This is a genomic window from Myxacorys sp. (assembly GCF_059501405.1).
Genome location: NZ_JCACCM010000041.1, coordinates 1 through 54,891 on the forward strand (window position 1 = coordinate 1; position 54,891 = coordinate 54,891).

The 54,891-nt window shown below is 48.9% G+C and carries 52 protein-coding genes and 1 pseudogene; 34 read left to right on the top strand and 19 right to left on the bottom strand.

From position 1 onward, the window contains the following. Positions 1 to 158 precede the first annotated feature (158 nt). Positions 159 to 1,610 (bottom strand): DUF2079 domain-containing protein, encoded by a 1,452-nt coding sequence (locus tag AC5I6P_RS03575; protein ID WP_495692385.1) that lies wholly within the window; start codon positions 1,608 to 1,610, stop codon positions 159 to 161. A gap of 247 nt (positions 1,611 to 1,857) precedes the next feature. Between AC5I6P_RS03575 and plsX the strand changes: the two genes are divergently transcribed. The 4 genes from plsX (at position 1,858) to AC5I6P_RS03595 (ending at position 5,608) form a co-directional block, all read left to right on the top strand. After that, positions 1,858 to 2,880 carry a phosphate acyltransferase PlsX gene (gene plsX, locus AC5I6P_RS03580; RefSeq protein ID WP_495692386.1) on the top strand — a complete coding sequence of 341 codons (1,023 nt, stop codon included), beginning with the start codon at positions 1,858 to 1,860 and terminating at the stop codon, positions 2,878 to 2,880. A 66-nt stretch (positions 2,881 to 2,946) separates the two neighbouring features. Next, complete coding sequence (locus AC5I6P_RS03585; protein ID WP_495692387.1) at positions 2,947 to 3,951, top strand: beta-ketoacyl-ACP synthase III; 1,005 nt, start codon at positions 2,947 to 2,949, stop codon at positions 3,949 to 3,951. Between the two features lie 55 nt (positions 3,952 to 4,006). Then, positions 4,007 to 4,888: an ACP S-malonyltransferase gene (gene fabD, locus AC5I6P_RS03590; RefSeq protein ID WP_495692388.1), complete on the top strand. Its 882-nt coding sequence runs from the start codon at positions 4,007 to 4,009 to the stop codon at positions 4,886 to 4,888. Between the two features lie 39 nt (positions 4,889 to 4,927). Beyond that, the gene (locus AC5I6P_RS03595) at positions 4,928 to 5,608 is read left to right on the top strand and encodes a lysophospholipid acyltransferase family protein (RefSeq protein WP_495692389.1); all 681 of its coding nucleotides are present in this window, start codon (positions 4,928 to 4,930) and stop codon (positions 5,606 to 5,608) included. Between the two features lie 20 nt (positions 5,609 to 5,628). Here the strand turns inward: AC5I6P_RS03595 and AC5I6P_RS03600 are convergent, their stop codons facing one another. The 6 genes from AC5I6P_RS03600 to AC5I6P_RS03625 all read right to left on the bottom strand — a co-directional run bounded on the left by AC5I6P_RS03600 (position 5,629) and on the right by AC5I6P_RS03625 (position 12,325). Continuing rightward, entirely contained in the window at positions 5,629 to 6,045 is a 417-nt protein-coding gene (locus AC5I6P_RS03600) for an ATP-binding protein (RefSeq protein WP_495692390.1), read from the bottom strand. A gap of 3 nt (positions 6,046 to 6,048) precedes the next feature. Next, positions 6,049 to 7,698: a SpoIIE family protein phosphatase gene (locus AC5I6P_RS03605; RefSeq protein ID WP_495692391.1), complete on the bottom strand. Its 1,650-nt coding sequence runs from the start codon at positions 7,696 to 7,698 to the stop codon at positions 6,049 to 6,051. A 95-nt stretch (positions 7,699 to 7,793) separates the two neighbouring features. Further along, a complete protein-coding gene (locus tag AC5I6P_RS03610; RefSeq protein ID WP_495692392.1) occupies positions 7,794 to 8,663 on the bottom strand; it encodes a DUF8738 domain-containing protein in 870 nt (289 codons plus the stop codon). Between the two features lie 142 nt (positions 8,664 to 8,805). Continuing rightward, positions 8,806 to 10,302: a site-2 protease family protein gene (locus tag AC5I6P_RS03615; protein WP_495692393.1), complete on the bottom strand. Its 1,497-nt coding sequence runs from the start codon at positions 10,300 to 10,302 to the stop codon at positions 8,806 to 8,808. A gap of 215 nt (positions 10,303 to 10,517) precedes the next feature. Beyond that, positions 10,518 to 11,885, bottom strand: coding sequence for a tetratricopeptide repeat protein (locus AC5I6P_RS03620; protein WP_495692394.1), 1,368 nt, complete (start codon positions 11,883 to 11,885; stop codon positions 10,518 to 10,520). Between the two features lie 191 nt (positions 11,886 to 12,076). Then, entirely contained in the window at positions 12,077 to 12,325 is a 249-nt protein-coding gene (locus AC5I6P_RS03625; protein WP_495692395.1) for a Ycf34 family protein, read from the bottom strand. A 176-nt stretch (positions 12,326 to 12,501) separates the two neighbouring features. On the opposite strand from AC5I6P_RS03625, the gene AC5I6P_RS03630 reads away from it, so the two are divergent. From AC5I6P_RS03630 to AC5I6P_RS03640, 3 genes are all read left to right on the top strand, one after another. Continuing rightward, positions 12,502 to 13,911, top strand: a complete 1,410-nt coding sequence (locus tag AC5I6P_RS03630; protein WP_495692396.1) for a tRNA nucleotidyltransferase/poly(A) polymerase-related protein — start codon at positions 12,502 to 12,504, stop codon at positions 13,909 to 13,911. A gap of 456 nt (positions 13,912 to 14,367) precedes the next feature. Next, the gene (gene mrdA, locus AC5I6P_RS03635) at positions 14,368 to 16,143 is read left to right on the top strand and encodes a penicillin-binding protein 2 (RefSeq protein ID WP_495692397.1); all 1,776 of its coding nucleotides are present in this window, start codon (positions 14,368 to 14,370) and stop codon (positions 16,141 to 16,143) included. A gap of 158 nt (positions 16,144 to 16,301) precedes the next feature. After that, positions 16,302 to 17,270 carry a glycosyltransferase family 2 protein gene (locus AC5I6P_RS03640; RefSeq protein WP_495692398.1) on the top strand — a complete coding sequence of 323 codons (969 nt, stop codon included), beginning with the start codon at positions 16,302 to 16,304 and terminating at the stop codon, positions 17,268 to 17,270. Positions 17,271 to 17,321: 51 nt separating this feature from the next. Here the strand turns inward: AC5I6P_RS03640 and AC5I6P_RS03645 are convergent, their stop codons facing one another. Continuing rightward, complete coding sequence (locus tag AC5I6P_RS03645) at positions 17,322 to 18,539, bottom strand: NAD(P)/FAD-dependent oxidoreductase (RefSeq protein ID WP_495692399.1); 1,218 nt, start codon at positions 18,537 to 18,539, stop codon at positions 17,322 to 17,324. A gap of 566 nt (positions 18,540 to 19,105) precedes the next feature. On the opposite strand from AC5I6P_RS03645, the gene AC5I6P_RS03650 reads away from it, so the two are divergent. The 4 genes from AC5I6P_RS03650 to AC5I6P_RS03665 all read left to right on the top strand — a co-directional run bounded on the left by AC5I6P_RS03650 (position 19,106) and on the right by AC5I6P_RS03665 (position 25,476). Further along, on the top strand, positions 19,106 to 20,200 hold the full coding sequence (locus AC5I6P_RS03650; RefSeq protein ID WP_495692400.1) for a hybrid sensor histidine kinase/response regulator: 1,095 nt from the start codon (positions 19,106 to 19,108) through the stop codon (positions 20,198 to 20,200). 88 nt (positions 20,201 to 20,288) lie between these two features. After that, positions 20,289 to 22,328: a sensor histidine kinase gene (locus AC5I6P_RS03655; protein WP_495692401.1), complete on the top strand. Its 2,040-nt coding sequence runs from the start codon at positions 20,289 to 20,291 to the stop codon at positions 22,326 to 22,328. 888 nt (positions 22,329 to 23,216) lie between these two features. Beyond that, positions 23,217 to 23,693, top strand: a complete 477-nt coding sequence (locus AC5I6P_RS03660) for an MgtC/SapB family protein (RefSeq protein ID WP_495692402.1) — start codon at positions 23,217 to 23,219, stop codon at positions 23,691 to 23,693. A gap of 76 nt (positions 23,694 to 23,769) precedes the next feature. Further along, positions 23,770 to 25,476 carry an ArnT family glycosyltransferase gene (locus tag AC5I6P_RS03665; RefSeq protein WP_495692403.1) on the top strand — a complete coding sequence of 569 codons (1,707 nt, stop codon included), beginning with the start codon at positions 23,770 to 23,772 and terminating at the stop codon, positions 25,474 to 25,476. Positions 25,477 to 25,482: 6 nt separating this feature from the next. On the opposite strand, the gene lspA is transcribed toward AC5I6P_RS03665, so the two are convergent. Further along, complete coding sequence (gene lspA / locus AC5I6P_RS03670; RefSeq protein ID WP_495692404.1) at positions 25,483 to 25,938, bottom strand: signal peptidase II; 456 nt, start codon at positions 25,936 to 25,938, stop codon at positions 25,483 to 25,485. Positions 25,939 to 25,942: 4 nt separating this feature from the next. Then, positions 25,943 to 26,590, bottom strand: coding sequence for a biotin transporter BioY (locus AC5I6P_RS03675; protein ID WP_495692405.1), 648 nt, complete (start codon positions 26,588 to 26,590; stop codon positions 25,943 to 25,945). 267 nt (positions 26,591 to 26,857) lie between these two features. Between AC5I6P_RS03675 and bioB the strand changes: the two genes are divergently transcribed. Continuing rightward, positions 26,858 to 27,805: a biotin synthase BioB gene (bioB, locus tag AC5I6P_RS03680; protein WP_495692406.1), complete on the top strand. Its 948-nt coding sequence runs from the start codon at positions 26,858 to 26,860 to the stop codon at positions 27,803 to 27,805. A gap of 123 nt (positions 27,806 to 27,928) precedes the next feature. Here bioB and AC5I6P_RS03685 read toward each other — a convergent pair whose 3' ends face one another. Both AC5I6P_RS03685 and AC5I6P_RS03690 read right to left on the bottom strand, forming a co-directional pair. Beyond that, entirely contained in the window at positions 27,929 to 29,191 is a 1,263-nt protein-coding gene (locus AC5I6P_RS03685) for a serpin family protein (protein ID WP_495692407.1), read from the bottom strand. A 204-nt stretch (positions 29,192 to 29,395) separates the two neighbouring features. After that, entirely contained in the window at positions 29,396 to 31,072 is a 1,677-nt protein-coding gene (locus AC5I6P_RS03690) for a S8 family serine peptidase (protein ID WP_495692408.1), read from the bottom strand. A gap of 179 nt (positions 31,073 to 31,251) precedes the next feature. Between AC5I6P_RS03690 and rpe the strand changes: the two genes are divergently transcribed. From rpe to AC5I6P_RS03740, 10 genes are all read left to right on the top strand, one after another. Beyond that, positions 31,252 to 31,956, top strand: coding sequence for a ribulose-phosphate 3-epimerase (gene rpe, locus AC5I6P_RS03695; RefSeq protein ID WP_495692409.1), 705 nt, complete (start codon positions 31,252 to 31,254; stop codon positions 31,954 to 31,956). Positions 31,957 to 32,079: 123 nt separating this feature from the next. Further along, positions 32,080 to 32,637, top strand: a complete 558-nt coding sequence (locus AC5I6P_RS03700) for a transposase (RefSeq protein WP_495692410.1) — start codon at positions 32,080 to 32,082, stop codon at positions 32,635 to 32,637. Next, positions 32,634 to 32,933, top strand: coding sequence for a hypothetical protein (locus AC5I6P_RS03705; RefSeq protein ID WP_495692411.1), 300 nt, complete (start codon positions 32,634 to 32,636; stop codon positions 32,931 to 32,933). Before AC5I6P_RS03700 ends, AC5I6P_RS03705 begins: the two co-directional genes overlap by 4 nt. Continuing rightward, positions 32,924 to 33,139: a transposase gene (locus AC5I6P_RS03710; RefSeq protein ID WP_495692436.1), complete on the top strand. Its 216-nt coding sequence runs from the start codon at positions 32,924 to 32,926 to the stop codon at positions 33,137 to 33,139. Before AC5I6P_RS03705 ends, AC5I6P_RS03710 begins: the two co-directional genes overlap by 10 nt. Before the next feature lie 15 nt (positions 33,140 to 33,154). After that, complete coding sequence (locus AC5I6P_RS03715) at positions 33,155 to 33,388, top strand: hypothetical protein (protein ID WP_495692412.1); 234 nt, start codon at positions 33,155 to 33,157, stop codon at positions 33,386 to 33,388. Positions 33,389 to 34,248: 860 nt separating this feature from the next. Beyond that, positions 34,249 to 34,560, top strand: coding sequence for a hypothetical protein (locus AC5I6P_RS03720; protein ID WP_495692413.1), 312 nt, complete (start codon positions 34,249 to 34,251; stop codon positions 34,558 to 34,560). Then, positions 34,557 to 34,967 (top strand): type II toxin-antitoxin system VapC family toxin, encoded by a 411-nt coding sequence (locus AC5I6P_RS03725; protein ID WP_495692414.1) that lies wholly within the window; start codon positions 34,557 to 34,559, stop codon positions 34,965 to 34,967. The genes AC5I6P_RS03720 and AC5I6P_RS03725 overlap by 4 nt, the downstream gene beginning before the upstream one ends. A gap of 459 nt (positions 34,968 to 35,426) precedes the next feature. After that, a complete protein-coding gene (locus AC5I6P_RS03730) occupies positions 35,427 to 35,711 on the top strand; it encodes a hypothetical protein (protein WP_495692415.1) in 285 nt (94 codons plus the stop codon). A gap of 184 nt (positions 35,712 to 35,895) precedes the next feature. After that, positions 35,896 to 36,786 carry a CNNM domain-containing protein gene (locus AC5I6P_RS03735; RefSeq protein ID WP_495692416.1) on the top strand — a complete coding sequence of 297 codons (891 nt, stop codon included), beginning with the start codon at positions 35,896 to 35,898 and terminating at the stop codon, positions 36,784 to 36,786. 49 nt (positions 36,787 to 36,835) lie between these two features. After that, on the top strand, positions 36,836 to 37,513 hold the full coding sequence (locus AC5I6P_RS03740) for a Uma2 family endonuclease (protein WP_495692417.1): 678 nt from the start codon (positions 36,836 to 36,838) through the stop codon (positions 37,511 to 37,513). Here the strand turns inward: AC5I6P_RS03740 and AC5I6P_RS03745 are convergent. Next, positions 37,510 to 37,899, bottom strand: coding sequence for a tautomerase family protein (locus tag AC5I6P_RS03745; protein ID WP_495692418.1), 390 nt, complete (start codon positions 37,897 to 37,899; stop codon positions 37,510 to 37,512). The two genes, AC5I6P_RS03740 and AC5I6P_RS03745, sit on opposite strands and share 4 nt — an antisense overlap. A 239-nt stretch (positions 37,900 to 38,138) precedes the next feature. On the opposite strand from AC5I6P_RS03745, the gene AC5I6P_RS03750 reads away from it, so the two are divergent. Then, positions 38,139 to 38,630, top strand: coding sequence for a GNAT family N-acetyltransferase (locus AC5I6P_RS03750; protein WP_495692419.1), 492 nt, complete (start codon positions 38,139 to 38,141; stop codon positions 38,628 to 38,630). Between the two features lie 115 nt (positions 38,631 to 38,745). On the opposite strand, the gene AC5I6P_RS03755 is transcribed toward AC5I6P_RS03750, so the two are convergent. From AC5I6P_RS03755 to hetZ, 3 genes are all read right to left on the bottom strand, one after another. Further along, the gene (locus AC5I6P_RS03755; RefSeq protein ID WP_495692420.1) at positions 38,746 to 41,004 is read right to left on the bottom strand and encodes a transglutaminase TgpA family protein; all 2,259 of its coding nucleotides are present in this window, start codon (positions 41,002 to 41,004) and stop codon (positions 38,746 to 38,748) included. A 106-nt stretch (positions 41,005 to 41,110) separates the two neighbouring features. Next, the gene (locus tag AC5I6P_RS03760; RefSeq protein WP_495692421.1) at positions 41,111 to 42,103 is read right to left on the bottom strand and encodes a PatU; all 993 of its coding nucleotides are present in this window, start codon (positions 42,101 to 42,103) and stop codon (positions 41,111 to 41,113) included. 13 nt (positions 42,104 to 42,116) lie between these two features. After that, on the bottom strand, positions 42,117 to 43,259 hold the full coding sequence (hetZ, locus tag AC5I6P_RS03765) for a heterocyst differentiation protein HetZ (protein ID WP_495692422.1): 1,143 nt from the start codon (positions 43,257 to 43,259) through the stop codon (positions 42,117 to 42,119). 96 nt (positions 43,260 to 43,355) lie between these two features. Here hetZ and AC5I6P_RS03770 point away from each other — a divergent pair, with 96 nt between their 5' ends. From AC5I6P_RS03770 to rpsN, 8 genes and pseudogenes are all read left to right on the top strand, one after another. Further along, positions 43,356 to 43,880 (top strand): hypothetical protein, encoded by a 525-nt coding sequence (locus AC5I6P_RS03770; RefSeq protein WP_495692423.1) that lies wholly within the window; start codon positions 43,356 to 43,358, stop codon positions 43,878 to 43,880. Between the two features lie 587 nt (positions 43,881 to 44,467). Then, positions 44,468 to 44,755: pseudogene (locus AC5I6P_RS03775) on the top strand (DUF1830 domain-containing protein). A 177-nt stretch (positions 44,756 to 44,932) separates the two neighbouring features. After that, positions 44,933 to 46,000: a 3-deoxy-7-phosphoheptulonate synthase gene (locus AC5I6P_RS03780; protein ID WP_495692424.1), complete on the top strand. Its 1,068-nt coding sequence runs from the start codon at positions 44,933 to 44,935 to the stop codon at positions 45,998 to 46,000. 234 nt (positions 46,001 to 46,234) lie between these two features. Further along, positions 46,235 to 46,846 (top strand): glutathione binding-like protein, encoded by a 612-nt coding sequence (locus tag AC5I6P_RS03785; protein ID WP_495692425.1) that lies wholly within the window; start codon positions 46,235 to 46,237, stop codon positions 46,844 to 46,846. A gap of 46 nt (positions 46,847 to 46,892) precedes the next feature. Beyond that, the gene (gene serS, locus AC5I6P_RS03790; protein WP_495692426.1) at positions 46,893 to 48,215 is read left to right on the top strand and encodes a serine--tRNA ligase; all 1,323 of its coding nucleotides are present in this window, start codon (positions 46,893 to 46,895) and stop codon (positions 48,213 to 48,215) included. A gap of 90 nt (positions 48,216 to 48,305) precedes the next feature. Further along, a complete protein-coding gene (gene rseP, locus AC5I6P_RS03795) occupies positions 48,306 to 49,424 on the top strand; it encodes an RIP metalloprotease RseP (protein ID WP_495692427.1) in 1,119 nt (372 codons plus the stop codon). After that, positions 49,421 to 50,110, top strand: a complete 690-nt coding sequence (gene nth / locus AC5I6P_RS03800) for an endonuclease III (protein WP_495692428.1) — start codon at positions 49,421 to 49,423, stop codon at positions 50,108 to 50,110. Before rseP ends, nth begins: the two co-directional genes overlap by 4 nt. A 63-nt stretch (positions 50,111 to 50,173) precedes the next feature. After that, positions 50,174 to 50,476, top strand: a complete 303-nt coding sequence (rpsN, locus tag AC5I6P_RS03805) for a 30S ribosomal protein S14 (RefSeq protein ID WP_495692429.1) — start codon at positions 50,174 to 50,176, stop codon at positions 50,474 to 50,476. A 66-nt stretch (positions 50,477 to 50,542) separates the two neighbouring features. On the opposite strand, the gene AC5I6P_RS03810 is transcribed toward rpsN, so the two are convergent. Next, positions 50,543 to 50,872, bottom strand: a complete 330-nt coding sequence (locus tag AC5I6P_RS03810) for a DUF8822 family protein (protein ID WP_495692430.1) — start codon at positions 50,870 to 50,872, stop codon at positions 50,543 to 50,545. Here AC5I6P_RS03810 and aat point away from each other — a divergent pair. Next, positions 50,854 to 51,537 carry a leucyl/phenylalanyl-tRNA--protein transferase gene (gene aat / locus AC5I6P_RS03815; protein ID WP_495692431.1) on the top strand — a complete coding sequence of 228 codons (684 nt, stop codon included), beginning with the start codon at positions 50,854 to 50,856 and terminating at the stop codon, positions 51,535 to 51,537. The genes AC5I6P_RS03810 and aat overlap by 19 nt on opposite strands. An 11-nt stretch (positions 51,538 to 51,548) precedes the next feature. Here aat and AC5I6P_RS03820 read toward each other — a convergent pair whose 3' ends face one another. Together AC5I6P_RS03820 and AC5I6P_RS03825 are read right to left on the bottom strand one after the other, a co-directional pair. Next, a complete protein-coding gene (locus AC5I6P_RS03820) occupies positions 51,549 to 52,391 on the bottom strand; it encodes a DUF3598 family protein (protein WP_495692432.1) in 843 nt (280 codons plus the stop codon). 6 nt (positions 52,392 to 52,397) lie between these two features. After that, positions 52,398 to 53,300, bottom strand: a complete 903-nt coding sequence (locus AC5I6P_RS03825; protein ID WP_495692433.1) for a cell division protein FtsX — start codon at positions 53,298 to 53,300, stop codon at positions 52,398 to 52,400. A gap of 165 nt (positions 53,301 to 53,465) precedes the next feature. Here AC5I6P_RS03825 and def point away from each other — a divergent pair, with 165 nt between their 5' ends. Then, positions 53,466 to 54,029, top strand: a complete 564-nt coding sequence (gene def / locus AC5I6P_RS03830; protein WP_495692434.1) for a peptide deformylase — start codon at positions 53,466 to 53,468, stop codon at positions 54,027 to 54,029. Positions 54,030 to 54,031: 2 nt separating this feature from the next. After that, positions 54,032 to 54,235 carry a hypothetical protein gene (locus AC5I6P_RS03835; RefSeq protein ID WP_495692435.1) on the top strand — a complete coding sequence of 68 codons (204 nt, stop codon included), beginning with the start codon at positions 54,032 to 54,034 and terminating at the stop codon, positions 54,233 to 54,235. The last annotated feature ends 656 nt before the right edge of the window (positions 54,236 to 54,891 follow it).

The window sequence follows — 54,891 nt, forward strand, 5'->3', positions numbered from 1 at the left end:
CATTATCTCATCTCGTCACTGTTCTCTATTCTCCCTTATTTACCGACAAGTCTAAGGATTTCAGTAATATTACGCAAGTGTAACCACAGGGTGATAAGGCAATTAAGCTAGGAGACTCAACGCTTCAAAAATATATAAAGCCAATTTTCTATCTACTTTTACGAACCGTTGATACTTACGGATTGGTTGATGAATAAGTAGACGCGATCGCGCTGATACTCTAGTCGAAACATTGGATCGGTCTGAGCTTGCTGAAGTACCGTCTGTGCCAATTCTGGACTACTTGCCCAGCCAGGATCTTGAAGGTTCAAAAGAACATAGTGAAAGCGATCTAAGCGAGTTGGAGGCGCAATCAGCTTTGTGTAGTCCAGCACCGGACGATGGGTTAAATGGGGGGCAATGTAGCTGGTGGTCAGAATGGGTTGCCTTGATACTGCTGTTGCTTCGGAAGCGCGAACAAGGTTAATCGCCTCTCGCGTCGCCTGCCAACTGTCTAGGCGTGTCAGATATTTCTCCCCAAAGAACCCGTACTTTGCCAATGCCAAAAATGCAATGAACGACCAAAGCACAATCCATCGGGGTTTTTTGAGCCACGCTTGATCGGCTGCCAAGCTTCCAATGGTCGCCAGCAACAGAAATGGCAATGCGGGCAGCGAATATTGATGAAGTAAATCTCTTTGAAGCGATAAATCAGACAAACTATTAATCACAAGCGTTGGCACGGCTGGAATAAGGGGCAACAACTGTCGAACCGAGAGTCCCCACGCGATCGGAATGAATAGAAAGACAAGATAAACTAGGATTTCTAAAGAGAAAATTTTACCCAAAATTAGGTTTGGCTTAAGAAAGAGATTGGCGACAATCTCAAACAGTGAATTGCCTAAGTAGGAATAGCGGGCGACAGACTCGACGCCATCGGGACGAAAGTGAGGAATTACAACTTGAGTCACAATCAAGAACCAGGCCGTACCGAGACACAGCGCGATCGCACCACACATTGTTTTTCGTTCAAAGGTAATTAACCACAGCCCCATCGCCGCAACGGTGATTGACAGCGCATCTCGGCATCCCAAAATCATCACAACGCAGAGCGTAAACCAGCCTACTCGATTGCCTCTAGCTGCCCAAACTGCCCACAGCAGAAGCGGTAGCGCGATCACTTCAGGGTGAAAATCAAACAAATTGAGATTAAAAACCAGTGGGTAGAGTAGGTAGACTAGCGCGATCGCAGTTGCCTGCGATACCTCTAATCCGGCTTGTCGTGCCAAATGCCAACTCGGTAACGCTCCTCCTGCTAATGAAAGCGCCTGAATTGCAAATAACCAGTAGACGCTGGGATATAGCTTATAGAACCCCGCAATCCCGTAGATGATCCAATCCGCGTGTCCTCCCATGACGTGGTATCCCCAAAAAGACACAATGGGGGGCAAACCTTGGCTAATGAGGTAAATTGCCTGGTCAAAATAGCCCAAATCCAACGCTGTAGATTGAAATAGCTGATGGCGGACGCTGCTACAGACAAAGAGGATGAGAGCCGCGATCGTCATCATCACGCCGACTTGCCAGGGGAGATCAAGGAGTAAAAGGCGCTTTTTCCAGTGGGCATGCATGATCAGGAAAGGGATTGTGGTGTAGACAAGCCGTGAGAAACGGATAAAGGGCTAAATGCAGTTTAGGAGAATTTAGCCCTATTTGTTGAAGCTTGCGATGTCGTTCTTACGTCCTAACTTCTACAGTCCCTTCCTTATTTGTCCTCTGGTGAGCGACAATAAAGTAACTTTCCCTTCTACCCGATTGAAGGAGCTATGAATGGAAGGCGGTCTGATAGAATTTGTAAGGTTTTTACAAACTTAGCTAATGGGATCAACGCGGGTACGAATTGCAATTGATGCCATGGGAGGCGACAACGCTCCTGCTGAAATCGTGGCTGGAGCGCTCCGGGCACAAGAAGAATTGGAGGCAGAGGTTTTACTAGTTGGCGAACCCCAACAAGTAGAAGCCGCTCTCAAGCAACACGCGCAAACTTCTCTGATCGAAATTGTTCCTGCTGAAGGAACGATCGAAATGGAAGAAGAGCCACTCACTGCCTTGCGTCGCAAGCCTAAAGCATCCATTAACGTGGCAATGGATCTGGTGAAAAAGGGTCGAGCCGATGCGGTGGTGTCGGCGGGGCATTCAGGGGCGGCAATGGCAGCCGCGTTGCTGCGTCTCGGTCGTCTGCCCGGAATCGATCGTCCCGCGATCGGGGCGGTGTTGCCGACGCTGATTGCCGGAAAGCCAGTTCTAATTTTAGATGTCGGGGCAAATGTCGATTGTCGCCCCAAGTTTCTAGAGCAATTCGCGCTTATGGGAACCATCTATTCTCAGTATGTCCTGGGCAATCCCGATCCAAAAGTCGGTTTGCTCAACATTGGTGAAGAACCAAACAAAGGGAACGAATTAGCGATTCAGACCCACCAACTGCTGCAAGAAAATTCGGCTATTCCCTTTATTGGCAACGCGGAAGGACGAGATGTACTGTCAGGGCACTTTGATGTGATTGTCTGCGACGGCTTTGCTGGAAACGTTTTGCTCAAATTTGCAGAAGCCGTTGGAGAAGTGGCGCTACAAATTCTTCGCGAAGAGCTTCCAAGAGGCTTGCACGGTAAAGCAGGCGTATCGCTCTTGCGTCCCAACCTCAAGCGGATTAAACAACGGATGGATCACGCTGAGCATGGCGGTGGGCTCTTGCTTGGTGTAGCGGGAGTTTGCATTATTAGCCATGGCAGTTCTCAAGCACCGACGATTTTTAACGCTGCTCGATTGGCGAAAGATGCGATCGACAATCATGTGTTAGATCGCATTCGGTCTAGCTATGAAAAACCCGCCGTGAGTAGCTGACCACTAATTTCCCTCAGAGGCGCACGGCGTCTGAACTATTGCCCTGCAAAGATGGAGTAAAGAACCTTGGAACACTCAGGGTTAGGACTAGCAATTACAGGCTGCGGATCGGCAACTCCCGCTGTGTCTGTTGACAATACTCAACTCAGTCAAATCGTGGAAACATCGGATGACTGGATTGCTTCGCGGACTGGCATTCGTCACCGACGGTTAGCACCTCCCGATAGCTCTCTAGCCGAGCTTGCGGCAGAGGCGGCAAAGGGTGCGATCTCAATGGCGGGCATCACCGCAATGGATGTCGACCTGATTCTCCTCGCAACGTCCACTCCGGACGATTTGTTTGGCACTGCCTGTCGAGTCCAGGCAGAAATCGGAGCGTCTAGAGCCGTAGCGTTTGACCTCACTGCTGCCTGCTCTGGCTTTGTCTTTGGCATGGTGACTGCCGCACAGTACATTCGCACTGGTGTTTACCAAAATGTGTTGCTGATTGGGGCAGACATTCTCTCCCGCTGGGTTGATTGGACGGATCGGCGCACGTGCGTCCTATTTGGCGATGGTGCGGGTGCAGTTGTCATGCAAGCAAACGAGGCCGATCGATTGCTCGCGTTTGAGCTTCGCAGCGATGGCATGCTCAATAAGTGTCTCAATTTGTCGTATAACAGCCAACCAAAACCCTTATTGGAAGATGTAGCGATCGCACAGGGTACATTCAATCCGATCACGATGAACGGGCAAGATGTCTATCGCTTTGCCGTAAAGCGAGTTCCCGAGGTGATCGAAAAGGCTCTATTTCGGGCAAATCTAACCGTTGAACAGGTGGATTGGCTCTTGCTGCACCAAGCCAACCAGCGAATTTTAGATGCCGTTGCCACCCGACTGCATATTCCTTCCCATAAAGTCATTAGCAATCTGGCACAACACGGCAATACATCAGCGGCGTCAATTCCCCTAGCGTTAGATGAAGCCGTGCGCCACGGACAGGTCAAACCTGGAGATATGATCGCGGCGTCTGGTTTCGGCGCAGGCTTAACCTGGGGGGCTGCCCTATTTCAATGGGGTCGATTCGATTAGTTCTTCGACAGACGCACTTCCACAGTTCTCTATCCATCACACTGTAGAACCACTAATGACGAAAACGGCATGGGTATTCCCTGGGCAAGGATCTCAGACGGTTGGTATGGGCATCGATTTACTTGATCTGCCAGCAGGAAAGGCACGATTTGAGCAGGCTGAGCAAATTTTAGGCTGGTCTGTTGTTGAAACCTGTCAGAACGAAGACGACAAGGTTTCGCAAACGCGGTACACGCAGCCTTGTATGTACGTCGTTGAAACGGTTCTAGCAGACCTGCTAAATGCCCAAGGACATCGCCCTGATTATGTAGCAGGTCACAGTTTAGGAGAATACGCCGCTCTCTACACCGCAGGCGTCTTTGATTTTGAATCTGGACTGCGCCTAATTCAACGCCGAGCCGAATTGATGGACACTGCTTCGGAGGGCATGATGGCAGCATTGTTAGGCTGCGATCGCGCTCAACTCGACGCTGTTCTTGCCCAAACGCCCGACGCCGTTCTTGCCAACGACAATAATTCTGGGCAGGTCGTCATTTCTGGAACGCCCGACGCGGTTGAATTGGTTTTAGGTCAAGTCAAGGCGAAACGCGCGATCCGTCTCAATGTGAGTGGAGCCTTTCACTCTCCGCTGATGGCAGATGCCGCCGCTCGGTTCAACACTGTTCTCGATCAGGTTGAATTTCAAACGGCTCAAGTTCCAGTATTGTCTAATGTTGACCCAACTCCCAGCACCGACGCAGTGGCGCTCAAGGACCGGCTTAGTCGTCAGATGACGGGTTCTGTTCGGTGGCGCGAGATCTCACTAAAGTTTCCTCAGCAAGGCGTCAGTCGTGTGATTGAGGTCGGACCTGGTAAAGTTTTAACAGGCATCATCAAGCGTAGCTGCCCTGAGTTAGGCTTAGAAAATATTAGTAGTGTCGCAGACTTACCTGCTTAGGGGGGACGCTAGGAGTCACACTCCCCCTACCCGATACCTATGACCCCCAATTCTATAGAACCGTCCCCCCAGTCTTCAAATCTTGAACCTCAGCGAGAACCGTTCATCAGTCTCGCTCTTTATCATCTGTTTAAATGGTCTGTTGTCGCTCCCGTCCTCCACGGCTATTTCCGGGGGCGCATTTATGGTGCCGATCATGTACCTCGCTACGGACGATTACTCGTTGTCAGCAATCATGCTAGCGATTTTGACCCTCCATTACTATCGTGTGCGGTAGGGCGTCCTGTAGCCTACATGGCAAAAGAAGAGTTATTTCAGATTCCAGTTCTGAAGCAAGCCATTCAGGCGTATGGAGCGTATCCAGTGAAGCGAGGGAGCGCTGACCGTGCCGCGATGAAAGCCGCGATCGCATCAATCAAATCGGGTTGGGCAACGGGCGTATTTCTCGATGGCACTCGCACCCTTGACGGTCGCATTACTGATCCAAAACTCGGGGCGGCATGGATTGCTGCCAAAACAAACTCCCCACTCTTACCCGTCGGCTTGTGGGGAACTGATCAAGTCTTTAAGAAAGGCTCTACCATTCCGCGTCCTGTGCCTGTGACCATTCGGATTGGAGAGATCATTTTGCCGCCCCAATCGAGCGATCGCGCTGAACTGGAAGCCGTCACTAGTCGCTGTGCCGAAACCATTAATGCCTTACTCGATTTAGGACGCTAATGCTGGCACATCAGATTGCTCTAATCTGAAAAACTAGCTTCAAGCTTCAAACAATTTCGACCGTTGACTTGGAGACGATATTCTACGCGATCCATCAGTCGATTGAGAATTAGCCATCCATAGCCATGTTCCTGCATCTCTTGCGGAGAAGGAGGGAGATAGGTAGATAGGTCGTAGCCCGCGCCATGATCCCAAATTTCTAAGGCAAACTCTCGGTTTCTCAATTCCAACCGCAGAATCACGGGAAGCGTCGGCTGATCGCGGTGAGCATGACGCACAACATTTGAGTATGCCTCGACTAACGCAAGGCGCAATCGAGTCGATTGACGTGACCAATCGACTTGATCGCCAATTTCAGCTTCTAGCGTACCAAGGAGCCAAGTCTCAGCTACGTTAAGGAATTTTATATCACTCGGGATCTGAAGCTCAGTTCTCATAAGTTACAGAACCTCCAGAGAAAGAATCGTCTGGTCATCTTCCTGAATAGCAGTTTGGGCTTGAATGCGACTGAGAAGTTGCTTCAAATCTAAGCATTCCCTTGTTTGCCGTAATAATTGCCATAGTCCAGTTTCTCTCAGCATCAAACCCGTTCCACATCCTTCCAAAGGAGACTCACCATAAACAGTTGCTTCTGTAATGCCATCGCTTGTCAGTAACAACACTTCGCCAGGTTGAAGCGCCAAATCACCTGCGATCGCGTTCCAAGTTGGTAAAATGCCGAGCGGTACTCCACGAACTTTCAGGTAATTCGGCTCAACAGGTTCGGTTCGGTTCGACCAGACTAGCGGATAAATATGTCCAGCATTGGCGTATACCAGTTGCTTTGTATCTGGGCTATAGCGGGCAAGAACTAAGGTGATAAAGCAATTTGCACTAACTAGATCATTCGCTAGAATGCTGTTGAGATTTCGCATCACCTCATCCGGTTCTGGCGGTGCTTCTTGAGCTAATTCTCGGCGTAAGACCGAAATGGCGCTTGCCATAAACAAGGCGGCTGGAACCCCTTTTCCAGACACATCCCCAACCGCTAACCAAACATCGCCATGGGGATGCTGGTAGACCTCAAAAAAATCGCCGCCCACTTCGCTTGCCGGATGACAGCACGCTTGAACTTTAAACTCCTCTACATCGGGCAATATCTGACGCAGAAGATTGCTTTGAATCTGGCGGGCGACTCCTAACTCTACGCGGATCTGCTCGGCTTGCTGTTGGGTACGCTGATAGAGTTGTGCTTGCGAAATAGCGAGCGCGGCTTGTTCTGCTACTTCTTCAATGAGATGAATATCCTCTTTCGACCACAAAGGAGTATCAACTCCTCGATGCAACGAGAGAATTGCTAGTAACCCTTGTTGATACGTGAGCGGAACAGCAAGATGAGGCGCTTGCTCACCTTGGCTGGGTGGCTCCATTTCCGTCTGGTGTTGCTTGAGAACCGATTGAATCAGAGCAGACTTCCGATCTGCATCACAATCTCCGTCCCGGCAACCAGTGGAGCAAAAAATGGCTGATTGAGAGAGTAGCATATCTCCTTCTACCGGGTGGAGCATGCTACAGGTCGCTTCAAACGCCTGCCCCAAGGTCTCCACGAGTGTTTGCAGCATACTCTGATAGTTTAGAGAACTGCGAATGGCAGAAGTGATAGCATTAAAGAGTGATTCCCGTCGCAGGGCGCGCTTTAAATCTTCGGTGCGTTGTTTGATAACACGGTAAGTTTCGGTTGCCTGCTCGATCACGACTTGAAGTTGCTGAGGCTTCCAAGGCTTGGTGATGTATTTGAAAACTTTACCTGCATTGATCGCATCCACCAAATCCTCGACATCGGTGTATCCCGTGAGAACAATCCGAATTGTGTCTGGGAAGAGATCGACGGTTCTGCCGAGAAACTCAGTGCCGAGCATTTCGGGCATCCGTTGATCAGAAATAATAATTGCCATCTCGCCATGATCATCCAGCAGTTTGAGAGCCTCGATCGCGCTCGTTGCTCTAACCACGTCATAGTCTCGCCGGAACGTGCGATAGAGCAAGTCAAGGTTATCTGGCTCATCATCTACAATCATGAGTTTAAGCTTGGGCTTTGATTCCCGTCTCATGCCATTCCTCACTCCTTAGAGCTTATAAACTCTAGGTTAAGTTTTCCCTTTCTAGGGGTTGAACGAACGGCTGGGGCAGAGGCACAAGCTGCAAACTAGTTTGATTGAGCCAGGTTTTGCCAGCTTTGGATGACAGTTTGGAGAGGACTGGGGAGTTGATTTTGAACTGAGTCAGAATATTGAACGGTTGCCGCTGGACTGGTGAGCGTGACGGTAAAGAAATCAGCAGAACCTGGCTTTGCAGGATAGCTGAGCCGATCAAATTGCTCCAAATGAGCTTGCTCTAGCATCTTCTGAAAGGGCTGTAATTGCTGAGGAGAGAGGCGGTAGACCTTGGTTGGAGCGTAGGTTCCGTTGGCTCTCATTCTGGAGTGAAGGAGCCGTCCGTCAGCTAATAAAACAGTTTGAGCCGTTTGCCCAGCGAAACCGCCGCTTGTGATGACGCGAAAAACGGTTCCTCGCTCCAGTGGTTTCGGAAGTTCGTCGTCTTCCAAGCGAGTCGGACTAAGTTGGCTCGTGCTGGTCTTGGGTTCAAGCTTGATCACGGAACCTTGACGATCGCTGCGATACGTCCATGCTTGGTTCTTGCCTTCAACGCGCACCCGCCAACCGTCAACTAGCGCTTGGGTGCAGAGTACTCCGGGTTCTGCTAAGCCCAGACAGCCATCGCTCCAAGTGCGTGGCTCAACCTGAATGATTCTTAACGATGAACGGGAAACGTCGGATTTTCGAGTAATGTCTCGTAGGATCGCGTTGGTCACTGGGATTGGAGCCATTGGAGAGCGAGAGGCGTTGACCGGACGAGCAGTAGCGTCTTCAGATGAATTACTCAGTTTCTTGACTTCGGAAGATTGCTTGAGGGGATTCGCGGAAGCGGGTTGGAGCAATGGCATTCCGGTCATGAGGGACAGCGCTCCAACAAGCGCGATCGCGGCGAGAAGCTTGGCAGAAGAACTAGGACGCATGGGAAAATTCTGAAAGAGTAGGTACTAGCTATGACGACACCAGCGCAACGCAAGGTTCCGGGACAGGTGTTCATTTAGTAGGCAAGAAATTTGACAAAGTAGACAAGTTAGCCCGATTACACAATCAAACCAACTACCTAAACTAACCACCAATTCCTAGTCGTCCTGCAAGGCTGGGCGTTAGCGGCAGCAGAATTGTAATCATTAGAAATAACGCCAGTAACCCAAAAGCGGCTCGTGCGTCGTCGGGTTCTGTCAGTTCGTTAAAGCTTGGACGCTCAAGGCTACGTTGCAACACCACAATGACGATTGCCCAATACAATGCTAATGGGTTTACGAGGGAAGCAATTCCGAGGACCAAAATAGTAGCAACCGTGGTTCTATTAGCGGTTTTGCGTCCGTAAATCGCTTGAACAATTCTGCCGCCGTCTAACTGTCCAGCAGGCATGACATTGATGGCGGTAATCACTAACCCAATCCAACCGAGAACAACTAAGGGATGAATGGCGACAATGGGTTGTTGAACAGCCGTTCCTAAAAGAACCCGTGCCAATGTTCCGATCAGGATCGACCCTTCAAAAAATTGGGTTGGCACTTTGAATAGGCTATCAGCATTAGAAAGAGACAGTCCAGTAATCAGCATTCCTAGCGATAGAATTCCTCCGGCAGCAGGACCCGCGATCGCGATATCAAACAGGGCGCTGCGGCTCGGCAGAAATGATTCAAATCGCGTAATTGCTCCGAATGAGCCAATTTGCCAAGTCGGAATGAAATAGGGCAGACTCAATCGAACCCGATAGCGGCGCGCCATCAGCCAGTGACCCAGTTCATGAACTCCCAAAATTGCCAGCAGCCCTAAGCTAATAGGTAATACTTCCCAATAGCGATCGGGCGAACTGTAGAAGTCAAATCCTAATAGAATCCCCCCTGTTTCTAAACTTGTAGCGATCGTCGCGACAAACAAAACGAGTGCCAGCAGCTTCTGTGTTAGAGTAGACGGCTTCGGATCATTCTTACTCGGTAAAACAACCACCACCGGCTTTCCTTGGGGATTTTCAACCAGAAAGAGATGGTAGCGATCGCCGACTCGTTCTTCTAAACTCTTCGATAGCCTAGTGAAGGTTGGCTCAACCTCGCCCCGCAAATTGCCTTGAAAGATAGCTCCTTCTTGGTAGGACGTTGTTTCAGTTACAAAAAATGTATCAATCCCAAAGATTTCTTTGATGGTTTGCAAATCTTCTGCCGGAATCGGTACAACTTCGGGAGGTTGAAGCGCTTCTGCGGCTTTTTCTACAGCTTGCCGTTCGCTCAGTGTCGCTTGAGAAGGGGAATCCCCGTTAGGTTCTAGGTCTGGATTGGCAAGAGTTGCCGCTCGTTTCGATAAAACATCTTGCCCAGCAGCTCTTAGCTGGCGTCCAAGCAAAATATAGGCGGCTGTAGATGCAATAAATAACAGCAGCATCCCAGCAAGATTTAAATAGATTCCAACAGCAAATAATCCAAAAAAGAGCAGCCAAGGAGCCATCAAGACCACAGACTGGAGCCACGCTAAAATGCCTATCTTTCCATAGGGTCGAGCGCGGTTAAACCCCCAGCCCAAGACGGCTATAGCGACTAATACGGTTAGGGCAGTAATCATAGCTATTAAACCCCTGTAAGACAGTGCTGACCTTGATCAAATCAGTCTCAGTGCAGCGTTTACAGTTCTCTATCAGTGAAACATCTTCAGTTCTACTGTATACCGAACGCGGGGTCTTCTAAAGAGAGAAAGCGAGACGTCACAAAAATCGTGTAGAGATAGTTCTATAGAACTATCTCTACACGATTTTAGCAGCATGTTGTCAAACCAACAAATTATTGCTTCATGCTGTTTAGATTGCTGAGCGAGTTGCGGTAGCCTTCGGCATTACTATCTTGGCGGTAAAGCTCTGCCGCCTTCTGGAGATCCAGGAACGCTGCTTGGCGATCGCCAGAGCGGGCAAGTAACATGCCGCGATTGTAATAAGCTTCAGCGCTATTGACATTGAGCCGGAGCGTCTGATTGAAATCCTCGATCGCGCCCTGCAAGTCGCCGAGTTGCATCCGGGCTTTGCCCCGCGCCTCGTAGGCATTGGGATCGTTGGTGTTGTAATTTACTGCTTGGGTGTAATCGGCAAACGCGCCTTGTTTATCGCCTAGCTGCGATCGCACTGAGGCACGTGCAGCATAAGCAGTGGTCAGGGTAGGTTGCGCTAAAAGGGCTTGATCGTAATCTGCGATCGCGCCTGGTTTGTCGCCCATAATGCCCCGCAGATCGCCTCGACTTTTCAGAACATCGGCATAGTCTGACTTCAAGCGAAGCGCTTGATTATAATCGTCCATTGCGCCGGACTCATCACCCAACGCCGCTCGAATCAGACCCCGTTGATGAAACGTCTCAGGCTGATCAGGACTCAGTTGAATGACTTGCGTGTAATCGGCTTGAGCCGCTTCTAAATTGCCCATTTTAGAATTTGTAGCCGCGCGGCTGAAGTAAGCGGCAATGTAGTTGGGCTTGAGGCGAATCGCTTGGCTGATATCCTCGATCGCGACAGCGTCTTCGCCCATATCGTGACGCAAGGTTCCTCGGATCAGAAAGGCTTCCGCATAATTGGACTGAAGCTTAATTGCTTGATTCAGGTCATCTAGCGCGCCCGTGCGATCGCCCTGATTAAATTTGACATACCCCCGGTTTAAGAGGGCTGGAGCATAAGTCGGCTGGACTTGTAGGGCTTTCTCAAAGTCTGCGATCGCACCGCTCGTATCCTGAGACTGCGATTTGATGTAGCCCCGATTCACATATGCCGCTGCTAAAGTCGGATCAAGCTCAATTGCCTTGCTCAGATCGTTAATCGCAGCTTCCATGCTGCCTGAGTTATAGCGAATGCCACCGCGATGAGCGTAAACGATCGCATCGGCTGGGTTCATGGTGGCAGCGTGATTGAGGTCTTGCATTGCCCCTTCGCGATCGCCAAGCCGCGACCGTACCATACCCCGTCCGACAAACGCGCCACTCAAGCTCGGATTGCGTTGGATCGCTTGATTATAGTCCTCTAGCGCCTCGCGATAGCGGGCGCTGCGGGCCTTGCTTTCTCCCTGATTGTAAAAATTTTGAGCTTCTTGAATAACCTTTGAAAGTTCGATGGTCTTGGCTGGTGGCTGAGTCGTTTCAGCCCAAGCTGCGCCGCCAACAGCAGCAATCATATTAATTGTAGTAAGAGCGGTCAGCGCAAAGCGTGAAGCAATTGCAACCTGAGATCGAGTGTGACGAATGAAGCGCATGGCTCTCCAACGCTATGGAATTTTTAAACTTCCCTCTCAGGATTCCCATAACTAGCCATCGAGTTGCATTTTAGATATCTCGCTGACGCTACACTGCTATGTTTAAGTTGCGATTAAGTTGGCACTAGCTCACCCGGACGGAGTTTCACCCACTTTCCTGATTCCTCTCTGAAACTGAGACAGCCAACCACATCCCATTCCATTTCGATGTAGTCACCGCGATCGCGGATGTTAACATTGATTGTTGGCTCAGTTGCCTCAAAATCGGGCGTTTCGGTCAGGTGGACTTGCTGGTGCTGCGTTTCTACTGCGTTGTAGGTCGTGCAGCGATCGACGTAATGGCAATTGATGCAAATACACATGGTTCTAGTCTCTCTGTTCAAATAGAATCGAGATCCTCTCTATTTCTGCTACTCTAGCTCAGGCACAACCATTAAATCACTCACTATTGGTTGATTTATGTTGCGGAAACAGCAGAGGTTGAACTCCAAATTTTGTTGCTTCATTAAGTTTAAATTACCTACGGATTGATCGACCCTTGACTGTTCTGAACGAGTATCAACTAAACGTGTTATCCGACTCCTCGGTGCTGTCTCCCCGGAAATGGCCCTTCAGCATCAAGTGGCTACCGAAGGCCGCTTGTTTGGTAGGAGGGACAGTCCGAGACGCCCTGCTCGGTCGAGAATCGGAGTATTTAGATCTCGATTTTGTGTTACCCAGCGATGCGGTCGAAACGGCAACCGCGATCGCCCGCCACTATAGAGCCGGATTTGTGCTGCTTGATGCAGAACGTCAGATTGCACGGGTCGTGTTTGAGCAAGGAACGGCTGATTTTGCGCTACAGGTGGGAGCCTCTCTAGAAGCAGATTTGCGGCGACGCGATTTTACCGTCAACGCGATCGCGTACAATCCGCACACCGCAGAATTGCTTGACCCACTTGGGGGTTACGAAGATTTGCAGCGCAAACGCCTCCGCATGATTTGTGCGGAGAATTTGCAGGAAGATCCCTTGAGGCTGCTGCGTGCCTACCGTCAAGCGTCTCAACTCGGATTTACGTTAGATCAAGATACTCAGCACGCCATTCGTCAGCTTGCCCCACAGTTACGCCACATTGCGGCAGAGCGAGTCCAATCAGAACTAAATTATCTGCTCAGCACGGTAAAAGGAACGCCTTGGCTGCGGAGCGCTTGGGAGGATGGCTTACTGAATGATTGGTTCCCCGACGCGACCGATGAAGGATTGCGCCGAATTGCGGCGATCGATCAAACGACCGTCGTAATTCAAGAAACTTGGGCAGATTTTTGGGCAGAACTGGTGCGCGGAGTCCGTGGCGCGACAGCCGGAAAATCTCGAATGGAGCCAAAAGCGTCAGGGTCAGCCCGAACCTGGATTACGATCGCTAAGCTTGCTAGCCTACTCTCTAGCGATCCCCAAACTGCAGAAGGGCAGCTATGGCGGCTGAAATACAGTCGGGCAGAAATCCAAGCCGCAAGTACGGTGATCAAATCATTGCCTGCGTTTCAGACTGCTAATCCTTGCTCCAAGTGGACGCTGGCAGAGCAGTATTTCTTCTTCCAAAGTGCTGGCATTACGTTTCCAGCGGTGATGCTGCTGGCGATTGGCGCTGCCAAGCTCCAAAGGGATGCGTACGACGTCTCAAGTAGTATGGCAGCGGGACTGTTTTTCGATGGGCTAAGCGCCGGCAATTCTGAAGGAGGCGCTCTCCTAATTGAGCGGTTCTTAAACAGCAATGATCCAGTCGCCCATCCGAAGGCTTTGGTGACAGGGCAAGACCTAATGAAAACCCTGCATATTCCTGCTGGACCTATTATTGGACGACTGCTCGCCGCACTGCAACTGGCACATGCTGAGCAAAAAATTACGAGTCGTGATGATGCGTTGGCTTTGGCTAAAACCTTGTTAGCGGCGGATTCCTCGAATTTTTAGCGTCTAGCCTCAGATTCTTGGTTTTTTGATGCGGTACTGAATCGGTAAATACTGAACCAGGCGTTTTGAAGAACCGTGTTTTCTCGCTTGTGCTATGGAATAGCAAGACTTTTGCCAGAAACTTCCGGAGTGAAAAACCTAGATAGAGAAGGTAACAAGATGCCCCTTTCAAATCTTGGCTTCTGCCGTCAAGAAGCAACATCCTGCTGTTGCTCAAAATCATTCGTCTCTATTGCTAGGAATAATAGAAATAGGGAGTCCTCGATTTTCTTCATTAAAGAAACCAATTTGACAGGAACTTAGTTGGTTTCCACAATCAAGAGGAGTAATTTAACGTGCTCGTCATGATCCCCTTACTCACCGATTAAAAATCTGCTCAAAGAGTTTTAATGTCTTTAAACTCTACCCTTAGGTAGGTTGCGATCATAAAATTTAATTAAAGGACGTTGAGGTCGTATGGCGACAGGCTTTTCATCTGCATCTACTAAAAATTGGGTTAATCGGACGCGATCGCACCGCACGTCTCGTGCCATTGTGTTGTTGATGATTGCGACGGGGTTAATTAGCATCTGTTTGTTTCGCGTTGCTTACCTACAGCTTGTGCAAGGCGAGTACAATCGGCAGCTTGCTGACAATAACCGAATTCGTCCGCTGCCGATTGTTGCCGATCGCGGCAATATTCTCGATCGCAACGGCAAAACATTAGCAACGAGTCAACTCTCGCGATCGGTGTATCTCTATCCACGCGAGCAAACGAAAGAGCAATGGCAGGAAAGCGCTAAACAATTGAGTCAGCTTCTAGGGATGCCTGCCGAAGAAATTCTCAAGAAAATAGAAGAGCGAGGATATCGATCGGCAATGCCTGTGCGGATCTTCCGCAAACTCGACGAGAAACGCTTTATTGCCCTTTCTGAAAGCGGAACGATCCCCGGACTCGAGATGCAGCCTGAATCGAACCGATTCTACCCCCATGGCAGTTTGGCGTCGCATGTGATCGGCTATATCGGTGAGGCAACCCAAGACGATCTCAAAGGACACCCCGAATTTCCGGTCGGAATGCTGCTGGGTCGAATGGGAATCGAGCGGATCGCAGATGATGTGTTGCGCGGAACCTGGGGCAATCGCTTGATTGAGGTGGACTCTGTTGGTAAAGAGTTGAACATGTTGGGCGTACAGCAACCTGCTTCAGGTTCACCCTTACAACTCACCTTAGATTTGAAAATGCAACAAGCGGCGGAGAAAGCGTTGAACAATCAGCGCGGTGCGGTTGTGGCAATGGACATCAAGACCGGAGCTGTATTAGTGCTAGCGAGTGGGCCAACGTTTGATCCCAACATGTTTACGCGCAAGATTACTCAAACCGAATGGGACGCACTTCAAAACGAAAACACGCCCTTGTTAAACCGTGCGCTGCAAGGCTATCCGCCGGGAAGCACATTCAAAATTGTGACGGCGGCGGCAGGAATGGAGTCGGGTAAGTTTTCGCCCACGTCCACCTTACCTACCTATGGCGCAATCAATATTGGTGGCACGCTGTTTCACGAACATGGGGGCGGAGGCCATGGTGTAATTGGCTTTCGAGATGCATTTGCCGTTAGCAGCAACACGTTCTTCTATCAAGTGGGCATGGCGGCTGGTCCGGAAGAAATTGCGAAATGGGGACAGAACCTCGGCATTGGAACATCATCAAACATGGGACTTGAGGGGGGCAATCATGGCGTGATTCCCACCCCAGAGCAAAAACAAAAGCTCTACAACGAGCCGTGGTATGGGGGCGACACGGTGAGTATGGCGATCGGGCAAGGTGTTGTCCAGGTGACGCCGCTCGAGATGGCGGTGATGGTGTCTGCGATCGCCAATGGTGGTAAGCGAGTGAAACCTCACCTGATGGTCAACCAAAACTTTCAGCCTGAGATGCAGCCCGAAGCGACTGGAATGAATCCAGGCACAGTTAACGCGATTCGAGAAGGACTCATTGCGGTGGTGAAAGAAGGAACCGCGCGTCAGCTTAGCGATGGCTCTATTCCCCCAACGGCTGGTAAAACCGGAACTGCTGAAGTGCTTGGACAACGCGACAATGCGGTGTATGTAGGGTATGGTCCGGTAAAGAACCCACAGATTGCAGTGGCGGTTGTGGTGGAAAATGGCGGATTTGGGGCAGAATCGGCAGTGCCGATCGCGCATGAGATCTACAAGGCTTATTTTGGCCCTCAGAAGAAACCTAATTCTTAGTTCATAGTCAGTCATTACTAGGACAGAGATTTTTGGGTATTTCCAAAAATCTCTTTTTTGTTATAAGAGGAACAAATATAATTGGGATGGAGGGAAAATTATGTACTTGCCATATTTGTTCAGTTAAGAATTTAGAATTTGCGGGCGGGAGTAAGTTTGTGAATCATGATCTTCTGAGCTTTTCTATTATCTTAGAAACAGAAAACTTGGTGAATGCTGATTTGAAAGGGCTCTCGCGATCGCTCTCTTCATTGGCCGCTCAAGAGCCTGGCCCCACTTGTGCAAACGAAGTTATTCTAATTGATAGTGGCAATGCGCCAGCAGATTTACTAGAGGAGTTGTGTCACCTTTATCCCTGGATTGAAATTCACGAAGCGCCTATAGGCACTGGATATTATCAGTCCAAAATGCTGGGTGCAAAGCTGGCAACTGGAGAAATCATTGTCTTCTATGATTCTGATTGTACTTATGAACATTATTGGTTAGAAGTAATATTGCAGCCATTTTACCAATCAGAAAATATCCAAATTGTTGCAGGTGAAACGGCAACGGTCAGTGCAGGAATTTATGGAACTGCAATGGCAATGACTTACATTTTTCCTCAATTTTCTGGTCAAAAAGAGTTAGCTCCAGCTAAGCAATATTTTCTAAACAACGTTGCATTTCGCCGAGAGTTTTTGTTGCGCTATCCTATCCCTACTCAGTTGCCGCTCTACCGAGGCAATTGTGTGATTCATGCTCATTATCTCCGAGAACAAGGCTTCACGATTTGGAAACAGCCACAGGCAAGAACGCTACATGCACCGCCCAATGGTTTAGCTCATTTCTTCTGGCGATTTTTATTAATCGGTCATGATTATTATTGGCAAAAGCGACTGCTGAGACGGGGAAAAAAGCGAGACCAACTAGACGATCCAACGATGAATGGAATTGGTGGCAAGATACAGGTGTTTTGCGATCGCCTTCACAAAATGGTTGCAAACGATCCTCGCCATATCTTCTTTTTTCCTTTGGCCATTCCCGTTATGTTCGTATCAGCATCGCTAATCCACCTTGGCTATCTCATTTCTCTACGAAAGCCAAATTATCTACTAGAGCAATACAGCAAGATTCTAGATAATCACTAATGCCCCCTGTCTTTATAGATGATGTCTCATAGAGGCTGTCTGAATTGGTAATCACCCATTCAACGCCGGAAAGAAGTTCTCCCCCACCGATCGCTTTAGCCGCCGCATTGCCCGACCTGCCATATCGGTAAACAGCAACTCCCCACACAAAAGCTGTGTGGCATAGCGTGTTGCCTTCTCATATTTGACGCCATATTTATAGCAAGCGCCCGTCCACTGATAAAACACGCGAGATAGATTGAGCGCTGCATCAAAGTTCGCCGCAAACTCAGCATGAATCCGATTGGTGTACTCGTGAGCCGCATCGTCTGCGATCGCACTAGCGGCGATCGCGCCACTTTTCACGGCATGCAGAATCCCATCACCAAACAATGGATTAATCAATCCTGCCGCATCGCCAATTAATAAGATCCGTCCTTCATGCAGTAATTCTTTGCCGCTCCAGGTTGGTAAGGGATGTCCCCGAAAGCGGAGATTGTTCGGATCGTATTTTACATTCAGCGCATCCATATACTCAAAAATCGTTTTCTGCAATTCCGTCCGAATCGTGCTGTCGCCCCGCGCATCTTTCTTATCTGGACGAAACAATCCCGCGCCGATATTGAGGTGATCCGCTTTCGGAAAGATCCAGGCATAGCCCCGCTTCACCGCACCGTATTCCAAATGGGCAATATCAGGACGCAATTCTCCATGTCCATCGCCCCACTGGTGAGGCTGTTCAACCTCTAGCGCGATCGCGATCGCAGGATTCTTTCTTAACTTCGTCGCCTTGACGGTCACGCCATTAGCACCATCAGCTCCAATTACATACTTTGCTTTTGCAACAAACTGGGTTCCGGTTTTGACCCCTTCCGCCCGGACAATCACGCCGTCGGACTGGGGATCTAGCGATCGCAGCGCAACCCCATCGCGTAAATCTGCCCCCAGTTGGGCCGCTCGTTGCGCTAACACATTGTCAAAGATCGGACGCTGCACCATCCACAGAGAGAGCGTTTCATCAGAACCGGGAGGATTAATCGGAGCGAGGTAAGGATCATCAAATTTCCAGGTATGACGCATAAACATCACATCCGATTCGACAAACGCTTCTGGCGCTAAATCATACAAATGGTTTTGCATCACCATTGGCATTCCGCCGCCGCACGTTTTATGACGCGGCAAAAACTGTTTTTCCAGTAGCGCAACCTTTAGTCCTGCTCTTGCGGCTTCCGCCGCTGCCGTTGCCCCCGCAGGCCCGGCTCCACACACGACAACATCGTAATTCTGCATAGATTCAAGTCTTGCTACATCGCAATCTTTAGCTTAAAGGGAAAGGGGAAAGGGGGGAAGAGGAAAGATCAGTTCGTTTTCAACCCTTCATTAAGCCTCACAGTTAAATTCTGTATTCATCACCTTAACTTTCTACCACAGGGTTGATGACTTCAGATCTACAGCTACTTTTCAATTTGTATAATCAAGGCATCAGGGTAAGTTAGCAGAACCGACGACCAAGCTACACACTGTCACATATGTTCTACCTTTCAGTAGCGATCAATTGATAATGATTTTGGCTACGCGGCGTATAGACAGCATTAGATTTAGTCAGGTGTAGCACTAGATATTTAATACGAGAAATAATCAAACAAATAGCGTTTTATAGCGAAATTTTTATTGAGGCAACTTTAGTAAAAATACATATTATCTACCACCCTATTTAGCTGGAACTGCGCATTCTGTTGAGTTCTAACCATAGAGCGTTAGGCATCATACGGCTTAACCAGGCCATTGATATACGCTAAATTTCTACTGCACTCTTAACAAAAAGCGCTATGAGCTTGAGAGAATGAGGCGATCTGATGAAGATTTTAGTGATTGAAGATGAGAAAGATGTTCGGCTGAATATTATAGAAATTTTGGCGTCTGGTGGCTTCGACTCAATCTATGCAGAAACGGGTTTAACCGGCATTGAGTTAGCAAAGGAAACGGCTCCAGATTTAATTATTTGCGATATTAAAATGCCCAATTTTGATGGCTATAGTGTCTTGCAAGAACTGCGGCAAGAGCAGTCCACCAGTATGATTCCGTTTATCTTCTTGACGGCAAAAGCAGACAAAGCCGAAATTCGTCAAGGCATGAATTTGGGAGCTGATGACTATCTCACAAAACCGTTTCGCCGAACAGAATTATTAGAGACGATCGCCGCTCGTCTCAAACGCCATAGTGCTCAGCTAGATATTCAAAAAAAGGTTAAAGAACTTCGAGACATTAATAACCAAAAGGACGATTTTGTCACTACCATTACTCACGATCTGAGAGCGCCGCTTACAACCATTAAAGTTGCTCTGCAATTGATGGAGGCTATGCCCAACAATCGCAAGCAATATACAGAGATCGCGCTAGCGGCTTGCACTCAAGGAGAGGAACTCATTCAGAATTTGCTCGATTTATATCAGTTAGAGTCGGGTGAGACGTTAGCAGCATCTGAACCGTTGAACATTAGAGAACAGCTGCGCAAGCTCGGCGAGTCTTTTCAGGTGAGATCGCGCGAATGTCACCAAGTTTTGAAGCTCGATATTCCCGATGACTTGCCCATCATTGTGGCAGATAGCGTTAGTTTACAAAGAATCTTTGTCGAACTCCTTAATAATGCTTGCAAATACACTCCAAGCCGGGGAGAAATTGTGTTTAGAATCGAAGCGAATTCAGAAGAACCCGTCCCTATGCTAAACATTACGATCGCGAATCAGGCTGAGATTCGGACTAAAGATCTGCCCCACATTTTTGATAAATTTTATCGAGTTCCGGGCAGCGATCGCTGGCAAAAAGGTGGCACAGGACTGGGTCTGGCATTAGTTAAAAAACTAATCGAGCAGTTGCAAGGAACGATCCAAGTCAGCAGTCAAGACGGTTGGACGACATTCAAAATCAAACTTCCCTACGAAACTCTTTAAGCAAGCTTTAAAGTGTAGACCGAAAAAAATCTACTTCTAACTTTTATAAGCAAGAATCTAGGCATAAGCGCAGTAGTGACAATGAGCTATGCAGGAAGACGAACAGCAGAAGTTACAGCAACAGTTACAGCAACGCAATGCCGAACTAGAAAATCTGGTTCAAACCCTCAAAGCTCAATTACAAGCAACGTCGCTGCCCCTAGTTACGGATTCTAGCGGCACCGCCAATGAACAAGATCAGGCACAGAAAGCCCTGCAGCGCCTCAACTTTCATGTCAACAATTCACCTTTTGCAGTGATCGAATGGGATCAAGAGTTGCGGGTCACACGATGGTCGCGAGAAGCCGAAAGCCTTTTGGGCTGGAGTGCTCATGAAGTATTGGGCAAACGGTTTGGAAGCTGGAAATTTGTGGTTCGGGAAGACTTTAAGAGCGTTGACCCGACGCTCGCAGCCCTGCTCAGCGGACAAGTGACGCGCAACGTCTGCTATAACCGCAACTACACGAAAACTGGGGAAATCATCCACTGCGAATGGTACAACTCGGTTTTATTTGACGAGTCTGGCGAACGGGCGTCAATCATGTCCCTAGTGTTGAATGTGGGCGATCGCGAGCAAGCCGCAGAAGAACTGCGCGAAAGCGAAGAGCGCTTCCGACAACTCGCAGAAAATATCCAGCAAATCTTCTGGATGTATGACTTTGAAGAACAGAAGCTAATCTACATCAGTCCGGTATGCCAACAGGTAATCGGCTACGAGAATGAACGCTGTTACGACAAGTCCCTAGAGTTTTGGCTAGGACACGTACGCCAGGACGACTTACCTCAAGTCATGAAAGCCAGTCGGCAAGCAGTCCGGGGCAAACCTGCCGAAGTGACTCTTCGCTTCACCAAACCGGACGGGGCAGAACGATGGCTCTTAGCGCGGGCGTTTCCGGTGCGAAATGCAGCAGGGCGTGTCTATCGAATCGCCGGAATTGCAGAAGATATTAGCGATCGCAAAGAGCAAGAACGCCGCCTCCGGTTGCTCGAATCGGTCGTGGTCAACGCCAACGATGCGGTTGTGATTACCGAAGCAGAACCCGTAGAACCACCCGGACCCAAAATCATCTACATTAATGACGCCTTTACCCGCATGATGGGTTATCGATCTGAAGAAGTAATCGGCAGAACGCCGCGCATTCTGCAAGGACCGAAAACCGATTGGGGGGAATTGAAGCACATTCGGACGGCGCTGAAGCATTGGGAACCAGCGCTGGCAGAATTAGTGAACTATCACAAAGACGGCTCAGAAGTCTGGATCGAACTCAGTATTTTTCCCGTCACTGACCAAACCGGGCACTATACCTATTGGGTCGGACTGCAACGAGACATTACCCAGCGCAAGCAAGCAGAGGTGGAAAGGCAAAAAGCCCTCGATCAAGAACGGGAACTGAGCGAACTAAAATCCCGGTTTGTTTCGACCGCCTCTCACGAATTCCGAACGCCGTTGAGTACCATTCTCTCGTCAGCCGATTTACTGGAGTTTTATTTAGGAAATTGCACAGTCGAGAAGCAGCGTGAACATATTGAGCGCATTCAAGGGGCAGCGCTGAATATGAACAATTTGCTTAGTGATGTGCTGGTGATTGAACGAGCGGAAGCCAAGTTTGAACCGACAGAGCTAGATTTACACTTGTTTTGTCAGGAACTAGTGGACGAGATGCGGATCAATGATCAAGATCAGCATCGCTTCGAGTTGTATGTCCAGGCAACGGGGGGAGAAACTCAAGCGCGGATGGACAATAAGCTGCTGAGGCAGATTCTGACCAATCTGCTCTCCAATGCGCTGAAATATTCCCCCGCTGGAACCACCGTTTATCTGAGGCTTGAATGCGATCGCACCGCTGCAAAGTTTGAAGTCAAAGACGAAGGTATTGGCATTCCGCCCGAAGATCAAGGCCGCCTGTTTGAGCCATTCCATCGCGGAACCAATGTTGGCGCAGTATCGGGCAATGGATTAGGGTTAGCGATCGTCAAGCAGTCGGTGGATGCTCATGGGGGGCAGATTGCGATCGCGAGTTATGAAAAAGGGACAACCATCTGTGTGACGTTGCCCCTTCAGCCTAAAGACTACAGCAATGTTGAATAAAAAGTAGATTTCTGGCAGAAATCCGTTGATCGTCGAGCGAATAATAAATGGTGGAATGAAATCTGTGACTACCGTCTTTGTATTGTCCTTAAAACTTGTGTTGCGTTGAAATTTATATTTTCTTTGAAGGTTGTTGTCTTTGATCCGTTGTCAGGGAGATGTTCAAACCATCTGCTTAAAATCTCAAGCTCTAGACATTACTGGGTTGGCAGCGCGCTCCTTCAAGATAGAAGGTTTAGGCAAATTATCTCCTTGATAAACACTCGTAGAAAGGCTCCTAGAGAGAGATACCAAATCTGGCATCTCTTGCCAACAGTGAGTGCAGAACCAATATACTCTTCCTTGGCGAGCATGGCGTAGGAGTTTGCTTGAGCAACAGGGACATTCAGACACGGTATTAAATCCCAATTTCTTGAAAGTGTTTCTAAATCAGAGAGACGTGTTAAGAAGGTGTTTCATGCCTCTTTCATGACTCTATTTCTAACATTAAGGCTTGCAGGGATCATCCGCCATAAGGCACTTACCCGTTTCTTGGGTAGGTTTCCCCACTGAACGTATTAACTTTTGCACTGATTTTTTTAGCCGTATAAATACATTTCTTCAATCTCATTCTTTAACCTAAATTGATAGAAATGTAACGAGGATAAGTTAGAACAGTTTTCGTCGCTTTGAGGAATTGAAAGTCGTTGATTTTGTCCCTTCGACTTCGCAGATTCAGCTCGCAAATGTAACGAACTGTAGCAAATAGTCTGAAGGCAACGGCTCAGTAGACCAGCTACCGATCACTCATTTCTTGGTGTAGAAAGTCTAAAAGTGGATGATGTGCCATTCTCGGATTAGAAACGTTTATAATTCTCTTTCTGATTGTTTGTATCATCTTCGAGATTCATGCTCACGTCTTCAAATCCCTCTCATAACTTGATTGATTTATTGTTGCGATTAATGTTAGCGATCGCCGCTGGAGGAAGCATTGGGTGGAATCGTGAGAAACGCCACAAGGCTGCTGGTTTGCGAACCCACATTTTAGTGAGTTTAGGAGCAGCGCTGTTTGTATTGATTCCATTGCAATTGAACCTAGATTCGATGGGTGAGAGCGTTAGCCGTGCCATCCAAGGGATTGCGGCAGGCGTTGGATTTTTAGGGGCTGGAGAAATTTTGCATACCAAGCGTCCTGATACAAATGAGCAAAGAGCTAAAGGGCTCACCTCCGCCGCCGCGATTTGGGTAACGGCGGCCTTGGGTGCAGTGGGGGGTTGCGGATTGTGGGAGCTTGCGATCGCAGGCACTTTTTTCACGTTGTTAACCCTGGAAGGATTGAAAAAAGTTGAGCAGCGCTCCAGTCGCTACGACAATCCAGAAGATTGACCGAAAAGAGGCAAAATATATTGAGTAGGAAAATACCGAGAAACTGCTCTAGGTGTTGTCAAACGAGTAAGAACGAATGAATCGGGAAATTTCTACGGATGGCGCTTATGTCAGAAGAACGCCTCCTGATCAGGATTGGATTGATCCAGTTTGGACAGTTGGGCTACTGCTGGGTGCAGTAATTTTGCTAACCGTAAACTTGGGGAGCTTGCCTCTGCGAGATTGGGACGAGGGAATTGTCGCTCAGGTCGCGCGGGAGATGGTGCGCTCGCCGTTTGATTCACTCACCTGGCTCTACCCCAAAGAAATAGGCGGAAACCCCTATTTCAACAAACCGCCTCTGATTCACTGGTTAGTTGCCCTAGCGTACCGGGCGGGTGGGATTAGCGAATGGACATCGCGATTGCCGGGAGCGCTGCTGACGGCTCTATCGGTCCCTGTGGTGTATGGGATTGGTCGAGAAGTCTTCTTTCAACGCTCGGCTGCCGTATTTGCGGCTTTGGTCTACCTGACAACGCTACCCGTGATTCGGAATGGACGCTTGGCGATGCTCGATGGGGCGGTGCTGTGCTTTTTAGTCGTTATGGTTTGGTGTGTGCTGCGATCGCGGCGCGATTTGCGTTGGGGACTCGGCGTTGGTATTAGTTTCGGGTTGATTTGCCTCACTAAAGGAATTCTAGGGTTTTTGCTCGGCGCGATCGCTCTTGGGTTTCTGGCGTGGGATACTCCGCGCCTGCTGGCATCCGGGTATCTGTGGGGCGGTTTTCTGCTGGGTTGCGTTCCGGTGGCCTCGTGGTACGGCGCACAGATTCAACACTACGGACAAACCTTTATTGACGCGCATCTGCTGAATCAGTCGCTGAAGCGCATTTCAGACAAGGTAAGCAACAATCAGGGTCCAACTTGGTTTTATGGGTTAGAGATTCTCAAGAATGGCGTGCCCTGGGTCTTGTTTTTGCCATCTGGATTTCGTTACGCCTGGGAGAACCGGAACTTAGGCTGGGCAAAGCTGGTGTTAATTTGGAGCGGCCTTTATTTTGGTGTGATCTCGGTGATGCAAACGAAATTGCCGTGGTATGTGTTGCCAATCTATCCGGCACTCGCTTTAGTTGTTGGAGCGCAACTCAATCGCATGTGGATACCGCTGACAGCCGCACTCCGGCAATACCGTCGCATTGCTCATGCCGGAGTTTGGGCAACTTGGTTTGGGGTGCTAGCGATCGCGGCTTGGGGTCTCTGTGCGTTCTACACCTTCTCTTCTCCATTCCAATCGGATGTCCAGTTGATCTTTGCAACGCTGGCGCTCACCCTCACGGTCACCACGATCCTCATTCTGCGGCACGATACTCAATTCATCGCTTGTCTCATCTGGGGGATGTACTTGACGCTACTCACCTTTGTGATGTCAAATAACTGGGTTTGGGAGTTAGAAGAAGCCTATCCGGTTAAGCCTGTGGCGGCGATAGTGAACCAATTTACCCCCCGGAAGCAGATCATCTACACGTCCTATCCTTACAATCGCCCCTCGCTCAATTTCTATAGCGATCGTCGGGTATTCCCAATTTCGGAGACAGAGATCAAAGAGCGTTGGCGGGAAGACGTTCAGCCCTACTTTTTGCTGGAGTCTACTTGGCTAGAAAAGTTACCGCCCAGAGAACGGCAAGTATTGGCAGCCCAAGGAAAGTGGATATTGGTAGTCCGAAGAACTAGCCGCTTCTTTGCACCCAAGATCATTGCCCTCCATCCACAAAAGTCTGATTTTGAAAAGTTTGATCTTGATTAGAAGGCGCTATTTCTGCTCAGTTTTTAGGAACGTTGCAATGATCAAACAAACAATGCCAACGTTAATGAAAACATCCGCTAAATTAAACACCGGAAAATTAATCAGTCGAACATCAATGAAATCGACCACATGACCTAACACAAAGCGATCGATGCCATTTCCCAGTGCGCCGCTCAGAATAAACCCGTATCCGAACTGTTCCCACCGGGGAAACCGAGGACCAAACCACGCCATTGCCATCAAGCCGAGGCTCACCGCCAGCGAAAGCCAGCGCAACCAAATGCTGCCCGAAAATAGACTAAACGCTGCGCCTTTGTTGACGACATACGTGAAGTGAAAAACGTCTGGAATTAGGGGAATCGACTGGAGTAAAACTAGCGTTTTTACCACCCAAAGTTTGGTGATTCGATCGAGAATTAACCCCGCGATCGCTGCGAGCCAAAAAAAGCGATTTTTGAGCATGAACCTAGTAAAACATGACACGTCTGAGGCAATAGGCCAGCACTGCGATCGCGCAAATCACCGCTAATTGTCCTGGTAGCAGATTAACAGAATACGTCATCAGTGCCTTTGTAAAGGGCATAGAAGCAGCATCAATCCACTTCAAGAGATAACTCAATATTAGATAAGCGATGCCGACAATGTGAATCACAATCACACCGCACAGTCCGCTAAATGCTAGCGACTCCAAGCGAGGCGGTGCTTTAAACGCAATGTATCCACAGACCCAAGCTGCCGGAACAAACCCAAGCAAGTAGCCAAAACTCGGTTCTGTCAGATACTGCATTCCCCCGCCTTGAGAGAACACCTGAAATCCGGCCAAGCCAAGCGAGAGATAGGCAATCTGTGACATTACCGCCGCATTCCGACCGCCCAAGCATCCGACCAGCATCACCGCACCAATTTGATAACTCACACCCAAAAAATGCAGAGGCACCTGCCCGTTTGCCCACGTCCAAGGCACTCCTGTTGTAGATGCTTTTAATAACGTCCCACCGATCGTTAGCAGCAGCCCAATCAACGCCCATAGCAACTCCGTCAGCGTAATCCTAAAACGCTGTGATTTAGCAGGAGCGCGGCGGCGACGACGAGAAGGAGACGGTTTCATAGCCATGGCATTGTACACCACGAGTTGGAAAGCAGGGCGATTTGTGTAGAGAGGGAAGAGAGATGAATCAGCAGGGAGGGATGAGGGATGAAAATTTAAGCACGTGAACCCAAAAAACTTGTATTGGACTCTCCGATTCCTCGAAAAAATCGGAGAGCTTTGCCCAAGGGAGACGCAAATCATTCTGTCTCTCTACCTGTCTTCTCTACCTATGGTGTTGCTTTAAGGAGCTTAATCATTGATGATCAAAAGCTGTAGTTGTTTATCGCGCTCATGGTTGCCAACTTCACGACTCTCGACCGAATTACCCACATTTATGAACAACCATTGCCCGATCTGCTGTTTGAAGCCCAACGGATTCATCGGGAGCATCATGATCCGCGTGCAGTCCAGATGTGTACCTTAAGCAGTATCAAAACGGGTGCATGTCCTGAAGATTGTGGGTATTGTGCTCAGAGTGCCCACCACAGCACCGGGCTGCAACCCGAGCCGTTGATGAACATAGCTGACGTGCTGGAAGATGCAAAAGCCGCGAAAGCCGCAGGCTCAACCCGGTTTTGTATGGGGGCAGCTTGGCGAGAAATTCGGGATGGGGCGCAGTTCGATCGCGTTTTAGACATGGTGCGACAAGTGGCAGCGATGGAGATGGAAGTTTGCTGCACGTTGGGAATGCTAAAACCTCATCAAGCCCAACAACTCAAAGAAGCTGGATTAACGGCTTACAATCACAACTTAGATACGTCACCGAGCTATTACGACAAAATTATTTCCACTCGCACCTATAAAGACCGACTTGATACGATTCGGGCCGTGAGTGATGCTGGAATCTCAGTTTGCTGTGGTGGCATTTTAGGATTAGGAGAATCGGTGCGCGATCGCTTAGAACTGTTAGAAACTCTCTGCCATCTTGATCCGCCACCTGAGTCGATTCCGATCAATTGCCTGATTCCAATTGAAGGAACTCCGCTAGAGAATGCAGTGCCGATCGATCCATTTGACATGGTGCGGATGGTTGCTACCACGCGCATTTTATTTCCGGCGGCAATGGTGCGACTCTCGGCAGGTCGAACAGAGATGAGCGATGAACTGCAAGCGATGTGTTTTTTAGCTGGAGCAAATTCAATTTTTACAGGCGCAAAGTTGTTGACAGCAGCAAATCCAGAGCGATCGCACGACGAACAACTGCTCGATCGCCTAGGCATGATTCCCAAACCGCTTTAAGCCAAAGGTAGTGAATGATTTCTGAATCTCAATCTATAATCTGACGCGATCGCGCTAGTAGTCTGTCACGTCTGGATCGATGTGTTTGGAAGAAGCACTACCGTTTTATCAATGTTTTATCAGTTAGGAATTAGGATTAACAATTGATCCCATAAACAGAATTTCGCCTGTTTTGTTATCCCGAATTGCGCAGAAAAACGGTCGGTTAACAACCATTTCAAACGGAGGGGTTTCAACCTGAACCGAAGTAACCGTTATTCCTACCGAGGTCACTGCTGCTGCTTCAGTTCCTTCTTCATTCACTTCTACAAATGTTTTATGTTTTACTTCATCAATGTTAGTTGTAGCATTGCTAAGGTTAGAGAAATTAGCCTTTGATCGGTCAAACGCAACTCCCATTCCTAATGCAGATAGCGCCTCTTTTAACTCAGTGTCGTAAGATAGCTTGAATCGTGGAATTTGAATTGATCCTTGGCGTTGACTAAACTGCTCCATCCAAGTTTGCCAATTCTTCTCGGTCAACGTTTTATAGAATGTTGACAAGTTCGATTTTTCATTAGGCAAAAAGACATAAAGGCTCATTTGTTCGCTGCCGTAGGGTAAGCTAACCGCCTGAAACTGCTCGTTTTCGTAGTAGCGGTATTTGCCTTTTTGCTGCATCAACGGATGCTGCTTCTGCGTTCCATCTGCTAAGTAGAATGGACGGGTTTTGGTTTGCTTCTTATCAAACTCGTCTGTCCACTTGCCTTTGAAATAAACGGCGTTGAGCAAAAACATGACTTGATCGGATCGGATCTGCTCAACAATCTGGCTAATTCTGCCGCGAGTACTTTCTTTAACCCAATTATTAATTTCGCCAGGGGCAGCCGCAGAATTAAAGTCTAACGTTTTAACGTTTGCATTGTAAAAAGTTTGATTGCGATCGATAAATCCAGAATTAAACGAAACTCCCTCTCGTGCCCACAGCGAATTCGCGATCGCAATTTGCACACTCGGATCGGCATTCTCTAAACCAGTTTTCAAATCTGCATTTGCCTGGTTCAATTCGCTTAAACTCAACCCTTGGATTTGCAGCGCTTTTGCCATTGCCTTCTGCGTTTCGCCGCTTGCGCCGTTATAGGTCATCGACAGCGCGATCGCAACACTCGACGGCGACACAAACACATTGTCCTGACCGTCTTGCTTCAAAATTTCTGAAAATAACTTGAATCCAAATTGCGTATTTGCCTTGACTAGTTTGGGGTTCACCTGCTGCGATTTCCTCTCCTGCTTTACGGTTGGAGGAGATGGCGTTGATTTTGCCGCATCCGAGCAGCCTAAAGAACTCAATGCGACGATCGCTGCAATTAAAACAACCCCAACTCTTGGCAACATTCGCAATTCCATATCGTTCAACCTAGTTCTGCACGCTCTAAACTATTAAGCCCAAGAAAAAGTCGTAATCCGTAAAGATTGTGGTTTTCGCTACAAGCCGGATTACGGATTACGAATGTTACTGACCTTTTCGTGTGCGGGCACCCTGTTAACTCACACTTTAACGTTGCCCTAGTTAAACCAAAGCAGTGGTTACAGTTTTTGAGACACTGGATTTTAAAACACTGGAACTGTCCACCATGCCAATCCATAAGACTGGGTGGGCTGATTCACCTGTTGGCGAAAGACGACGCGAATTTTGTAACGCCCAGTTTGAGGAACTTGCTGAAAGATGTGTTCTACATTGTCGATCGCGCTGACCGACGACCAGATGCTTCGTCTAGCGTCCGTATCTTCGGCTTTCATAAGATAAAGATCGAGATTATTGAGACCGCGATCGCGGAAATTCTCTCCCACGTCATACTCGCCATTTCGATTTTTATCGTTCAGTTCAACCCAGCGATCCCACGTCAATGTGGCTGACACGTAGCTTCCCTGCCGAAGCGGTTTTTCTAGCACATAGTCTTGATAATTTTGAGAGGACGCGCGTCCTGAAGGCGTTCCTAAGCCCACTTTGCCATAGTCCCACGCGATCGCCGGTACAGGCTGAGTTGGGTTCCATTTTCCTGCACTAAACTGCTGATAGGCCCGAAAGGCGTTCAGTTGCCCGGCTCCCATTTGAATATTCAGCGGGATTTTCGGATTCTTATACGCATCAGAATCCGTCCAGATCCGATTGTTTTTCTCCAAAATGGTTCGCGTCATTCCCAACATCAAGCCGTTGCCACTATCTTTAAGCTTGTCAGCAGAATTCATCAGAACAGCTTTCATGACTTCATGGCGACGCGCATCAGTTGTCCAGGGAGCCTTGCAGCCAGCGCCCCGTTTGCAGCTTTGGCGGACGTTGCGATCGCCAAATTCTTGCAGAAGCGCCACCGTTCCAGTAACATGCGGAGCCGCAAAGCTCGACCCAACTTGATTCAGTTCATCTCCTTTCAAACTAGCGACCGCAATTTTAGTTCCGGGAGCCGCCAGCGAGATCGAGCGGCGTCCTCCCAAACTTGTTTCAACTCCATCATTACGTTTAAGAATGCTAGGAGCAACATCACCGATATTGGAGAAATCAATTTTTGCAAACAGCTTTTCCAATCGGCGTGTAAATGAAATGGTCATGCCATTGTAATTGTCCGTTGGAATCGGAATTCCGCCCTTCCCTTGATTCCCCGCGACAACGTAAAGCACATCATGAACTCTCGCAGACCAATCCACACATTGCGTTAAAAGCGCATTTCCATCTAGTTTGGGATTGGGCCGTGGATCTTGTTGTAGAGCTTCTCCAAAGCTAAAGTTAATCGCCCGCACATCTCCTCCGTTCTGCATCGCCACATGCTCGGCGGAGCGACATTCTTCTGCTTGCCCGCCCCGTTGGGGAGTCGCTGCCGCCGAGGAATATAGTTTCGCGCTCGGAGCCACACCGCGCACCGCTTTACTATCTCCGATCATCACACTCGCTACTTGGGCTGCATGAGTATCGAGATTGGCATTCCCTTTTGCAGGTTGGTCGCGGTAGAAGGCTCGCGCCAACGCCACAACCCGATTCCGACTTGCTGCCTTATCGACGCCAAACTGCCCCGGACGCCCGATTTCAACTTGCCCGATCGCGATCTTTTGCCCAGTCAGTCGGTAGGGCGGAGACTGCAACTTCAACGCATCAATGCCGTCTTGCCCGATCGATGAGTCTTGCACCAGCACGCTGTAAGCAGGAACTCCGCCCAACACAACGACTCCTACAATCCCAATTCCTAGCTGCCCAACTCCTAGCCGCCCAACTCCTAGCCAAAATCCTCTCACCATCTTCGTTTCCCCGTCATACCACTCTCTATTTTCACTCGATCCCCTCAACCCGATTTCCCAAACTTCAAATTAGGTATTTCTTCCTAAAGATTTCTCAAGTTCTGGCTAAGTTATGAGAGAAAAGATTCACAATTTGTTAAACTAATTACAACTTTTGGAACCCAAGGGGACTAGCCATCATGACTCAATCGTCCAAGAAGCCGATTGTCGTTGCGCCATCGATTCTATCTGCTGATTTCAGTCGTTTAGGAGAAGAGATCCGGGCTGTCGATGCCGCCGGAGCAGATTGGATTCACGTTGATGTAATGGATGGTCGCTTTGTCCCCAACATTACGATCGGTCCCTTGATTGTGGAAGCGATTCGTCCGGTTACCCAAAAGCCGCTAGACGTTCACCTAATGATCGTTGAGCCAGAGAAATATGTTGGCGATTTTGCGAAAGCAGGCGCAGATCATATCTATGTTCACGCTGAGCATAATGCCTCACCTCACCTGCACCGGACACTTGGACAAATTAAAGAGTACGGAAAAAAAGCGGGCGTTGTTCTCAATCCGGGTAGCCCGTTGGAATTGATCGACTACGTGCTTGAACTGTGCGACCTCGTGCTGATTATGAGCGTCAACCCAGGATTTGGAGGTCAAAGCTTTATTCCTGGTGTCCTGCCCAAGATCCGTAAGTTAAGACAGATGTGTGATGAGCGCGGTCTTGATCCGTGGATCGAAGTCGATGGTGGTTTGAAAGGGAATAACACTTGGCAAGTAATTGAAGCGGGAGCGAATGCGATCGTAGCGGGTTCCGCTGTATTCAATGCCCCGGATTATGCCACTGCGATCGAAGAAATCCGCAACAGCAAGCGTCCCGCACAAGAGTTAGCGGCGGTCTAATTACGACAACTTAATTTTAGAGACAGGTTGCTTCATAGGCAGCCTGTCTTTTTAGTTTTATTTCTCGACGTTAATCCATTTGTGACAACTTAAGAGAAGCAAGCTTTTGTCAAGGGGGCGGGAGTGGTAGATTGGCGACATGGGAAAACGCGCCTACCGCAATCGAGACCACATCCGCCGCCGAAATTCAGCAGCGAGGCCGTGGAAGCGTATTTGCATGAGTTGTTGGGTCCAGCCGTTTACAGCCAACTGAATGCCTATCGACAGCTGGGACTACGAGAGCGAATTCTGAGTTTGCCGCTGATGGTCGCGGCGGTATTGATGTTGCTGTGGCGACAAGTGCCCTCGGTGCATGAATTGACTCGGGTGTTAAACCGGAAGAACTTGCTATGGGCAACAGCAACCCAGGTGTCTCAGCAAGCGTTAGACAAACGCTTGTTAACGTTTCCAGCCATCTTGTTTGAGCAGGTGTTGATGCAATTGCTGTCGTTACTCAAGGAACGGTGGCAGGTTCGTCAACAGCGTCCCTTGCCTGCCAGTATTGCTTGGAGCCACAACCACTTCGGGCAGATTGAGGTGGTCGATGGTTCTACCCTTGAAACGCTGTTTCGCAAGTTGGAGAGCCTGCAAGATGAGCCAGCTCGGTTAGCAGGCAAGCTTTACCCGTGGTGGACTGAGTGACGCAGTTGCCCGTCAAGATCTGGCTAGAGGAGAAGCCCTTTCTCAACGACACGGTGGTCTGGAGCCATCTGTTGGCTCTGAGTCCACCGAGGACCCTCCTGATTTTAGACCGGGACTTTTACGACTTTGGGCAATTTGCGGCACTCGTCGAGCAGGGGGCGGCTTGGCTGACTCGACTGAAGCACAACGCCCGTTACCGAGTGCTCGAACCCCTCACCAGCACCCCTAACCTCAAAGACCAAATATCTGTTTGGGACATGGCAGAGGTAATAGTCCGACCTACACGGTGCGCTTAGTCGAGATCCCGCATGGCCACACGTGGTATCGCTACATTACCTCTGTGCTCTCGCCGCACCCGCTGCCGCCCTATGTTGTTGCCGATCTCTATGGACGACGTTGGCAGATTGAAACCGCCTTTGGGTTGGTCAAACGGCTGTTGGGATTGTCTTACCTCTGGACCGGCTCGTTCAATGGCGTCAAACTCCAAGTGTGGGCCACCTGACTGTTCTATGCCGTCTTGCTGGATTTAGCCGATGCCCTCGCGGATGAATTGTCATTGCCCACAGAACAGATTTCAGTCGAGATGCTGTTTCGGGGCTTGTATCACTTCACGGTGGCTGCCAATTGCGGCAACGCCACTGACCCCATCCGCTATTTCACAGCACCCGAAAACACAGACTTGAGAATTGTCAAAACCGTGCCGGAAGCCAAGCAGAATCAGCGTTTAGACCTCTCACCTCATCCCACTTGACGGTCGCTCCTCAACTCTAAGTTGTCACAAATGGTTCAGAGGGTGAAACGTCGCCTTCCGAACCCGAAGCTCCAAGAGCAGAACCCGAAACATCGCCTTCCGAACCAATTGACATTGCTTATTCTTGGGAACTGTGAAGCGATTAGCGCCAAGCGCAACTCCAAAAGAATCGCGGAGAATGAAGAGGACAGATGAATTCCTAAATCCGTTGAGCTGCTTGCGATTGGTTCCCGTCAAGCTCCGAAGGGCTTCGCGAAGCGAACCCCGTTGGATCACGTGACGTTGCAGCGATCGCAAATAGCTTGTAACTGAGCCGCCATCGTTACCTCTAGGCTAAACTTTCTAGCAGTAGAATCTATTTCAGTAAGAGATAAGCAGCAATAGAGAGGTGTTGATGTCATCATGAGTGCCAAAGAACAGTTGCTTAAAGAGATTGAGCAAGCCCCCGACCTACTGATTGAAGAAATTCTTGACTTTTGCCTATTCGTATAAAGAGCGTCAACAAGCCAAAGAAATGGCTAAGGCTGTCTCCCTTGACCAAGCGCGGAGCCACGAGGGCACAGTTCGCCCCACAAAGGATCACTTGGATGAACCAACAATTTGAAGCACTGGAGCTTGACATCAACAACTAATTAAGGAGAGCAACAACTAATTAAGGAGAGCAAACCGCATGAATGAAATTATTTTTTTAATGGGAGATGACCCCGAAGGTGGGTATGTTGCTCAAGCAATCGGACAATCTATCCTTACGCAATGTAATTGTCATGCTCAGTGCAAAGCACAACTGCAACACAACCAGAAACCGATCTCCACACTTGCCCCTTGCTAGAATCTGAGCAGAATCCATCATTCTAATAACCATGCAAGCCATCGAAGCCATCGGAACGATCGACGCCCACGGACACCTATCATTGGATCAACCGCTACAAGTGAGTCATTCGGGTAAAGTGCGGGTCATTGTGTTGCTATCAGATAACGAGGGCACAACTTCTAATGGCAACGGAGTAGATCAAACCGAGAGTTCGCAGCAACTACCCAGTCTCCCACCCTTTCTACAGTTTGTTGAAGAAATCAGCGCCCAAGTTCCCAAAGAAGAATGGGAAAAATTACCCAGTGACCTTTCTAAAAACGTAGATCATTACCTGTATGGCTCACCAAAGGACGAGGAATGAAAACCGTCTTTGCCGATGCGGGGTATTGGATTGCAATTCTTAACCCTGCGGATAACCTTCGTGCCAAAGCTGTCAGTCTTTCCAATGCTCTAGAACCTTTTCAAATCGTGACTAGTGAAATGATCTTCACCGAAGTCTTGAATTCGTTTTCCAGACGAGAGAGTGCGTTTAGACAAGCGGCGGCTCAATTCGTCAAGCGATCGTTCAACAATCCCAGAATCGAGATTGTTGCTCAAACCAGCGACTTATTTCATCAATCGCTCAATCTTTACGAACAAAGAGCCGACAAAGACTGGAGCCATACCGATTGTGCTTCGTTCTGCATCATGCAGCAGAAAAATATCCTCGAAGCCCTGAGTCATGATCGCCACTTTGAGCAAGCTGGCTTCGTTGCTCTACTCCGTTAGCAGAAGCATCGCCCTCCAATCCTCACCTTTCGCCCTCTGATCTCGGAACTCCGACCTCCGAACCTGGAACTTCGGCTTCCGATCGCAAAACTCCGCCCCTTGAACCCGGAACTCCGCCTTCCGAACTCGGAGTTTTGCCCTCCGAACCTGGAACTTCGGCTTCCGAACCTCAAACTCCGAGATCAAAGCTTAAAACCTCGCCTTCCGAACCTGGAACTCCGCCTTCCGAACCCCAAACTCCGAGTTCAGATGCTCACTCCTGTAAACCTGTATCAAGACAGACTTGCGAAAAACGCGGTTCTCCAGTAGCCTTGTTCTTCAGTAACAACAAATATCCGGGATTAAAGCGTCACCTGAGACTGTTTGCACCAGCCCCAGGCGACTAACCCTCAAGACTGCGTACAACAGTCCGGAGGGCTAGAGGGCAGTTTATCACTCCACTAGCCACCCTGACTTGCTATGGCAAAAAAGCGAGGGGGTGGCTTTGGTTTTGGGTATCGCTTCAACCCATCTCTTCTGTGGAGTGACACAACTGCTATGACCTACAACACATCTCCGATTCAAATCAACCCCGATCCGCGTCTGCTGACGATCGTAGGGATCGGCATCCCCGAAACGGTGCAAAGCTACATCCGTGACCAACACCTGCGCGGCTATGCCAAAGTCTACGAGTGGAGCAAAGCACAACCTGCGCCCGACGGTTCCGCTAAAGTCCTGGTTGCCCTCAATCGAACGGTGGTCTAAGCCGTGTAACGGGATCTCCAAGTTCTCGAAGAAGTCAGAGATCCCGTTACGCAGTTTTGTAGTGTCCACAGACTGAGCGCTGTCACAGAATCGCGCCCTGCAAACGTGTGCCAAGCGGTACAAGTCGCTCAACCTATCCGTTTACTACACTAAAAAAGTATCTTCGTTAACCATTTGGAGTCGAGTGTTGACCCCTCTACAAACCATCGAGCTTGAAGCCGCAGAAGCACTGCTGCGATTATCTCTGTTATTGGTCTTGGTCGTAGTGATTGCCTTCTTCGTTGCCGCAGAACTCGCGATCGTGTCCGCTTCCAAAGGCGAACTCTACCGTCTCGCCAAAAATCCAGACACCCAAGCCGCCGCTCAACAGGTGCAGCACGCTCAGAGCAATCTCAAGCGCTATCTCTCGGTCACTCAGACGGGAACCACAGCAGGAAGTCTGCTCCTCGGTTGGCTCGGTGAGGGTGCAACCGTGCATTGGATTGAACCGTGGATCGCTCGACTGCCGCTGCCGCATCTACCCGCCGTGATCACGACTCACGCGATCGCAACCGCGATCGCATTTCTACTCGTCACCTATGTAGAAATCGTGTTGGGCGAACTCGTTCCCAAAGTGCTGGCGTCTCAAGCCCCAGAACGAACCGCATTACTGCTGATTCGCCCCCTCCAACTCTGTGCGTATCTCTTCTTTCCGGCACTCGTCGTTTTAGATGCAACGGTAAACGTCTTAACCGGATGGATCAATCGAAGAACAACTCCAGCGTTGCCCCAGCCCAACGCGCCCATCGTTGGAGTTGATAGCCATTCTGTAACCGTGGAAGGCGCTGTAGACTTGCAAACCCTAAACGAGCAAATCGGCATAAATCTGCCCGCAAGCGACGCTTACAAAACCGTAGCGGGCTTTATGATCCATCAGTTAGGACGGGTTCCGGCGGAGTACGATCGCGTGCAGTGGGGCGAACTCGAACTCGAAGCGGTGCGCGTCGTCGAAAATCGGTTAGAAGCCATTCTCTTACGTCAAATCACTCGTCCGTTGGGAGAAGTGGGCGAACGTGAAGCCATTTCTAACGTCTAAGTGATCAGTCCTGTACGCTAGAAGATATTGCAACTTGAGAGGAAATGCAGTGGCACTCACCGCCCAGCAACTTGCCGATCTCATGCCAGATGCAACCCAACTCGAAAGCGATGAGCCAGAAATGGAAAGCTCGTTACATTCTGCTCAGTTGTCCTTGCTGGTGTCTTGCCTAGAGTGGTGGTGGCGCACGCGACAGGACTTTTTTATTGGTGACAACCTAACCATTTATTTCAGCCGACAACAACTAAAAAACCGAGATTTTCGCGGCCCCGATTTCTTTCTCGTGAAGCAAACCCAGCGCCAACCGCGAAAATCTTGGGTCGTTTGGGAAGAGGATGGAAAGTATCCAGATCTCATTATTGAGTTACTGTCAGATTCGACCGCAGATATTGATCGTGGTTTGAAGAATCTATATCAAGACCGCTTCCGAACGCACGAATATTTCTGGTTCTCTCCAGATACCTTGGAATTTGCTAGATTCCGTTTAGTCAGCCAACGCTATCAGCCAATTACTCCAACAACGCAGGGCTTACTGTGGAGTGAAGCGCTGGATTTGTTTTTGGGGATTGATTCAGGCAAGTTGAGATATTTTCAATCGAATGGTCAACTTGTTCCTACACCTGAAGAGGACGCCTTAGCCGCGCAACAACGAGCGGATGAAGCGCAACAACGGGCAGAACGGTTGGCAGAACAACTGCGATCGCTCGGTATCGATCCGGACGCCTAAACTTCAATCTTGCCATTCAACTCCAATTCATCCCCAACCTTGCCCCGAACGCCCCAGTTGTGCTTTGAAGTTTCAGCGATCGTAATTTCAACGTCATTTGCAGCGATTCCAGCCTGCTCTGACAATCGAGAGAACAGCAGCCGAATCAAGTGCTTCTTCGCGTCTACAGTGCGCCCCTCAAACATGCTGATTTCGATAATGATGTATTTTTCAGAGCGATCGGATGGATAGATAAAATTTTCTGGTTCGAGCGGGATAAATCGATGAAACCGTTTCTCTAACGGAAACGCTAACGCATCTATACCGCAAGCATGAATCGTGTCAGAAATGACTTGACGCGACCGAGCTAGAAAGGAAGCATTCCCGTAAATCTTAATTTGTGGCATGGAGTCTCAATCCAAATCGTTCAAAATACTATCAAGTAGTAAGACTATCAAATAGTAAGCGGTTACAGGTATTGACAGTAGTCCGAGACGGTCTGTGAGAGTTTAAGGCAAAGCTTTTGTCGATCGCGGAGAGAAGCAATTTCATTTAGACTGTTGAGGCGCAGGTTTCAAAGTCAGTTTTTGAACAATTGAGTTTTGAACAGTTGAGTTTTGAACAGTTGAGTTTTGAACAATTGAGTATGGATTACGCAGTTCGAGCTTTGACCGTTGAAGATGAGCCTATCCTATGGACAATGCTGATGTACGCTGCACAGGAACCCTCACTCGAATCGGTTCAGAAGCAACCTTACCTTTCTTGTTACGTTGGCGGTTGGGGCAGAGTAGGCGATGTAGGTTTCGGTGCATTCATTAACGAAGTACCAGTTGGGGCGGTATGGCTGCGTTTATGGTCGGATAGCGACAGAGGATTTGGCTATACTGATCCGGCAATTCCAGAATTGGCAATGGCTGTGTTGCCTGAATATCGTGGGGAAGGTGTTGGAACTAAACTACTGACGCAGATTTTAGAAACAGCCCAAGATAGATTTCCTGCGGTATGTCTTAATGTTCGAGCAAACAACCCAGTTGTGGGGCTGTATCAACGAGCAGGGTTTATTAAAGTAGAGGGTAGCGACGTTGTGAATCGTACGGGTGGTATTTCGTTCAATATGATCTGTAAGTTCACTCGTTAAGTGCCTAACAAGCGAACAAGTTGATGAAGCAGACGACTGAAAGCCGCTCGTGATGAAGCCGAAACGTTTTGCCACCGCTTATTCTAGGCAAAACTGATTGTTTTAAACCTCTAGATTATTTTGCCTGACCTGATTTCCGCATTTCTCGCCATCTCTGCTCAAGGTTTTGCAGATTTGGATTTTGTCCTCCATATCGCCAACCTACATAAGCATTAGAAATCTCCTGGATTGTTTGAGCGCGTTCTTTAGAATGCAATTGGTGAGACTGCTGAGCGTACTCTAGAGGTGTCTGCGCCGGATGCTTGCGGAATCCTTGTGTAGCTTGCCAATTGAGCATGTCCTGATACAGGCTCTCCATCGGAGGCAATTTCTTTAGCCAACGACGATAGCGCCATTTTCGCCAACCTTGCCAAATTAGCCAGCCGAAGAATCCGAAACACGTTGCCAAAAGTAAGCCCATCAAGAGTCCTGTCCAACCTCTTGAGAAGAGACTGATGAGCCACGCGATTGGCTGCAGCACGATCGACTGAATCGCACCCGCAATTCCCGCCATAATCCATGCCAACACTGCTGCAATCGGGGACGGCAACCAGCCTGCAACCCATTTCCAAAAGTGCTGCAACACCGTGAACGTTTGGTCATCCTCAATGGATGGTGGAATCAATTCATGTCCCGGAATCGGATCGATCGCAAACCAGCCAAATTTTGGAATATTAATTTCCGTCATTGCATAAGCATCAGTGTTGCGCACCTCATACAATCCTGTAAATGGATTAAATCGTCCGGGCGCAAATCCGACTACCAATCGGCAAGGAATGCCAATTGATCGCAGCATGACTGTTAGCGTTGTCGAAAAGTGATCTGGATATCCACCTTTGAACTTCATTAAGAACGCTTCTGTCAGATCCTCATCTTTCTCTAGAAGGGGTATATCTAACTGAACTGTGTAATTTTGCTTTAAGTATTGTCCTAGAAATAGCGATTTATCATACGTTGAGATTAGTGGCTGAGATGATGTTGCTAAAATTTCTTCTGTGCGTTGACGAATCTTGGTTTTATTCCCTAAAGGAAGTTGTAAATAAATGCTATTCTTCGGCGTTTCTAAATTTGTTGAGCCTTTTTGCAACAGTGTGACATCTCGATATGGCACTTCTGAAACGACAGAATAGGTCAGCCCTTCACTGAGGGGAACGGGCGATCGCAGTCCGCCTTCTAGATCAAGCCCCACTTCTGAGGTCGGAAAATAAAGTTCCTTCGGCTGTGACAGCGCTGGAATCAGGTTCGGCAACTCAGAAACGATCGTATAGGTCTGAACAATAGGCTTCGTTTTGCTTAACGTTATGGTGTGAGGTAAATAGAACTGATACAACCACGCAGGGCGCTTGAGTGTTTTGGTTTGAGCATTGCGCGATACTTCCCACCCTTGCCCTGTGTAGCGATCAAACGCCATGACCCGCCAGAACCCTTCCGCCTGCGATCTCACCCGCATCACTACTTGAGGCTTTAGTTTGCCGCGCCGATTTTGATTAATCTTGTCTCCAAATCCATAGTAAAACTGCTCATCAAACTGATTGGAATCCCCCTTTTCTGCCTGTCCTCCAACGCCTGCGCCTTGTCCCGCTTTTCCGCCGCGAACATATCCTGGATTCGTCACTCGCTGATTGTCAAATTTGTCAGGTAATTGAATCTGAGCGCTCACGGGCAGCGATCGCAGTTGATACCCCGAAAAGCGTGGCATCACGGCAAAGATGATCAGTCCTAGTAGCAGCGTCACCAGAAAGATTTTCGCTAGAGCCGGAACATTAAATTTTCGCAGGATCGACTGCTCTGCTTTCGCGCTGCTGAGTCCTAGACGCGAGCGATAGTCCAGCATCAGAACGGGAAGCGCGATCGCTAGAAAGACAAGCAGCATCACTCCAAACATCATCGTTTGACTTAGGGTACTCGCCACCCCCAGCAGCACTAATCCAATGATCATCGAATAGCCTAGATCTTTGCGGCGCGGCAAATCAAAACTGTGTAGAACCTGGATCTGAATCAAAAATTCGGCCAAAATCAGCCGCGTATCATTCAGTTGCCCAGTGCTGAGCAATCGCGAGAAAAACGCGGCTAGGACTCCTAGCATGGCGATCGCTAATACAAACTTCGTCGGAATATTTCGCGTATGACGACAATACCAACTCCACGTCGCCCCCGCCATACTCAGCGGAATTGCCCAAACAGAAATGTGGGTCTCTGCAGCAATATCCGTTGCCAAGATTCCCACACTTACAAGGCTCTGCGTCAACACCCGAAACAGAATCGAGTCTTCGGGTGTTGACGCAGGCAACGGTTTTAGTCTTGATTGAAGCGAATGCCACCAGTGCTGGGTCATGGGTGCGGGGTAGGGGGAAAATCAAAATTCATAGTACCCCTTTCGTCAAAGAGGCAATCTAGAATGCAGAACTTGATACGACTTTTTCCCCCAATTCCCTAATCTCCTAGCCCTCACTCACCGGATGAATGGCAAACACCAGCAAATCCTGTTCCCCTAAACGCACTTCCAAAGGATAGGTCCGATCGGGAACAAAATCGCGAATTTCTAAGCTCAGGCAACCCGCGTTGTCCCGGTCTGCCAGCGATCGAAATTCCTCACCTTGAAACTGGAGACTACCCCCACAAGGAAGCTCAGCATCCACTCGTAACCGCACCGTACCTCCGCCAAAGTGATAGTGCGATCGCAGCGAAAACGCTCCCAGTTCAGTCAGCCATTCTCGCTCTTGCTGAGGCTGTTTAGGCGACACCGTAAAGGTCAACGTATGCATGATTTCTCGCGCCGCCAGCAGCGATAGAGCCATCTGCTGAGTATCGATCGCCTCTTCGTAATGATCAGGAAACTCAATTCCCGCTCTAGCCGCAAGGTCTTGCAGCCCTGCCACCGAAGAACGAGCGGGGGAAACCATAACATACCCCGCAACATCGTTCAGCAGTTGCGCCTGTCCTGGGAACAGCGTATCAACCGCTTTCACGAGTTTTGCTCCTTCCCGGAGCGATGATGTGACGATTGCCTGACACCGAGTCAGCAGTTCGGTTAGAATGCTTTCTGGCATCGGCACAGGTAACTGTAAATTGCGTAGTTGTGTCATCCACACTGAAGTCGCTGCAAAGACAGGGCTAGTGGCTCTAGCACTGACAGCCTCAGCATCATAATCCGTAATCTCTTTCTCCCAAGGAAAAAGAGGCGGCTTACGCTGAGCCTCAACTTGAAGCCGACGTTTCAGCAGCGCATGAAAACGATCTTGCACAGCAGGTATCTCTCCCGGTTTAAGTAAAAAGTCCTCTTGAAAGAGGCTGGGTGGAGCCTGGTTAGACTCCCTCACCAACGAATCGCGACTCGACTCTACTGGATTGGACTGAGGATAGTATCCTGCAAGTCCAAGAGTTTGCAGCAGATCTAAAAGGATTTGCTTTTTAGCTTCAAAATCGCGATCCATTTGTGATAACACCCTATTCATCAAGAGATTCACTTCCTCCGGAATCTTGGTGATTACGAATTTCCCAAGCTTGTTCCAGAAGTTTAAACCATTGTTTCTGAACTTGATTGACCGTGCAACCGATTTGCTGCGCGATCGCGCTTTCAGGGGTCTGCTGCTGCTTTAAGCTCAACAGCTTCGTCTGTTGTGGCGTCAGTCGAGCCTGAAGACTCTGCCACTGCCGGTGAGATAACCCCAAATTACGCTCTAAGTCTACCTCTAACCACTGATGCACCAACTCCCACTGGTGAGAGAAGGAGAAGCGAATGAGATGGTACTTAAATCGCTGTTGTAAGTAATCCCGTTGGCGGGCTGTCAGCCCCAAAATCTCTTCAATTTCGTTAGCAGGTAGGTCTTGCAGCCGCAGCGTAAAGTAATCGATACAATCGTGCTGCTTGCGGTCTTCTAGGTAAGCAATGAGCTCTTTAACGACGCTATGACGTAACGTATCTTCTGCCAATTCAGGTTCTTGTGCAACCATCTGCTCTCGGACTTGCTGCATCGACGCAACACTCCAAGAACTATCTGAGTCAGACATTGCCCCTTCTGCTGCCTGCTCAAAATCGACCAGAGCATCACTCGGCTGCTGCTGGGAGAACGTCTGCGCCCTCAAGATGATGAGCTGCTGATTGCGGTGTCCTGGCAAGGGAATGCGACGCTTCCCATACCGCTCTGTAAACGCCATATATTCGGCCAACTCCAGCACCGACTGCGGACTGTACGTTGGCGGTAGCTGCGACTCGCGCCGAAAGGCATTGAGCGCTTCCATATAAAAGCTTTGTAGAAAATCCTCAATCAGCGTTAACCGGGCTTGATAGCTCGATTGGCTTTGCGGCGGCGTAATGTAGCGGTAGACCACAGCACTTAAATTACTGTGAAGCTCAACCCGCCCCCGCCGAGAACCGAGTTTATAGTAGTGCAAACATTGCTGAAGCCGATGCCGTGCCAGAGTTGTCGCCCACGTTTGGACTTCGCCCGACGCTTGAATGCGCTTGCTCTCAGAACAAATGCGGACTACCTCCTGAGCCAACCGATCTGCAACTTCACGGCAATTTGGCTCGGATGCCTTTGTTGCCTGTTGGAGTTCGGTAACTAGAAGTTGAAAGATTGAGTCCACGCTCTGGCAGATTTCCCCCACGATGTCTAATGTCTTGCAAATCAATGGAATTGCTCTCATTACTAGCAGGAACATTTTTGTGATCTGTCGATCACAATGGTGGTAGAAGAAACCCCTGATTATTCACTGGATGCTGGAATGAATTTAGACCAACAACTTCAAGACCTGATCGATCATGCGCCGCAAGATGGCTCAACTCCACAAATTATGGAGCGAGTTGCGCCCGCGATTAAAACTGTGGCTGGACGCTTAAGACATCCTCAGTACTACGTGGTGCAGACGCTCGATCAAAGCTGGGTGATGCTAACCCTCGCTAATCGTACCCAAACTGGTCGTGAGAAAAACGTGATTTACGCCTTCCCGACGCTCAAGGATGTGGCAGCGAGTCCTTACGATTTCTCTGATCCCAGCCTCATTGCTTTACCCGTTCCAGTGACACATATCTTGTTTCAAATGTTGGCGATGGAGCAAACACATAGCACCATCTTTTTTGAAACACCAGGAAATGTGACGATTGGTACGGAGATTGAACGGGCTGACATAGAGAAGTTGATTCAAGAAAACTGGCGAGATCAGATAGATGCGGACTCTCAATACAATATTCCAAGTGATATTGCTTAAGAGACTTTACGGATTGAATTAAACACAAACTTCATCAAAGGGGAACTGTAAATTTTGAATACTTGCAGTCAGTGTTGCTTGATGTTCCTAGATTTGCAGTTCTACCTTAAACGATGAAAGTTGCATGAGCGTCAACCGTTAAACTACGAATTCCCTTCGATTGTACCTGCTCTCCTCTTCGTAAAAGTTCCGGACGGAAATCGAAACAGAATTATTAAATTCAAGGCTCTCTATTTCACCAAATCTTTATATGGCTAAACCCATCCTAGTACTCTGAATTCCAGCACTATATCGCCAGCACCGGATTCTGAAATCGCTGAACTGAGCTTAGTAAATGGCAGAGCAAGATGTACATTTAATTGCTGACTAACGCTAGGCATTTAACCGGAACTGTAGAAATTCAACAGTTTGGATCTAATACGTGTTCGTAGTTTTTCACATCATTTGCATTTATATTTTGCATTTATATTTATATGCTTCAGAAGTATACTCTCGCGTTATGAAGCAATTATATTTTTACTGAGACAGTCAGTGTTAAGATTAATAAGGTTTATAAGATTTTTCGATTTAGTATCAAAACTTTAAAAATGGTTGATTCATTATCGGCGGAGTTTAGCTTAATTTTGTGCTGCTACGCCAACACAAGTCCGCGTGTGCAAATTATTCGGATTGCAGATGTCTCAGATTTTTATTTAGAACGAGTCATTTTTCCGAGTTAGCGTCTTCTGTTTGAAGTGCCTTCTAATGCTTCTTTGGAGGTGCATACGGGACGGTTTATCGGTGCGATCGCATCAGATACGATCGTATGTGAGACTCTAAAGGTGAAGCAACCTGAGCCTCTTGAAGCGGTTCCTCCAGAGTTGCGCTCTATGTAATCACTTAGAGTAATCACTTAGACAAGTTAGGCGTATTAGAGATTTATCACGATGCGTGCAACAGCATTCTAGAGTCTCTAGAACCAAAGACAGGAGCACTCACTGTTAGAATAATGCAGGCAGGTTTATCCTCCGCTCGGCTTGCGTGAGCGACTTCTGTATTGAGTAATTCTACCCATGCGTAAAACGTCCGACCTACATGTTGTGGAAACCAAGCGGCTGATGGCTCCCACAGCATTAAAAGCAGAAATTCCAATGACAGAGACTGCCGCTTCACTTGTGGCTCAGACGCGCGATCGCATTCGTCGCATTCTTCGACAAGAGGACGATCGCTTACTCGTTGTGGTTGGACCTTGCTCAATTCATGATGTTAAGGCAGCTTACGAATACGCTGAAAAATTAGCACCCGTTCGTCAGGCGCTTTCTGACAAATTGGAAATCGTGATGCGCGTGTATTTTGAGAAACCGCGCACAACCATGGGTTGGAAAGGGCTAATTAACGATCCCCATCTAGATGAAAGCTACGACATCAACACGGGGCTGCGTTTAGCGCGTAGATTACTGCTTGACTTGGCGCAATTAGGGATTCCGAGCGCCACCGAGCTACTCGATCCAATTATTCCTCAATATTTAGCGGATTTGATTTCATGGAGTGCGATCGGCGCTCGAACAACTGAAAGTCAGACTCATCGTGAGATGGCCTCCGGTCTTTCAATGCCAGTGGGCTTCAAAAACAGCACTGACGGCAATCTTCTGACGGCTGTTCACGCAGTTATGGCAGCCAGTTGTCCTCACCGTTTTCTGGGCATTAATACAGAAGGAATGGCAAGTATTGTCGCCACGACGGGCAATCCTGACTGCCATGTTATTCTACGCGGGGGCAAGAATGGGCCTAATTACAATGCCGCTGCGCTTGAGAAGGCCGTTGCTGAGTTAGTTCAGCAAAATGTTGTGTCGCGGGTGATGGTTGATTGTAGTCACGGCAACAGCAGCAAGGATTATCGGCGTCAATCCACTGTGCTGAAGGATTTAGTAGAACAGCTAAAAGCCGGGTCACGGCACTGCATGGGGGTCATGATCGAAAGTCATCTCGTTGCAGGTAGCCAATCTGTCCCTGATGACTTAGATCAACTAACCTATGGACAAAGCATCACTGATGCTTGTGTTGATTTCTCGACAACGCTTGACATGCTGCATATGCTCGCCGATGCGGTCGAGTGTAGAAGCGCAGAAGTCTTGTGCTAATCGGGCTTGTGTTAGCTAGTCTGAAATGATCCGCTCAGTCCTAATCTTTTTTTGTAGTTTACTGAGAATGGTCTAAAGGGCGGATCATTGGAGTACATCTCTTGAAGCTGTTAGTTTGACTGGCGACACAATTCTCTAAAGCAACCGCTTTGAAAGAAGACAGCCTTTGGGAATGCAGCCTCGCTTGAAAAACAACGCTATGCTACTAGCAACAGTGAATTCAAGAGGGAACTCATGATTGATCTCTATACTTTCACTACTCCAAATGGCCGTAAAGCATCGATCATGCTGGAAGAAGTTGGTGTGCCTTACCAAGTCCATGTGATTGATATTACTAAAGGTGATCAGTTTAGCGAAGAGTTTGTTGCGATCAATCCTAATAGTAAGATTCCGGCGATCGTCGATCACGATACCAAGATCACCGTGTTTGAATCTGGAGCAATCCTGCTGTATTTAGCAGAGAAAACCGGAGCGTTGATGCTGACAGATCAGGTAGGCCGCTATCAAGTTCTGGAGTGGCTGATGCTTCAGATGGGAAGTGTAGGACCGATGTTTGGGCAACTCAATCATTTCAAAAAATTTGCGCCAGAAAAGATCCCTTATGCCATTGAGCGCTACGAGAAAGAAACTCTAAGACTGTATGGTGTCTTAGATGGACAACTAGCAAAGCATGAGTATCTTGCCGGGGAGTACACGATCGCAGACATCGCTACGTTTCCGTGGGTTGCTACTTATGAGTTTCAAGGATTGACGCTGGACAAGCATCCCAATCTGAAGCGCTGGTTTGAGGCGATCAACCAACGCCCTGCTGTCCAGAAAGGCATGAATGTTCCAGAACGAAAGTAGACCGCTTATCGACTACAACTGTAAGCTGTGCAAGGTATCCTGATTGATGAGCAATCATGCTCGATCACCTATCAGACCTTGGGATACCTCTGTGCTTGACCTGAAGCTAATTCGCGAAAATCCAGACCTTGTTCAAGAAAAGCTCAACCGTCGCGGTGGTGGCTATGATGTTAGCGCGATCGCAGCCCTTGACCAGCAACGGCGTGACTTAGAAGCCGCGCGATCGCGGCTGCAAGCTCGCAGTAACGAAATTGGAAAACTCGTTGGGCAGAAGATCAAGGCAGGATCTGATCCAAAAGGCGAAGAGATTCAAGCTCTGCGCGACGAAGGAACGCAGATCAAAACAGAACTCGCTGACTTAGAGCCAACGGAGAAAGAGATCGACGCTCAAATCAAAGATCTAGTGTTGGCGCTGCCCAACCTGCCGAGTGACTCAACTCCAATCGGCAAAGATGAAACTGAGAATGTGGAAGTGCGGCGGTGGGGGGATGAATATAAGCCGACGATCAAGGTGTTACCTCACTATGAAATTGCCGAACAACTAGGAATTCTCAACAGCGAACGAGGTACAAAGGTCGCTCAGACTCGATTTGTCGTCTTGATGGGTGCGGGCGCTGCTTTAGAGCGGGCCTTGATTCAGTTCATGTTGGATCAGCAGATTGCGGCTGGTTATCTGGAAGTGTTGCCTCCTCTGTTAGTGAATACGCGATCGCTGAGCGCCACGGGTCAACTCCCTAAATTTGCAGAGGAAAGTTTTAAGTGCGCGGATGACGATTTGTGGCTGATTCCGACTGCTGAAGTTCCAGTAACAAATCTGTATCGCGATGAAATTATTCCCGCCGATCAGTTACCCATTCATCATTGTTCTTACACGCCTTGCTTTCGACGGGAAGCGGGAAGCTACGGACGAGATACTCGCGGTTTAATTCGACTGCACCAATTTAATAAAGTGGAGTTGGTCAAACTGGTGGCTCCTGAAACCTCCCAGCAGGAGCATGAAGCATTAGTGCAGAATGCGGAAGCGATTCTACAAGCTTTGAAACTTCCCTATCGCACGATCGAACTATGTACGGGAGATTTAGGGTTCGGAGCGGCCAAGTGCTATGACCTCGAAGTGTGGCTTCCAGCTTCAGAAGCTTATCGCGAGATTTCAAGCTGCTCGAACTTTATGGATTTTCAAGCTCGTCGCGGCAACATTCGGTTCAAAGAAGCTGGACAGAAAGGAACCCAGTTTGTCCATACCTTGAACGGATCAGGGTTAGCGATCGGTCGAACCATGGCAGCAGTATTGGAGAACTATCAGCAAGCAGATGGCACAGTCCGGGTTCCAGAAGTGCTGCGATCGTACTTGGGTCGCGACCTTCTGTGACCGAACTCTGTCTAGGTGAAGTTTCTTAACACTCCTGCTCACGCTCTAGAATAGAAGAATGTTGTCAACACGGCGTTCAGGTCTTTGCCTATGTCAGTTCTGGCGGTTATTCTTCTTCTAGCGGTTCTCATCTTTGTTCATGAGTTGGGTCACTTTCTGGCAGCTCGGCTTCAAGGCATCTATGCGAATCGGTTCTCCCTTGGCTTTGGCCCCATTGTTTGGAAATACCAAGGGTCGCAAACTGAATACGCGCTTCGGGCTTTACCGCTCGGAGGGTTTGTCGGATTTCCCGATGACGATCCAGACAGCGAAATTCCGCCGAACGATCCAAATTTATTAAAAAATCGTCCGGTATTAGATCGGGCGATCGTCATCAGCGCAGGCGTGATTGCCAATCTTCTGTTCGCTTACCTCGTCTTGGTTGCCCAAATGGGATTTGTTGGACTACCCAGCATTCAATACAATCCTGGCGCACTCATTCCGAAGGTGGTTTCTCAAGAAACGGCTGCACAAGCAGGCATTCGAGATGGTGATGTGATAGTCGCCATCAATGGACAGCCGATCCCATTCACGAAGCCCGAAACTTCAACCTTAGAAATCTCAACCGAAGCCACCTCAGCCCTGAGAGAAGCGATCGAGTCTCGTCCGGGTCAACCCCTGAATTTGACGATTCAGCGCAAGAGCGAACGGGTCAATGTTACGGTGACGCCTAAAGACGATGCGGGCAAAGGCAGAATTGGAATTCAGCTTCAACCTAACATCAAGCCTCAACCGGACGGCAAACTCGCCTACTACAAGCGCTCTACGAATGTCCTGCAAATTTTTAGCTGGGCAGGCGAGGAATTTCAGCAAAACGTGGTGCGGACGGTACAAGGGTTCGGTCAACTGATTAGTAATTTCAGTAAAACCGCCGACCAAGTTGCAGGCCCTGTTGCGATCGTGGCGACCGGAGCCAAAATTGCTGAATCGGATGCCGCAAGTTTATTCAACTTTGCGTCGTTGATCAGCATCAACCTGGCTATCATCAACATCCTTCCTTTGCCCGCGCTCGATGGCGGACAGCTTGCCTTCTTACTGGTAGAAGGAGTGCGTGGCAAGCCATTGCCCAACCGCATTCAGGAAAGTGTAATGCAAACGGGCTTAGTGCTGCTACTGGGATTAGGCGTTTTTCTGATCATCCGAGATACTGTCAATTTAATTCCGCAGTGAGCATTACTCGAAACGTCTCTGCTAAAAAACAGCGTGCATTAGAGGTTCTGATTCGTCTGAAACGGCTCTATCCAGAGGCTCCTTGTACGCTCGATTACGAAACGCCGGTGCAGTTGATGGTCGCCACGATTCTGTCGGCTCAATGCACCGATGCGCGAGTTAATATGGTCACTCCTGCCTTGTTTCGTCGATTCCCGGATGCGGCGGCATTTGCAGGAGCCGACCTTTCAGAGTTAGAAGAATTGGTGCGATCGACCGGGTTTTACCGTAACAAGGCAAAAAATATTCAAGCGGCTTGCCGCCTGATTGTAGAGCGCTTTGGGGGTGAAGTGCCTCGGACGATGGAAGAGTTACTTCAACTTCCAGGCGTGGCCCGAAAAACGGCAAATGTCGTTTCGGCTCATGCGTTCGGCGTCAATTTGGGAGTCACCGTTGATACTCACGTCAAGCGCCTCGCCTATCGCTTGGGCTTCACCAAAAACACCGAGCCAGTGAAGATCGAGCGAGATTTGATGAAACTGATTCCGCAGCCTGACTGGGAGAATTGGTCAATTCGACTGATTTATCATGGTCGCGCCGTGTGCGACGCGCGGAAGCCAGAGTGCGATCGCTGTGAGCTTGCCGATCTCTGTCCCTCCGCCTTCTTAGCTGCCAACCCTGCAAAAAAGGTTGCTGCCAAGTCGTAATTGCATTGGATTATTGAGTACAATCAGAAACAGTGTCTTTAGAAGAAGGTTCAAGATTAAGTCATGGCTAAGAAAAGCATGATTGAGCGCGAGAAAAAGCGCAAGAAAACTGTCGAAAAGTATGCTGAGAAGCGCAGCGAACTGAAAAGTCAGTTTGAAGCGGCAACGTCGCAGTCTGAAAAGCTAGAAATCCATCGCCAAATTCAGCAGCTTCCCCGCAACAGTGCCAGAGTGCGTGTGCGGAATCGCTGTTGGATCACGGGTCGTCCGAGAGGCGTATATCGCGATTTTGGGCTGTCTCGCCACTGCCTTCGCGAAATGGCTCACCAAGGACTGCTTCCTGGCGTTGTCAAGGCAAGCTGGTAACTTGTGTTCAGGTTTAAGGGGCAGTCATGAATAACCTTAAACCTCAACGCTTTCTTAATATAAAAACTATTGTCCGCAGCATCGATCGATTCCTAAGCTGTCAAGCAGAAGATCGCTGACTGCGTTGGCAACTGCAAATTCGCTATAGAAGCTTTGGGAAAAATCAAACGCCTGCATCTCGGCGATGATCGCCATGACCAAGGCTCCCAAATCATTTTCTCCCTCCATTCTCTGTCTTACAAAGATTTGCGCGGCACGGTAGGCGATGACTTGATTAATAATTTCTGGTAAAAATTCTGTATCGAGCCACTGCTGGAGCTTTTGTTGTAGCCACTCCCCTTCACGCTTGGGGTGTTGGGCAGGCGGTAAGGTAATGGATGGAATGGGTTCAACCATACGAGGCTCCCGTTTCTGAACACGGCTATCTAGACTATAACGCTCCCCCTTTGCTCCGTTCATTAAAAATCATCTCGGTTCCGCCCATGCGAATTGATGTGCCATCCATTATTGAGGGGTATGTACAAGGGTATTTCCTGATGGCAGATGAATCAGGAGATGATTTGGCATGGTATACCAGTCGCGATCGCACGCTGATTCCGCTTGATGATCGGTTTCGCTACCCGCGATCGCTACAACGCATTCTTAACCAAAATCGATTTTCGGTCGCGATCAATCGAGACTTTCAGGCCGTGGTAGAAGGATGCGCCGATCGCGAGACGACCTGGATTTCATCTGAATTAAAGAGCATTTACTGGATGTTGTACGAGGAAGGATGGGCGTACAGTTTTGAGACTTGGCAAGGCGATGAACTAGCGGGGGGGATTTTGGGTCTTGCGATTCGAGGAGCATTCATTGGCGAGTCAATGTTTTACCGGATTCCAGATGGATCTAAGGTGGCAATGGTAAAACTAGTGGAGCATTTGAGGGTGAGGCAGTTTGTCCTGTTCGATGCTCAGATGATGAACCCGCACTTAGAGCGATTTGGAGCGTTTCCAATCGGGGGACGGGGATACAAGGATTTGTTGCGGCAGGCACTAGAGCGAGACTGCGCGATCCTGTAGGGATGTGCCCTTTACTGTTTGTGTTCTGTCACCAACGTTAAACTCGTCCATTCTCCTTTACTGTCATAGCTACGAACGATCCGTTGGCGCAGGTTCAATCGCAGCAACCAGCCCAGTTCTAAAACAAATGGCTGACCGGGTTTGATTTGCAACGGACAGTTACACGACGCCCCATCCGGCAAGAGCAAAATTTGAATCGGCGTTGTGCTTTGATCGAATAACAGCGTTGAACCTTTGATTGCAGCAGTGGATGCGATGGTATGTCCTGCGTCTCCCTCTCCAAACCGGAGTTTCTGCTTTAAGCGATCGCCCTCACGTTGAATGGTTAGCGCTGTTGAGTAGGAATCGGGCGATCGCCAGTCGGGATACAGCGTCACCGCTTCACCTTGCCACTCTCCGATCAAATCATCGACGGTTAGTGGAGGACGTTCAGGAGCATTGGTTCCAGCCCGTTGTTCGCAAATCAGGGTTAATGTGTGGAGGGCTTGATTCTCGAAAAGCTGAACAAGTCTGAGGCGACGATTCGCTCCGCGAAGCTCTGAAGGATCGATTTCCATCAATCCAAATTCGCAACCAAATTTTCCAAATGGGCTAAGCTGCATCGACCCAAGCGAGAACGCTCCAGTCTCAAAAAATAGCGCATCGCGACCGAACGAGCCGCGCAAGTCAAGTTCAATATCTTGATGGTTTGGCGAATCTCGGTGGAGGGTGAAATGAACCTGTTGAGGTTGCGTTTGCTCAATGATTACAACAGAAGGGATATCCTCCAATGCCTCACCTTGCCGTGAAAGGCTCGTGAATGAACCGTGCCATTCTCCAACATTTTGTAGAAAGCATTCCCACTGAGACTTCATAGGCGATTAAGTTTTTGCGAAACGGCGTACCGCAAACAGACTGCCCATTAATCCTACCGAAGCTCCGAAGCTCAGCAAAATTGTCGGAAGGAGGATGACCTCCATGGGTTTAAGTGGAGCGTTGTGCGTGAGAAATTGCAAAAAGTCGGCTTGCTCGGATAGAAGATGCGCGATCGCCCGTTGTACCCCGTAAATCAATCCCCCGGCGATCGTGGCTCCTACAACGCCAAATGTGATGCCTTGCAGCACAAACGGTAGATAAATCCAGCCCCGTGTGGCTCCCACCAGTTGCATCACTTCAATTTCGCGACGACGGGCCAACACAATCAGTCGAATCGTCGTGCTGATCACGGCGATCGCCGTTATGGTTAGCATCCCCGTGATCATCAAACTGACCGAGTTAAATCCTTGATTAAGTTGGGCAATTCGTTGTACCGCTTCATCCACATAGCGAACGTCTTCAACGCCTTGTAGCTGTTTAAGCGTTTGAGCGAGAGCCGGCACTTGCTCAGATGATTTTGCTTTGACTTTCAATTCGTCAACTAAAGGATTTCCCTCCAGCTGGTTGGTTGCATCTTTGAGGCTCGACAAACCCAGTTCTTTTACTAAATGGCTCCATGCTTCCTCTTTTGAAGTTCCTTCTACAGCCGCCACCGAAGGCAGCTTCTCGACGACCGGCTTGAGCATGTCTACCGAAACGCCCGTTTCTAGATAAGCCGAAACTTCTAACTGGCTGCCAAACTGGTTCAGCAAGCCTTCTAGCTGCCATGATGCTTGCAAACTCACGCCAAACAGAAACAGCAGAACTGTTACCGTACTGATGGCTGCCCAATTCATCCAGCCGCCCCGCCTTAAGCCGAGCATCGTTTCTCGCAGCAAATAATCAAGCTTTGTAAAAAATCGCAGCATTAAAATTTCCTCCCCCGTTGCGCTCTCCCTTTTAACACACATTTTTCTGAACCAAACCCTAGATTCCCAATCCGAAAACCGCACTCCGACCTGCCATAAATTGGATAAGATAGAACCAAGGCGGAATCGATCCGACCTTTGGCATTCAATGCGGGTGAACTGTCCATGCCTTCTGAAGTTTTAGTTGAGAAAAAAAAGTTAGCAAAGCCGCCCCTAGAGTTGCATCATCTCGGCGATCGCGTTTTGCGTCAGCCTGCCAAGCGGGTCGCGAAGGTGGATGACGAAATTCGGCAAATTGTCCGCCAAATGCTGCAAACTATGTATTCCGAAGATGGGATCGGGTTAGCTGCACCGCAGGTGGCAATCAATAAGCAAATTGTGGTGATTGATATTGATCCTGAGAATCCTGAGCATCAGCCGCTCGTGTTGATCAATCCAACCGTGAAGTCGTTTGGTAGCGAGATTGTTGCGTCTCAGGAAGGCTGTCTCAGTATTCCGGGCGTCTATTTAGACGTGCAGCGTCCTGAAGCGATTGAAGTTTCATTTAAAGATGAGCAGGGACGCCCCCGAACGATTAAGGCGACGGGCTTATTATCCCGTGCGATTCAGCATGAGATCGATCACCTCAACGGGGTGCTGTTTGTCGATCGCGTGAATAATCAATTGGCGCTGACGCAAGAATTGAAGAAGCGCGGATTCTCAACTCAAGCTGTGAAGCCGGTGGCGTAACTATGATCATGACTCCCAAAAGCGGCATTTTTCTTGCCGGGTCTTGTGTCGCTGCGATCGCAGCAGTTGGCAGCATTTTTGAGCTTTCCTCTGGCACTCCAGATTTGGGTGTTCTGAATACCGGAATTATCTTGGGGCTGAGCGCTCCAGCTTGTGTCGTTTGTTTTCTCTCGGCTGTGTCGGATGCGAGAAAACATAATTCGTAATTTAGCCTGACGATAGAACGTTGAAGAGACGCTAGATGATTGATCTGGCGTCTCTTTGTCGATGGGAGTTCGACATCAATAGGGAGGGAGTTCGACGAGTTGTTTCGCTTCGTTGACAGCAGCTTTTGCCCCCTAAATCTCCCATTCTGGGGGACTTTGAAGTGGGAGGTTTGGCTTGAAGTTGCCCAATTTTGGAGGATTTAGGAGCTTCCCGAATTCATAATTGGAGCGAACTACTTCTGTCGAACTAAGATCTTTTTAAGGTTGAACACAGCTATTCCCTAAGCGGCTCTCGACTAGCTTAGTTTAGTTTGGACTAGCAGGCTTCGAGTGTTACTCAACAGGATGTCATGAAAAACTTGCTCAACCGTTGATAGCAGTTGAAGCCAATGCATGGACGTTGCTATTCTCAAACCTAAGCTGCTGTTGAGGCTGAAGGTGTAGAGGATTACTCGGATTTTCTGCGTTTAGAGACTCGTTTTTTAACCGTCGGATAGCGAGGAGGCGGAGATGGCTTTTCTCCTTTCGCCCGTCCTGGGGATTTACCTCACTGTTTGGGTGGAGGAGCAGGTGTGCCAATTGCGGCAAGAATGCTGGCAAAACGACTTGGCAAGTTACTGCGATAGAAAAAACGGTCGCGAGAGGAGATCGCGAGT

Bases quoted from the DNA above. Each gene is read 5' to 3' on its own strand.
- rpsN (WP_495692429.1), top strand. From the start codon at position 50,174: ATGGCTAAGAAAAGCATGATTGAGCGCGAGAAAAAGCGCAAGAAAACT.
- AC5I6P_RS03595 (WP_495692389.1), top strand. From the start codon at position 4,928: ATGACCCCCAATTCTATAGAACCGTCCCCCCAGTCTTCAAATCTTGAA.
- AC5I6P_RS03620 (WP_495692394.1), bottom strand. From the start codon at position 11,885: ATGATTGCTGCTGTTGGCGGCGCAGCTTGGGCTGAAACGACTCAGCCA.
- AC5I6P_RS03720 (WP_495692413.1), top strand. From the start codon at position 34,249: ATGCAAGCCATCGAAGCCATCGGAACGATCGACGCCCACGGACACCTA.
- AC5I6P_RS03655 (WP_495692401.1), top strand. From the start codon at position 20,289: ATGCAGGAAGACGAACAGCAGAAGTTACAGCAACAGTTACAGCAACGC.
- fabD (WP_495692388.1), top strand. From the start codon at position 4,007: ATGACGAAAACGGCATGGGTATTCCCTGGGCAAGGATCTCAGACGGTT.
- AC5I6P_RS03650 (WP_495692400.1), top strand. From the start codon at position 19,106: ATGAAGATTTTAGTGATTGAAGATGAGAAAGATGTTCGGCTGAATATT.
- AC5I6P_RS03610 (WP_495692392.1), bottom strand. From the start codon at position 8,663: ATGCGTCCTAGTTCTTCTGCCAAGCTTCTCGCCGCGATCGCGCTTGTT.
- AC5I6P_RS03835 (WP_495692435.1), top strand. From the start codon at position 54,032: ATGATCATGACTCCCAAAAGCGGCATTTTTCTTGCCGGGTCTTGTGTC.
- AC5I6P_RS03600 (WP_495692390.1), bottom strand. From the start codon at position 6,045: ATGAGAACTGAGCTTCAGATCCCGAGTGATATAAAATTCCTTAACGTA.
- rseP (WP_495692427.1), top strand. From the start codon at position 48,306: ATGTCAGTTCTGGCGGTTATTCTTCTTCTAGCGGTTCTCATCTTTGTT.
- AC5I6P_RS03810 (WP_495692430.1), bottom strand. From the start codon at position 50,872: ATGGTTGAACCCATTCCATCCATTACCTTACCGCCTGCCCAACACCCC.
- AC5I6P_RS03690 (WP_495692408.1), bottom strand. From the start codon at position 31,072: ATGGTGAGAGGATTTTGGCTAGGAGTTGGGCGGCTAGGAGTTGGGCAG.
- lspA (WP_495692404.1), bottom strand. From the start codon at position 25,938: ATGCTCAAAAATCGCTTTTTTTGGCTCGCAGCGATCGCGGGGTTAATT.
- AC5I6P_RS03755 (WP_495692420.1), bottom strand. From the start codon at position 41,004: ATGACCCAGCACTGGTGGCATTCGCTTCAATCAAGACTAAAACCGTTG.
- AC5I6P_RS03685 (WP_495692407.1), bottom strand. From the start codon at position 29,191: ATGGAATTGCGAATGTTGCCAAGAGTTGGGGTTGTTTTAATTGCAGCG.
- AC5I6P_RS03770 (WP_495692423.1), top strand. From the start codon at position 43,356: ATGGTGGTAGAAGAAACCCCTGATTATTCACTGGATGCTGGAATGAAT.
- AC5I6P_RS03660 (WP_495692402.1), top strand. From the start codon at position 23,217: ATGCTCACGTCTTCAAATCCCTCTCATAACTTGATTGATTTATTGTTG.
- mrdA (WP_495692397.1), top strand. From the start codon at position 14,368: ATGGCGACAGGCTTTTCATCTGCATCTACTAAAAATTGGGTTAATCGG.
- AC5I6P_RS03730 (WP_495692415.1), top strand. From the start codon at position 35,427: ATGGCAAAAAAGCGAGGGGGTGGCTTTGGTTTTGGGTATCGCTTCAAC.
- serS (WP_495692426.1), top strand. From the start codon at position 46,893: ATGAGCAATCATGCTCGATCACCTATCAGACCTTGGGATACCTCTGTG.
- plsX (WP_495692386.1), top strand. From the start codon at position 1,858: ATGGGATCAACGCGGGTACGAATTGCAATTGATGCCATGGGAGGCGAC.
- AC5I6P_RS03575 (WP_495692385.1), bottom strand. From the start codon at position 1,610: ATGCATGCCCACTGGAAAAAGCGCCTTTTACTCCTTGATCTCCCCTGG.
- AC5I6P_RS03750 (WP_495692419.1), top strand. From the start codon at position 38,139: ATGGATTACGCAGTTCGAGCTTTGACCGTTGAAGATGAGCCTATCCTA.
- AC5I6P_RS03665 (WP_495692403.1), top strand. From the start codon at position 23,770: ATGAATCGGGAAATTTCTACGGATGGCGCTTATGTCAGAAGAACGCCT.
- AC5I6P_RS03605 (WP_495692391.1), bottom strand. From the start codon at position 7,698: ATGAGACGGGAATCAAAGCCCAAGCTTAAACTCATGATTGTAGATGAT.
- bioB (WP_495692406.1), top strand. From the start codon at position 26,858: ATGGTTGCCAACTTCACGACTCTCGACCGAATTACCCACATTTATGAA.
- AC5I6P_RS03820 (WP_495692432.1), bottom strand. From the start codon at position 52,391: ATGAAGTCTCAGTGGGAATGCTTTCTACAAAATGTTGGAGAATGGCAC.
- AC5I6P_RS03675 (WP_495692405.1), bottom strand. From the start codon at position 26,590: ATGGCTATGAAACCGTCTCCTTCTCGTCGTCGCCGCCGCGCTCCTGCT.
- rpe (WP_495692409.1), top strand. From the start codon at position 31,252: ATGACTCAATCGTCCAAGAAGCCGATTGTCGTTGCGCCATCGATTCTA.
- AC5I6P_RS03760 (WP_495692421.1), bottom strand. From the start codon at position 42,103: ATGGATCGCGATTTTGAAGCTAAAAAGCAAATCCTTTTAGATCTGCTG.
- AC5I6P_RS03625 (WP_495692395.1), bottom strand. From the start codon at position 12,325: ATGTGTATTTGCATCAATTGCCATTACGTCGATCGCTGCACGACCTAC.
- def (WP_495692434.1), top strand. From the start codon at position 53,466: ATGCCTTCTGAAGTTTTAGTTGAGAAAAAAAAGTTAGCAAAGCCGCCC.
- AC5I6P_RS03645 (WP_495692399.1), bottom strand. From the start codon at position 18,539: ATGCAGAATTACGATGTTGTCGTGTGTGGAGCCGGGCCTGCGGGGGCA.
- AC5I6P_RS03745 (WP_495692418.1), bottom strand. From the start codon at position 37,899: ATGCCACAAATTAAGATTTACGGGAATGCTTCCTTTCTAGCTCGGTCG.
- AC5I6P_RS03615 (WP_495692393.1), bottom strand. From the start codon at position 10,302: ATGATTACTGCCCTAACCGTATTAGTCGCTATAGCCGTCTTGGGCTGG.
- aat (WP_495692431.1), top strand. From the start codon at position 50,854: ATGGAATGGGTTCAACCATACGAGGCTCCCGTTTCTGAACACGGCTAT.
- AC5I6P_RS03780 (WP_495692424.1), top strand. From the start codon at position 44,933: ATGCGTAAAACGTCCGACCTACATGTTGTGGAAACCAAGCGGCTGATG.
- AC5I6P_RS03785 (WP_495692425.1), top strand. From the start codon at position 46,235: ATGATTGATCTCTATACTTTCACTACTCCAAATGGCCGTAAAGCATCG.
- AC5I6P_RS03725 (WP_495692414.1), top strand. From the start codon at position 34,557: ATGAAAACCGTCTTTGCCGATGCGGGGTATTGGATTGCAATTCTTAAC.
- AC5I6P_RS03825 (WP_495692433.1), bottom strand. From the start codon at position 53,300: ATGCTGCGATTTTTTACAAAGCTTGATTATTTGCTGCGAGAAACGATG.